The 55426-nt window shown below is 58.1% G+C and carries 57 protein-coding genes and 1 tRNA gene (2 of these 58 only partly in view); 23 read left to right on the top strand and 35 right to left on the bottom strand.

What is annotated here, in order from left to right:
- The 3 genes in view from ispF to K3J57_RS06285 are tightly spaced (at most 3 nt apart) and all read left to right on the top strand, a layout consistent with a single transcriptional unit that may run on beyond the window.
- Positions 1–462: the 3' portion of a 2-C-methyl-D-erythritol 2,4-cyclodiphosphate synthase gene (gene ispF / locus K3J57_RS06295; protein WP_259797567.1), read on the top strand. Its footprint begins 18 nt before the window's first position; 462 of the gene's 480 nt are visible here — the last part of the coding sequence; its start codon lies off the left edge, out of view; its stop codon occupies positions 460–462.
- 3 nt (positions 463–465) lie between these two features.
- Complete coding sequence (locus K3J57_RS06290; RefSeq protein WP_259774646.1) at positions 466–987, top strand: phosphatidylglycerophosphatase A family protein; 522 nt, start codon at positions 466–468, stop codon at positions 985–987.
- A complete protein-coding gene (locus K3J57_RS06285) occupies positions 987–1502 on the top strand; it encodes a CinA family protein (RefSeq protein WP_259797566.1) in 516 nt (171 codons plus the stop codon). Before K3J57_RS06290 ends, K3J57_RS06285 begins: the two co-directional genes overlap by 1 nt.
- A gap of 10 nt (positions 1503–1512) precedes the next feature.
- Here K3J57_RS06285 and aroB read toward each other — a convergent pair whose 3' ends face one another.
- Positions 1513–2625 carry a 3-dehydroquinate synthase gene (gene aroB, locus K3J57_RS06280; protein ID WP_259794479.1) on the bottom strand — a complete coding sequence of 371 codons (1113 nt, stop codon included), beginning with the start codon at positions 2623–2625 and terminating at the stop codon, positions 1513–1515.
- 1 nt (position 2626) lies between these two features.
- On the bottom strand, positions 2627–3196 hold the full coding sequence (locus K3J57_RS06275) for a shikimate kinase (RefSeq protein WP_173487466.1): 570 nt from the start codon (positions 3194–3196) through the stop codon (positions 2627–2629).
- A 102-nt stretch (positions 3197–3298) separates the two neighbouring features.
- Here K3J57_RS06275 and K3J57_RS06270 point away from each other — a divergent pair, with 102 nt between their 5' ends.
- The 3 genes from K3J57_RS06270 to K3J57_RS06260 all read left to right on the top strand — a co-directional run bounded on the left by K3J57_RS06270 (position 3299) and on the right by K3J57_RS06260 (position 6055).
- The gene (locus K3J57_RS06270) at positions 3299–3436 is read left to right on the top strand and encodes a hypothetical protein (protein WP_173487465.1); all 138 of its coding nucleotides are present in this window, start codon (positions 3299–3301) and stop codon (positions 3434–3436) included.
- Between the two features lie 139 nt (positions 3437–3575).
- A complete protein-coding gene (locus tag K3J57_RS06265; protein ID WP_259797564.1) occupies positions 3576–5117 on the top strand; it encodes a hypothetical protein in 1542 nt (513 codons plus the stop codon).
- A complete protein-coding gene (locus tag K3J57_RS06260) occupies positions 5114–6055 on the top strand; it encodes a site-specific tyrosine recombinase XerD (RefSeq protein ID WP_259797562.1) in 942 nt (313 codons plus the stop codon). Before K3J57_RS06265 ends, K3J57_RS06260 begins: the two co-directional genes overlap by 4 nt.
- An 83-nt stretch (positions 6056–6138) precedes the next feature.
- On the opposite strand, the gene K3J57_RS06255 is transcribed toward K3J57_RS06260, so the two are convergent.
- Positions 6139–6597, bottom strand: coding sequence for a type II toxin-antitoxin system RatA family toxin (locus K3J57_RS06255; RefSeq protein ID WP_055192292.1), 459 nt, complete (start codon positions 6595–6597; stop codon positions 6139–6141).
- Between the two features lie 103 nt (positions 6598–6700).
- Between K3J57_RS06255 and hpt the strand changes: the two genes are divergently transcribed.
- Positions 6701–7246, top strand: coding sequence for a hypoxanthine phosphoribosyltransferase (gene hpt, locus K3J57_RS06250; RefSeq protein WP_259779020.1), 546 nt, complete (start codon positions 6701–6703; stop codon positions 7244–7246).
- A 290-nt stretch (positions 7247–7536) separates the two neighbouring features.
- Here the strand turns inward: hpt and lipA are convergent, their stop codons facing one another.
- A complete protein-coding gene (gene lipA / locus K3J57_RS06240) occupies positions 7537–8490 on the bottom strand; it encodes a lipoyl synthase (RefSeq protein ID WP_259794473.1) in 954 nt (317 codons plus the stop codon).
- Between the two features lie 293 nt (positions 8491–8783).
- On the opposite strand from lipA, the gene K3J57_RS06235 reads away from it, so the two are divergent.
- A complete protein-coding gene (locus tag K3J57_RS06235) occupies positions 8784–9329 on the top strand; it encodes a peroxiredoxin (protein WP_173487459.1) in 546 nt (181 codons plus the stop codon).
- Between the two features lie 148 nt (positions 9330–9477).
- Here K3J57_RS06235 and K3J57_RS06230 read toward each other — a convergent pair whose 3' ends face one another.
- The 3 genes from K3J57_RS06230 to K3J57_RS06220 are packed head-to-tail and all read right to left on the bottom strand — an operon-like array spanning position 9478 to position 11548.
- Positions 9478–9999 carry a gamma carbonic anhydrase family protein gene (locus tag K3J57_RS06230; RefSeq protein ID WP_259794470.1) on the bottom strand — a complete coding sequence of 174 codons (522 nt, stop codon included), beginning with the start codon at positions 9997–9999 and terminating at the stop codon, positions 9478–9480.
- Positions 9996–10649: a guanylate kinase gene (gmk, locus tag K3J57_RS06225; protein WP_055192350.1), complete on the bottom strand. Its 654-nt coding sequence runs from the start codon at positions 10647–10649 to the stop codon at positions 9996–9998. The genes K3J57_RS06230 and gmk overlap by 4 nt, the downstream gene beginning before the upstream one ends.
- Positions 10650–10654: 5 nt before the next feature.
- A complete protein-coding gene (locus K3J57_RS06220; RefSeq protein ID WP_259797560.1) occupies positions 10655–11548 on the bottom strand; it encodes a YicC/YloC family endoribonuclease in 894 nt (297 codons plus the stop codon).
- Positions 11549–11742: 194 nt separating this feature from the next.
- On the opposite strand from K3J57_RS06220, the gene K3J57_RS06215 reads away from it, so the two are divergent.
- Positions 11743–12504 (top strand): PAS domain-containing protein, encoded by a 762-nt coding sequence (locus K3J57_RS06215; RefSeq protein ID WP_259797558.1) that lies wholly within the window; start codon positions 11743–11745, stop codon positions 12502–12504.
- 146 nt (positions 12505–12650) lie between these two features.
- Here the strand turns inward: K3J57_RS06215 and K3J57_RS06210 are convergent, their stop codons facing one another.
- Positions 12651–14021, bottom strand: a complete 1371-nt coding sequence (locus tag K3J57_RS06210; protein WP_173487455.1) for a class II 3-deoxy-7-phosphoheptulonate synthase — start codon at positions 14019–14021, stop codon at positions 12651–12653.
- A 201-nt stretch (positions 14022–14222) separates the two neighbouring features.
- Here K3J57_RS06210 and K3J57_RS06205 point away from each other — a divergent pair, with 201 nt between their 5' ends.
- From K3J57_RS06205 to K3J57_RS06170, 8 genes are all read left to right on the top strand, one after another.
- Entirely contained in the window at positions 14223–15221 is a 999-nt protein-coding gene (locus K3J57_RS06205) for a GlxA family transcriptional regulator (RefSeq protein WP_259786754.1), read from the top strand.
- 39 nt (positions 15222–15260) lie between these two features.
- Positions 15261–16295 (top strand): hypothetical protein, encoded by a 1035-nt coding sequence (locus K3J57_RS06200; protein ID WP_259794462.1) that lies wholly within the window; start codon positions 15261–15263, stop codon positions 16293–16295.
- Between the two features lie 127 nt (positions 16296–16422).
- Positions 16423–17610 (top strand): ABC transporter substrate-binding protein, encoded by a 1188-nt coding sequence (locus tag K3J57_RS06195; protein ID WP_259786752.1) that lies wholly within the window; start codon positions 16423–16425, stop codon positions 17608–17610.
- 93 nt (positions 17611–17703) lie between these two features.
- Positions 17704–18483: an ABC transporter ATP-binding protein gene (locus tag K3J57_RS06190; RefSeq protein ID WP_259794461.1), complete on the top strand. Its 780-nt coding sequence runs from the start codon at positions 17704–17706 to the stop codon at positions 18481–18483.
- A complete protein-coding gene (locus K3J57_RS06185; RefSeq protein WP_259786750.1) occupies positions 18483–19199 on the top strand; it encodes an ABC transporter ATP-binding protein in 717 nt (238 codons plus the stop codon). Before K3J57_RS06190 ends, K3J57_RS06185 begins: the two co-directional genes overlap by 1 nt.
- A 3-nt stretch (positions 19200–19202) precedes the next feature.
- Positions 19203–20213, top strand: coding sequence for a branched-chain amino acid ABC transporter permease (locus K3J57_RS06180; RefSeq protein WP_259794460.1), 1011 nt, complete (start codon positions 19203–19205; stop codon positions 20211–20213).
- Positions 20210–21565, top strand: a complete 1356-nt coding sequence (locus tag K3J57_RS06175; protein WP_173487449.1) for a branched-chain amino acid ABC transporter permease — start codon at positions 20210–20212, stop codon at positions 21563–21565. Before K3J57_RS06180 ends, K3J57_RS06175 begins: the two co-directional genes overlap by 4 nt.
- Before the next feature lie 11 nt (positions 21566–21576).
- Positions 21577–22218 carry a nucleotidyltransferase family protein gene (locus K3J57_RS06170; RefSeq protein WP_311196500.1) on the top strand — a complete coding sequence of 214 codons (642 nt, stop codon included), beginning with the start codon at positions 21577–21579 and terminating at the stop codon, positions 22216–22218.
- Here the strand turns inward: K3J57_RS06170 and K3J57_RS06165 are convergent.
- From K3J57_RS06165 to ypfJ, 9 genes are all read right to left on the bottom strand, one after another.
- Positions 22194–22886 carry a Hint domain-containing protein gene (locus K3J57_RS06165; protein ID WP_259797555.1) on the bottom strand — a complete coding sequence of 231 codons (693 nt, stop codon included), beginning with the start codon at positions 22884–22886 and terminating at the stop codon, positions 22194–22196. The two genes, K3J57_RS06170 and K3J57_RS06165, sit on opposite strands and share 25 nt — an antisense overlap.
- A gap of 261 nt (positions 22887–23147) precedes the next feature.
- Positions 23148–28337 carry a Hint domain-containing protein gene (locus K3J57_RS06160; RefSeq protein ID WP_259797552.1) on the bottom strand — a complete coding sequence of 1730 codons (5190 nt, stop codon included), beginning with the start codon at positions 28335–28337 and terminating at the stop codon, positions 23148–23150.
- Position 28338: 1 nt separating this feature from the next.
- Positions 28339–28521: a hypothetical protein gene (locus K3J57_RS06155; protein ID WP_259794454.1), complete on the bottom strand. Its 183-nt coding sequence runs from the start codon at positions 28519–28521 to the stop codon at positions 28339–28341.
- A 1215-nt stretch (positions 28522–29736) separates the two neighbouring features.
- A complete protein-coding gene (locus K3J57_RS06150) occupies positions 29737–30840 on the bottom strand; it encodes a cystathionine gamma-lyase (RefSeq protein ID WP_259797547.1) in 1104 nt (367 codons plus the stop codon).
- Between the two features lie 62 nt (positions 30841–30902).
- Positions 30903–30988: transfer RNA gene (locus K3J57_RS06145), tRNA-Leu, on the bottom strand.
- 131 nt (positions 30989–31119) lie between these two features.
- Positions 31120–32472: a TRAP transporter large permease gene (locus K3J57_RS06140; protein WP_259797544.1), complete on the bottom strand. Its 1353-nt coding sequence runs from the start codon at positions 32470–32472 to the stop codon at positions 31120–31122.
- Complete coding sequence (locus K3J57_RS06135; RefSeq protein WP_259797539.1) at positions 32469–33053, bottom strand: TRAP transporter small permease; 585 nt, start codon at positions 33051–33053, stop codon at positions 32469–32471. The genes K3J57_RS06140 and K3J57_RS06135 overlap by 4 nt, the downstream gene beginning before the upstream one ends.
- Positions 33054–33156: 103 nt before the next feature.
- Positions 33157–34194 (bottom strand): TRAP transporter substrate-binding protein, encoded by a 1038-nt coding sequence (locus K3J57_RS06130; protein WP_259786737.1) that lies wholly within the window; start codon positions 34192–34194, stop codon positions 33157–33159.
- Between the two features lie 255 nt (positions 34195–34449).
- Entirely contained in the window at positions 34450–35301 is an 852-nt protein-coding gene (ypfJ, locus tag K3J57_RS06125; RefSeq protein ID WP_173487440.1) for a KPN_02809 family neutral zinc metallopeptidase, read from the bottom strand.
- A gap of 153 nt (positions 35302–35454) precedes the next feature.
- Here ypfJ and K3J57_RS06120 point away from each other — a divergent pair, with 153 nt between their 5' ends.
- Complete coding sequence (locus K3J57_RS06120) at positions 35455–36033, top strand: YqaA family protein (RefSeq protein WP_259777189.1); 579 nt, start codon at positions 35455–35457, stop codon at positions 36031–36033.
- Positions 36030–36509 (top strand): disulfide bond formation protein B, encoded by a 480-nt coding sequence (locus tag K3J57_RS06115; RefSeq protein WP_259777188.1) that lies wholly within the window; start codon positions 36030–36032, stop codon positions 36507–36509. Before K3J57_RS06120 ends, K3J57_RS06115 begins: the two co-directional genes overlap by 4 nt.
- An 80-nt stretch (positions 36510–36589) precedes the next feature.
- Here K3J57_RS06115 and K3J57_RS06110 read toward each other — a convergent pair whose 3' ends face one another.
- Complete coding sequence (locus tag K3J57_RS06110; RefSeq protein ID WP_259797537.1) at positions 36590–37333, bottom strand: RNA methyltransferase; 744 nt, start codon at positions 37331–37333, stop codon at positions 36590–36592.
- 67 nt (positions 37334–37400) lie between these two features.
- Here K3J57_RS06110 and K3J57_RS06105 point away from each other — a divergent pair, with 67 nt between their 5' ends.
- On the top strand, positions 37401–37730 hold the full coding sequence (locus K3J57_RS06105; protein WP_259797536.1) for a TfoX/Sxy family protein: 330 nt from the start codon (positions 37401–37403) through the stop codon (positions 37728–37730).
- A 102-nt stretch (positions 37731–37832) separates the two neighbouring features.
- Complete coding sequence (locus K3J57_RS06100; RefSeq protein ID WP_259797535.1) at positions 37833–38477, top strand: thiamine phosphate synthase; 645 nt, start codon at positions 37833–37835, stop codon at positions 38475–38477.
- A 92-nt stretch (positions 38478–38569) separates the two neighbouring features.
- Here K3J57_RS06100 and K3J57_RS06095 read toward each other — a convergent pair whose 3' ends face one another.
- The 4 genes from K3J57_RS06095 to K3J57_RS06080 form a co-directional block, all read right to left on the bottom strand.
- Entirely contained in the window at positions 38570–38695 is a 126-nt protein-coding gene (locus K3J57_RS06095; RefSeq protein WP_139231384.1) for an entericidin, read from the bottom strand.
- 212 nt (positions 38696–38907) lie between these two features.
- Positions 38908–39786: a lyso-ornithine lipid O-acyltransferase gene (gene olsA / locus K3J57_RS06090; RefSeq protein ID WP_259794447.1), complete on the bottom strand. Its 879-nt coding sequence runs from the start codon at positions 39784–39786 to the stop codon at positions 38908–38910.
- On the bottom strand, positions 39783–40589 hold the full coding sequence (gene olsB, locus K3J57_RS06085) for an L-ornithine N(alpha)-acyltransferase (protein ID WP_259794446.1): 807 nt from the start codon (positions 40587–40589) through the stop codon (positions 39783–39785). The genes olsA and olsB overlap by 4 nt, the downstream gene beginning before the upstream one ends.
- A gap of 113 nt (positions 40590–40702) precedes the next feature.
- Positions 40703–40891, bottom strand: a complete 189-nt coding sequence (locus K3J57_RS06080; RefSeq protein WP_055191879.1) for a DUF3553 domain-containing protein — start codon at positions 40889–40891, stop codon at positions 40703–40705.
- Positions 40892–40920: 29 nt separating this feature from the next.
- Between K3J57_RS06080 and K3J57_RS06075 the strand changes: the two genes are divergently transcribed.
- A complete protein-coding gene (locus K3J57_RS06075) occupies positions 40921–41520 on the top strand; it encodes a histidine phosphotransferase family protein (RefSeq protein ID WP_259797534.1) in 600 nt (199 codons plus the stop codon).
- A gap of 101 nt (positions 41521–41621) precedes the next feature.
- Here K3J57_RS06075 and K3J57_RS06070 read toward each other — a convergent pair whose 3' ends face one another.
- The 8 genes from K3J57_RS06070 to K3J57_RS06035 form a co-directional block, all read right to left on the bottom strand.
- Entirely contained in the window at positions 41622–42869 is a 1248-nt protein-coding gene (locus K3J57_RS06070) for a glutamate-5-semialdehyde dehydrogenase (protein WP_259797533.1), read from the bottom strand.
- Between the two features lie 39 nt (positions 42870–42908).
- Positions 42909–44027 carry a glutamate 5-kinase gene (gene proB, locus K3J57_RS06065; protein ID WP_259786725.1) on the bottom strand — a complete coding sequence of 373 codons (1119 nt, stop codon included), beginning with the start codon at positions 44025–44027 and terminating at the stop codon, positions 42909–42911.
- Positions 44015–45046, bottom strand: a complete 1032-nt coding sequence (gene obgE, locus K3J57_RS06060; protein WP_173487429.1) for a GTPase ObgE — start codon at positions 45044–45046, stop codon at positions 44015–44017. Before obgE ends, proB begins: the two co-directional genes overlap by 13 nt.
- A 113-nt stretch (positions 45047–45159) precedes the next feature.
- Complete coding sequence (locus K3J57_RS06055; RefSeq protein ID WP_259794441.1) at positions 45160–45666, bottom strand: GNAT family N-acetyltransferase; 507 nt, start codon at positions 45664–45666, stop codon at positions 45160–45162.
- Complete coding sequence (locus K3J57_RS06050) at positions 45663–46169, bottom strand: GNAT family N-acetyltransferase (protein WP_259797532.1); 507 nt, start codon at positions 46167–46169, stop codon at positions 45663–45665. The genes K3J57_RS06055 and K3J57_RS06050 overlap by 4 nt, the downstream gene beginning before the upstream one ends.
- Positions 46170–46191: 22 nt before the next feature.
- On the bottom strand, positions 46192–46731 hold the full coding sequence (locus K3J57_RS06045) for a GNAT family N-acetyltransferase (protein WP_173487426.1): 540 nt from the start codon (positions 46729–46731) through the stop codon (positions 46192–46194).
- 219 nt (positions 46732–46950) lie between these two features.
- On the bottom strand, positions 46951–47220 hold the full coding sequence (gene rpmA / locus K3J57_RS06040) for a 50S ribosomal protein L27 (RefSeq protein ID WP_055191863.1): 270 nt from the start codon (positions 47218–47220) through the stop codon (positions 46951–46953).
- A gap of 21 nt (positions 47221–47241) precedes the next feature.
- On the bottom strand, positions 47242–47817 hold the full coding sequence (locus K3J57_RS06035) for a 50S ribosomal protein L21 (RefSeq protein WP_055191861.1): 576 nt from the start codon (positions 47815–47817) through the stop codon (positions 47242–47244).
- 335 nt (positions 47818–48152) lie between these two features.
- Here K3J57_RS06035 and K3J57_RS06030 point away from each other — a divergent pair, with 335 nt between their 5' ends.
- Complete coding sequence (locus tag K3J57_RS06030) at positions 48153–50264, top strand: tetratricopeptide repeat-containing sulfotransferase family protein (protein ID WP_259794439.1); 2112 nt, start codon at positions 48153–48155, stop codon at positions 50262–50264.
- A 271-nt stretch (positions 50265–50535) separates the two neighbouring features.
- On the opposite strand, the gene K3J57_RS06025 is transcribed toward K3J57_RS06030, so the two are convergent.
- The 5 genes from K3J57_RS06025 to purC form a co-directional block, all read right to left on the bottom strand.
- Complete coding sequence (locus K3J57_RS06025) at positions 50536–51870, bottom strand: sigma-54-dependent transcriptional regulator (RefSeq protein WP_259786720.1); 1335 nt, start codon at positions 51868–51870, stop codon at positions 50536–50538.
- Positions 51871–51915: 45 nt separating this feature from the next.
- On the bottom strand, positions 51916–53706 hold the full coding sequence (locus K3J57_RS06020) for a sensor histidine kinase (protein WP_375542824.1): 1791 nt from the start codon (positions 53704–53706) through the stop codon (positions 51916–51918).
- A gap of 45 nt (positions 53707–53751) precedes the next feature.
- A complete protein-coding gene (gene purQ / locus K3J57_RS06015; RefSeq protein ID WP_259797530.1) occupies positions 53752–54420 on the bottom strand; it encodes a phosphoribosylformylglycinamidine synthase subunit PurQ in 669 nt (222 codons plus the stop codon).
- Positions 54420–54650, bottom strand: a complete 231-nt coding sequence (purS, locus tag K3J57_RS06010) for a phosphoribosylformylglycinamidine synthase subunit PurS (RefSeq protein ID WP_055191851.1) — start codon at positions 54648–54650, stop codon at positions 54420–54422. Before purS ends, purQ begins: the two co-directional genes overlap by 1 nt.
- A gap of 104 nt (positions 54651–54754) precedes the next feature.
- Positions 54755–55426, bottom strand: partial view of a phosphoribosylaminoimidazolesuccinocarboxamide synthase gene (gene purC, locus K3J57_RS06005; protein WP_173487422.1) — the 3' portion only. Its footprint extends 93 nt past the window's final position; the window shows 672 of its 765 coding nt (coding positions 94–765); the start codon falls outside the window, past its right edge — the gene reads right to left on this strand; its stop codon occupies positions 54755–54757.

Here is a 55426-nt window from a genome sequence, read left to right as displayed (position 1 = left end):
CAGGGATATGACGTGCACGCCTTTGAAGAGGGCGATCACGTGATCCTGTGCGGTGTCAAAATTCCGCATGAGCGGAAGCTGAAAGGGCATAGCGATGCGGATGTGGGGATGCATGCACTGACAGATGCGATTTACGGCGCCTTGGCAGATGGCGATATCGGCCAGCATTTCCCGCCCAGCGATCCGCAGTGGAAAGGTGCTGAAAGCGATATTTTCCTGCGCCATGCCGTCGGTCGGGTCCGTGATCGGGGGTATCGCATTTCAAATGTGGATGTGACCCTGATCTGCGAACGGCCGAAGATTGGCCCTCATGCGATCGCCATGCGAGCGGCCCTTGCCACCATCATGGGGCTGGAACCGGATCAGGTTTCGGTCAAGGCCACCACGTCAGAACGGCTCGGGTTTACTGGCCGGGAAGAGGGGATCGCTTCAATGGCCGTTGCCACGTTGATCAAGGATTGAGCCATGAACAGATCCACCGCAAAGCTGATTGCGACCTTCGGCTATTCTGGTCTTTTGAAACCCGCATCCGGCACCTGGGGCACCCTGGCGGCGCTGCCGGTGGGATGGCTTTTGCACGTGATCGGGGGACCGATTGCCCTGACTGGCGCCACCATTCTGGCCTATCTCATCGGCCTCAAAGCGACAGAGATTTACACCATGGGGAGCGACAATCACGACCCGTCTGAAGTGGTGATCGACGAAGTGGTGGGAATGTGGATTGCACTTTTCCCGGTGTCTTTTGGGGCGCGGATCATGGGGGCTGATATCTTACAGCTTTACCCGGGATGGATCGTGGCCTTCTTGGCGTTCCGCTTCTTTGACATCACCAAGTTCGGGCCGATTGGAAAAGCAGATCGGCGCGGGGATGCAAAAGGTGTCATGCTGGATGATGTCTATGCGGGTATTGCCGCTGCGATCACCGTGATTCTCGCGGCCTATATCGCCCATATGGTGATCATTGGCCCAACCCCGATGAGGTTCTGATGCCCGCTCCGACCACGCTCCTCTCCGGTGATCCCTTTGTCGCGGGCCTTCTGGACATGTGCCGCCGCAAAGGCGTGAAACTGGCAACGGCCGAAAGCTGCACAGGGGGCATGGTAGGCTGTTGGATCACGGAAATTCCCGGCAGTTCCGACGTTTTTGATCGTGGGTTCATCACCTATTCAAACGACGCGAAACAGGAAATGCTGGGGGTTCAGGCAAAGACGCTTGCCGCCCACGGGGCGGTCAGCGAAGAGGTTGCCGCGGAAATGGCTTTGGGCGCTCTGGCGCATTCGGCTGCGGATATGGCCGTCTCGATCACAGGTATTGCCGGCCCCGGTGGATCCGATCACAAACCCGAAGGTCGGGTCTGTTTCGGGCTTGCAGAAACCACTGAGGGGACGACTGCGGCGACAACGGAAACCGTGGAGTTTGGCGCCCGTGGGCGCGCGCAAGTGCGCCTCGCCGCGGCACGCCACGCACTGGAACTGATTGACGCCGCCTTGAGTGCACGCTGAGAGAGCGGGATCAGCTCCGACCGGCCAGCGCGTCGTTCAGAACAGCACGCACAATTTCCATATCAACCTGATCGGTGACAAATGCCTCGCCTATCGCGCGGGCCATGATAAAGCGCAGCTTTCCGGCCTGAACCTTTTTGTCCTGTGCCATCAGCGCAATCAGCCCTTCTGCATCCGGCAGCTCGCCGGGAATATCCGACAGGTCTTTCTTCATGCCCATGGCAGCAAGATGTTCGCGCCAGCGCGAGGGGCTTTCCTGGCTGATCAGCCCCATCCGGGCCGAGGTTTCAAAGGCGAGCGCACATCCGATCGCAACCCCTTCGCCATGCAGCAGGCGGTCGGAATAGCCGGTGGCGGCTTCCAACGCGTGACCAAATGTGTGACCGAGGTTCAAAAGCGCACGGTCTCCCTGCTCGGTTTCATCACGCACCACGATATCGGCTTTCATCTGCACAGAATGGCGCACGGCCTCTTTGCGCAATGCCATATCTCCCGCGGCGAGCGCCGGGCCATTTTCCTCAAGCCAGGCGAAGAAATCCGCATCTCCCAGACCGCCATATTTGACGACCTCTCCGTAGCCTGCCAGAAAATCGCGCTTTTTCAACGTGCCCAGCACCGCAATATCTGCCAGAACCAAAGACGGCTGATGAAACGCCCCCACAAGGTTTTTACCATGGGTCGTGTTGATGCCGGTTTTTCCCCCGACCGAGCTGTCAACCTGCGCAAGAAGGCTGGTCGGGATCTGCACGAACCCCACGCCCCGGCGCAGGATCGCGCAGGCAAAGCCCACCAGATCGCCGATCACCCCGCCGCCAAAAGCCAGAACCACATCCTTGCGTTCAACCTTTTGCGACAACAGCCATTCGACCACCTGCATGAGATAAGGCCAGCTTTTGGTGCCTTCTCCCGGTGGCAAGATCAGCGCCTCAGCCTCGATCCCTTCGGCAGCCAACCCGGATTTGAGCGTATCCAGATGCAGACCGGCAACCGTTTCTTCCGTTACAATCCATGTCTTCGGGCGCGGCAGAAAAGGAGCGATTTCCGCGCCCGCACGGTTGATCAGCCCGGGGGCAATGCGCACGTCATAGGCGCGCCCTTCGAGGGGAACGTGAACTGTGGTCATCTCATACCTCCTGCAAAACATCCGGACGGGTCAGAAGGGCGGCAATCACCGCATCCGCCATATCCCCGATTGCATATTCCGACCGGGCCTCAACAACCAGATCCGCATGGGCATAGACCGGCACACGGGCGTTGTAGATCTCGGTCAATGTGGCCTTGGGATCAGCGGTGCGAAGAAGGGGACGGGTGTCTTTGTGTTTCACCCGGTTCCACAACAGGTCCAGATCCGCCTTGAGCCAGACGGACACACCCATCTCGGTGATGACGTCCCGATTTCTCTCAGCCAGAAATGCGCCGCCGCCGGTGGACAGAACCGCCCGTTCCGTCTCCAGAAGGCGTGCGATAACTTCGCTTTCCCGATCGCGAAAAAACGGCTCGCCGTCGCGTTCGAATATCTCGGCAATTGACATGTTGGCGGCTTTGACGATCTCTTCATCACTGTCCAGAAAGGCAACGCCCAAACGGTTGGCCAGCGCCTGTCCGACGGCGGTTTTCCCGGCCCCCATCATGCCCACCATGACCACGGATTTCTTCAGTTCATATGTCACAGTCTTGCTCAAAGGGGCGCCCATCTGCCGAATTACGAAGTTTTTACTTCAATGGCGTGATCTTGCCGCAAAAGCCATATATAAAATGAACCGAGGCAACCGCGAGGCGAGAAAAAAGGGAAAACCATGGCACTTCGCATTATCAAACTCGTTCTTTTTCTGTCGATCGTGTCTGGCATCGGCGTATTGGGATACGCCTACCTTGGGGACATGTCACCTGATGCCACACCGCAGAGCATGTCGGTGATCTTGAATGATGGCTAAGAGGGGGTGTCCTTCTGAACCTGGGCGAACAGGCAACCCGGCAAAGCTGGGCCGTGTTTTGGCACGGTCGCTTTCCCGGACACTGATCTGCGCGCTGGCGACGGGCACCCTGTCTGGTTTGGCTGCGCCCGGATTGGTGATGGCGCAACAATCTTCGAACGCGCCCGTGTCCCAGCAGGGGTCTGCAGACAAGCCACTTTCAGCCATTGACTGGCTGTCCAACAGCATCACCCTCCCCGCCCCGACACCGCCTTCTGCCCAAAGCGGTCGCAGCGAAAGCGATGTGGCGCAAACCGCCGCGGTGGCCGCGGTGACGGTGTCCCCTCTTGCACGCACAAAAACCGACGCTGTTGGCCTTTTGCCCAGCCATGTGACCGGATTTCAGTCCGATCTCTGGGGGGCCTCGCGCGCGGATGATCTTGCGCGCCGGATCAGCGGCCTACCGGTTGACCTGCTGCCAGCCCTGCAGGACCTTCTGAACCGCCTTCTTCTGGCTGAACTTGATCCCCCAAAGGGCACGTCGCTGGCTGATGACCGGCTGTTCCTGGCCCGAGTGGATCGGCTCTTGAATATTGGTGCTCTTGATCAGGCCGATGCGCTTTTGGCACGTGCCGGTCTGACAACCCCCGCCAGTTTTCGCCGTGGGTTTGATACGGCGCTGCTCTTGGGGGAGGAAGACCTGACCTGTCGCCACCTTGCCAATGCCCCCGCCCTTAGCCCAACTTTTCCCGCGCGGATCTTTTGCCTTGCCCGTCAGGGGGATTGGGATGCGGCGGTTCTGTCTTTGGGCACGGCGCGGGCGCTGGGGTATATCTCGCAAGAGCAGGACCTTCTTTTGTCCTGGTTTTTGGACCCTGACCTGTTCGAAGGTGAACCCTTTTTACCCAAACCCGGCAATCCGACCCCGCTGACCTTCCGTCTTTACGAGGCAATCGGCCAGCATATTGCCACCCACACCCTGCCTCTCGCCTTTGCGCAGGCAGATCTTCGCGCCAATATCGGCTGGAAAGCACGTGCGGAAGCAGGTGAACGTCTGGCCCGTGTGGGCGCCGTCAGCGACAACCAGATCTTTGGCCTTTACACCGAACGCAAACCGGCGGCCTCAGGGGGCGTCTGGGATCGGATGGCCGCCGTGCAGGCCCTTGATACAGCACTGAAAACACGCGACATTGACACGCTGAACGTCCTGCTGCCTGCGCTTTGGACCCGGTTGGAAGAGGTGGATCTGGAGCTGCCCTTCTCACGCATTTTCGGACCTGAACTCAACCGGTTTCCTCTTGCAAAAGAGGCGGCATGGGTGGCCCTTCGCATGGGGTTGATGTCCAACGCCTCCGAACAGATCGCGCGCCAGCTTCCGGCAGATCCGGGGCCTGCTCCACGTGCCGCCATCCTGCGCGCGATCGCTCTTGGGGACACAACATCGGTTGTTCCGGTAGATGCCGAAACCGAAGCGGTGCTGGAAGGGTTTGCAGCCCGCACCATGCCCACACGTCTCAGCGGCCTTGTGGATCAAGATCGAGTGGGAGAGGCCATTCTGCGCGCAATCGCCCTGTTCAGTAACGGCTCGTTGGGCGATCTGGACGAGGTGAGTGATGCAATCGCATTTTTCCGCCAGATTGGTCTTGAGGACACAGCCCGCGCCGCTGCTTTGCAATTCTTGATACTGGATCGCCGCGGATGACCGGGTCAGATCACAACGCACGCTGGATATCAGCCTTTCTCGAAGCGCAGGCGGCCGAATTGGACGGTGCGCAGAACACGCTGCTTGCGTATGGGCGGGATCTGAAGACCTTTTCCGATCATCTTGAAACCAAGGGATTTTCTGACGTCACCCGTGAGGATATTGAAAACTTCATGGTGGAATGTGATGCGCTTGGGCTGGCCCAGTCAACGCGCGCGCGCCGTCTGTCCTCGATCAAAGGGCTTTTTCGCTTTGCCTATGAAGAGGGATGGCGCAGCGACAATCCCGCCTTGCAGATCAAAGGGCCCAAACGCGTAAAATCCCTGCCGAAAACACTGGACGAACAACAGGTTGATGCCTTGTTGGCGGCAGCAAGGCAATTTGGGCGTTCGCCCTCTGATCGATGCCGAAACACCTGCCTGATGGAACTGCTCTACGCCACCGGAATGCGGGTCAGCGAGTTGGTCGGACTGCCGGTCAGCAGTGCGCGTGGTGATCCGCGCATGTTGTTGGTCAAAGGGAAAGGGGGCAAAGAACGGATGGTGCCGCTGTCTCCGCCCGCGCGCGATGCGCTTGCAGACTGGCTTTTGCTCCGCGATGAACAGGAAGAGACGCAGCGGATTGAGAAAAAGATCCCCCCGTCCCCGTTCCTGTTTCCCTCGCGGGGAAAATCCGGCCATCTGACCCGGCATCGTTTTTTTGGTCTGATCAAGGAAATTTCGGTGGCGGCGGGTATATCTCCGGATCTGGTGACCCCACACCGGCTGCGCCATGCCTTTGCCACCCATCTTCTCGCGCATGGGGCGGACCTGCGCACCATTCAGACGCTGTTAGGCCACGCCGATGTCGCCACGACCGAGATTTATACCCATGTTCTGGAGGAACGGTTGAAGTCGCTGGTGCTCGAACACCACCCGCTTGCGCAACGCGACACGTAATTCGAACGCTGGGCCGCGCGGGACACGCGATGAAGGGCTTGATGAAAAGCGCTCCGTCTAGATCCCCCTGCCACCACCAAGGCTCACCCTACCACGGGGCCATAAAGTTCCTGTGCCCGCAGTTCAAACGCCCGCACGATCCGTTGCATTGCCTCGTTGAACACCAAGCCAATGACTTTCTGCAAGACTGCACTCTTGAATTCAAAATCGACAAAAAACTCGATTTCACACCCCGTTTCATGCGGATGAAACTGCCAATGGGACCGCAGATATTTGAACGGCCCGTCCAGATACTCCATATCCAGGCGCGGCGTGTTCGGGTCCAGAAGGGCCCGCGATCCGAACCGCTCCCGAAACACTTTGAAACTGATCACCAGATCGGCCTCAATCACTTCCGTCCCATCCGGTTGCGGCGTCCGCTTGCGCACCCGCGCAGCCGAGTTCCACGGCAGGAATTGCGGATATTTCGCAACATCAGCCACCAGCTCATACATCTGGTTGGGCGTATAAGGCAGGATCCGTTTTTCCCCATGGGTTGGCATATGTGCTTTTTCCCTTCTATCGTGGCGGAACATGTCCTAATTATGCGCTCGGAAATCAAGGGGGATGCCCCGAAAAATACCAGCAAACCTGCAAGGACCCGCCATGACACAACCTGCCTATGTGATTGACACCCTGATCTCAGCAAAACGGATTGCGGCGCGGGTGGAGCAGCTGGCCCATGACATTCATGACGAATTTGAGGGCACTGACAAATTGGTTGTGGTCGGGCTGCTGCGTGGCTCTTTTGTCTTTATCGCGGATGTGGTGCGAGAGCTCGACCTGCCGGTCGAGGTCGATTTCCTTGAGGCCTCATCCTACGGAAACGCCATGGAAAGCTCGCGCGAGGTGCGCATTCTCAAGGATCTGCGTGGCGAAATTGCCGGGCGCGACGTGCTGGTGGTCGAAGATATCGTCGATACCGGCCATACGTTGACCCAGGTGATCAAACTTCTCGAAGCCAAGGGCCCGCGCAAGCTGCGCACGATTGCCCTGCTCGACAAACCATCCCGTCGTGAAGTGGACATCAAGGCCGATTGGACCGGCTTCGAAATCCCCGATGAATTTGTCGTTGGCTACGGGATCGACTATGCGCAGCGCAACCGGAACCTGCCCTTTATCGGCAAGGTGCGTTTTGTCGAAGAGACCTGACCGATGAACCCGCGCTGGCTTTGGCGGATGTCCCGATGGGCGCGAAACCCGCCCTCTGAAAAACGCGTGAAACTGTTTTTGGCCGTGCTGGTGTTGTGTCTGGCCCTTTTTGCCGTGGAATATTTCTTCGGCGCGCCGGGCTGGATGCAGGACTTCCGCTCACAAAGCAAAATCCGCCCCTAATCACACAACGAAAAAAGCGCCCGGAAAACCGCGCGCCCTTTTTCTTGCCTGAAATACCTCGGGGTGAGACCCGGAGGGTCGAGGGGCAGCGCCCCTGATCTGTCCTGTCAGGTTTTTGCCGCCAGCTGAGCTTCGCGATTGGCCCGCAGCCGTTCAAAATCATTCCCGGCAAAATAGGACGAGCGTGTCAGCGGGGTTGCCGAAACCATGGTGAACCCCTTGCCATAGGCCGCTTTCTCGTAATCCTTGAACTCATCAGGATGCACAAACCGCTCCACCGCGTGGTGTTTCGGTGTGGGCTGCAGATATTGACCGATGGTCAGGAAATCCACATCCGCCGCGCGCATATCATCCATCACCTGCCGCACACCTTGCGCATCTTCGCCCAGCCCGACCATGATGCCGGATTTGGTGAACATCGACGGGTCCAGCTCTTTCACCCGCTGCAACAGGCGCAACGAGTGGAAATAGCGCGCACCGGGGCGCACGGTCGGATAAAGGCCCGGCACGGTTTCAAGGTTGTGATTGAACACATCCGGTTTGGCCGCCACCACGGTTTCCAGCACCGACGGGTCGCATTTCAGGAAATCCGGCGTGAGGATTTCAATTGTGGTTTTCGGGGATTTATGACGGATGGCGCGAATGGTCTGGGCGAAATGTTCGGCTCCGCCATCTTCCAGATCATCCCGATCGACCGAGGTGATCACCACATGGTTGAGGTTCAGCTTCTTTACCGCATCAGCGACGCGGCCCGGTTCAAACACATCCAGATCATCCGGTCGCCCGGTGGCCACGTTGCAGAACGTGCAGCCGCGGGTGCAGATCTCCCCCATGATCATCATGGTGGCGTGACCCTGCGACCAGCATTCCCCGGCATTCGGACAGGCGGCCTCTTCGCAAACCGTGGCAAGCTTGTTTTCACGCATGATCTTGTGGGTCTCGGCATAGCCCTTACCGCCGGGTGCACGCACACGGATCCAGCTGGGTTTCTTGGGCTGAGCGTTGTCCTTGCGATGCGCTTTTTCCGGGTGGCGCTCTTCAGGAAGTTTAAGATCACGCATGAATGGTCCTCCGATTTCCCCGATTATATACGCCGCATGGAGAAGCCTGTCACCCTTCTGCACCGGCAGGGATGCGGGAATGTGAAAAATGCATGGCTTGGCGAAATTGGCGCGCATGAAACCGACATCAACCGCCCCGCTCGGCGCAATTCTGTTACGTTTGCGATTTTTCCCAACTGCGACAAAGAAAGTCATTGAGTGGATTTTGGAATGTTTCTAAACAGTCGCGAACCGCAGGGGAATGTTGATTCTTCCCCTGCCAAAAGTTGAACTTTTATGAAGGATCAAGACAGATGAAAGAAGGCGTTCGCGTTCCCAACATCACCTTTAAAACCCGTGTGCGTGATGAAAGCATCGGCGGTGACAACCCGTTCCGCTGGCAGGACATGACCTCGGATGATTATTTCGCCGGCAAACGCGTGATCCTGTTCTCGCTGCCGGGGGCCTTTACCCCCACCTGTTCGACCTTCCAGCTTCCGGGCTTTGAAAAGGGCGCAGAAGAATTCGCAAAACTCGGCATCGACGAGATTTACTGCATGTCGGTGAATGACAGCTTTGTCATGAACGCCTGGGCGCGCAATCAGGAACTCAAAAACGTCAAAGTGATCCCTGACGGTTCGGGTGAGTTCACCCGCCTGATGGGGATGCTGGTGGCCAAGGACAACCTGGGCTTCGGCGACCGTTCGTGGCGTTATGCCGCCATCATCAAGGATGGTGTTGTTGAAAAATGGTTCGAAGAGCCGGGCCGCGAAGACAATCACGGCGAAGATCCCTATGGCGAAAGCTCGCCGGAGAACGTGATGAGCTGGCTGAAAGACAATGCCAGCGCCGTGGCATAAGCCACCCCGCGTTTGAAAAAGTTGAAAGGGCCGCCTGATCAGGTGGCCCTTTTTCATAGGATTTACGGTGGATTTACGGTTCTTCCGACATGTCTCCGCCGGTAAGACACCTCAAGATAGACCAGAGAAACAGGTTTTTCCGAGCCGCTTAGCCAACCGGTTTCAGGCTCTTGGCGAAATAGGCTGCGTTGACCTGGTAATGATGGGCTGAGGCCAGAAGCGTCTGCTTTGTCGCCTCGTCAATCTCTCGTACGACCTTGCCGGGGCTGCCCAGCACCATGGACCCGTCCGGGATCTCTTTGCCTTCGGTCACCAGCGCGCCGGCGCCAATAAGGCATCCTTTGCCGATTTTTGCGCCATTCATCACTGTCGCATTCATGCCGATCAGGCTGCCATCGCCAATTGTGCAGCCATGCAAAAGCACCTTATGGCCAACGGTGACATTGGCGCCGATGGTCAGCGGAAACCCAAGATCGGTGTGAAACACGCAGTTTTCCTGCACATTGGTGCCTTCGCCCACGTCGATCAGTTCATTGTCGCCACGCAGGGTGCAGCCAAACCAGACCGACGCCTTGGCGCCGATTCGAACCCGACCGATAAGATTGGCATCCGGGGCCACCCAGGCAGCCGGGTCAATCTCGGGCGTCACACCATCCAATGCATAAATCATGTTTCATTCTCCTCAAATTCCGATTGCAGCCCGCGCACGAAGTTCAGAAGTCCGGGCTGCTGCGCCCGGCGCAGGCGTTCCGCGGACACGATGGTTTTCAACCGGTCAAACGTCGCCTCCAGATCATCATTGACCAAAACATAATCATACCCGTCCCAGTGGCTGATCTCGTCCCAGCTTTTCTGCATCCTTTTCTGGATCACCTCGTCACTGTCCTGTCCCCGGCTGACCAGACGACGCCGCAGTTCCGTGATCGAGGGCGGCAGCACAAAAATCGACAACACATGGTCACGCAGGGCCGAGTTGGAAATCTGCTGGGCGCCCTGCCAGTCCACGTCAAACAGGACATCACGACCGCTTTCGATCGCGTCGCGCACCGGACCTGCTGGGGACCCGTAAAAATTGCCGAACACATGGGCGTGTTCCAGCATTTCACCCTCTGTCACCATACCCTTGAAGGTGGGCTCGTCCACGAAATGGTAATGCACGCCGTTTTCCTCGCCCTCACGCGGGGCGCGGGTTGTGGCCGACACTGAAAAGCGCAAACTGTCATCCCATTGCATCAACTGCCTGGCTAGGGTGGATTTCCCGGCCCCTGAGGGCGAGGACAGGATGATCAGCAAACCGCGACGGTTTTCGAAATTGGCCATGGGACTTACTCCAGATTCTGCACTTGCTCACGCATTTGATCGATCACATGTTTGAGGTCCAGCCCAACCGTGGTCAACGCGTTGAATTGCGCCTTTGAACAAAGCGTGTTGGCTTCGCGGTTGAACTCCTGCATGAGGAAATCGAGCTTTCGCCCCACCGGCACCGAACTTGCAAGGTGCTCGCGCGCGGCGGAGACATGGGCGCGCAGGCGGTCTACCTCTTCCCGCACATCGGATTTGACGGCAATTAACGCAAGCTCCTGGATGATCCGGTCCGGCTCAAGCCCGTCTGTGTTGTCCAGGACCCGCGCCATGGCATCGCCAAGCTGGGCTTTCTGTGCCTCCTGCCGTTCAGACAAAAGCAGTTCTGCCTGATCCACAAGCTGGGCCACCTCATCCACCTGGGCAGACAGGATCGCAACCAGTTCTGCCCCTTCCCCTTCACGCGCGTCTACGAACTGGCGGACGAGGTCGGGAATTTGCGCGCTCAGAGCGTTCATGAGCTCACCAGCCTCCTCCTCTCCGCCCGACTTCACCTCAAGCACACCACGCATGGTGGCAATATCTGACGGGCTGACAGGGGCCACGGGCAGCCCCCGGTTCTCGGCCTCTGCGCGGATGGTGCCCAGCAGGCCAAGCGCCTGCGCAAGCCCGGCTGGACTGATCGCGGCCTGCCCGCCTTCTTCCCCTCGCGAAACACGCAGCCCAAGTGAGATATTCCCCCGTGTCACATGCCCTTTAAGAGCTTTGCGAATGGCTTCATCCAGTCCGGGGATCCAATCTGGAAGCCTCAGCCGGAGGTCCAGACCGCGGGCATTGACCGAGCGGATGTCCCAGTTCCAGCTATAGGTTCCGTTATCTCCGGTGGCGCTTGCGAAACCTGTCATTGATTGGGCCATGGGGCATCCTGTTCAGTTAACCATTTGATAAGATTTATCACCACATTTTAACAGAATATGCCATATTAAGAATGTGGTAAGCATTACCTCGATTTCAGTTAGCAGACGGTCAGCACTGGAACAAGCAGCCAGAAGGCTCTCAGCGTCACGCCTTTCAGGCGTCACCCATCCAGACCGGCCTGAGGGACAGAGACATGAAGATCGACTATGTAAAAGACGGGAATGTGATTTCAATCACCGCTGCGCGCACCGGCATGAAATTTCCGGCAGTGGCACAGGCCGAGGGATACTGGGAAGGGCTGCGCGGCAAGCGCCTGGTGCCGGCCCGGTCCGAACTTGACCCGCGCGGCCTTTCCGGCATTCTCGAACACGCCTTCATTTTGGAAAAAATCGCACCGGGCATGGCCAAGATCCGCCTGTCCGGTCAGGGTCTGAATGATATTTTGGGCATGGAAATGCGCGGAATGCCGATCTCATCTCTGTTCATGCCCGAGGCGCGGGCCGAGATTCAGGAGGCGTTGGGGCGTCTGTTTGATGGGCCTGCCACCCTTCATGCCAGCCTGACAAGCAAAGGCAGCTTTACCCGTAAAGCATTGGATGCGCAGCTTTTCATGGCTCCGATGCTGGATGATCAGGGCCGGGTAACCCGTGCCCTTGGTGCGCTTCAGATCAAGGGGGGCGTTGATCGGGCCCCGCGCCGCTTTACCTTTCAGGACCTGTCGGTCAGGGATATTATCGTGGATGAGCCGAGCAGTGTCGCGGGCAGTTTGCGCCCGATTTTTCGCCACACAGAGGATGCATACAGCTTCCCGGCCGCCGACGATGATCTCGGTCTTGCCTCCCGGCAAAATACTGCAAAAGACAAGGCAGACAGGGACACGGGCAACACCGAAGGCCAGGCCGACACCGGCAAAACCATCCGCCGCGGCCATCTTTGGCTGGTTGGTGAAGAGTGAGCCAGCATTGGCCGCAGACAGCCCCTTGGTAACGGCAGGACCTTTTGCATAAGAATACTTGAAGGTATTTCAGTATAACATTGATAAAAAAGAAAAACCCCGGCGAAGCCAGGGTTTTTCCTTTTAAAGCGTTTCGGCGTTCGGCCTCATCCGGCCTTGCGCGTTTCGTTCGGTTGACGAAGCGCCGACAGTTCCTCTGCCACCAGGAATGCCAGTTCCAGCGACTGAGAGGCGTTCAGACGGGGATCACACGCGGTGTGATAGCGATCCGAAAGATCCTCATCCGTTACGGCGCGCACGCCGCCGGTGCATTCGGTCACATCGGTGCCGGTCATTTCGAAATGCACGCCCCCCGGAATGGTGCCCTGATCCTGATGCACGGCAAAGAAGTCCTGCACCTCTTTCAGCACGCTGTCGAACGGGCGTGTTTTATAGCCAGAGGCCGATTTGATCGTGTTGCCATGCATCGGGTCGCAGGACCAGACCACATTGGCCCCTTCGGATTTCACCGTTTCGATCAGACGCGGCAGATGTTCGCCCACCTTGCCAGCACCAAAACGCGCAATCAGGGTCAGGCGCCCGGCTTCGTTTTCCGGGTTCAGCTTTTCCATCAGCACTTTGAGGTCGTCTGCGGTGGTGGTCGGGCCACATTTCAACCCGATCGGGTTGATCACGCCGCGCAGAAACTCAACATGTGCCCCGTCCGGTTGACGGGTCCGGTCGCCGATCCACAGCATGTGGCCGGAGCCTGCAACGGTTTTGCCGGTGGTTTTGTCCTGACGGGTCAGGGCCTCTTCATATTCCAGCAGAAGCCCTTCATGCGAGGTGTAGAAATCCACCGTCTGCAACGTGTGCATCCGGTCCGAGGTCACGCCTGCCGATTTCATGAAATCGAGGCTGTCCTGGATCCGCTCGGCCATGGCGCGATATTTTTCGGCCTCGCCCCCCTCGGTGAATTCCAACGTCCATTGATGCACCTGATGCACATCGGCCAGACCACCGGTGGAATAGGCGCGCAACAGGTTCAGCGTTGCCGCCGACTGCGTATAGGCCTGCAACATTTTCTTCGGGTCGGGGATGCGGGCATCCGAGGTGAAATCCAACTCGTTGATGATATCCCCGCGATAGCTGGGAAGTTCCACCCCATCCACGGTTTCGGTCGGTGCCGAACGCGGTTTGGCAAACTGCCCGGCCATACGGCCCACCTTGACCACCGGCACCTTGGCGCCGAAGGTCAGAACCATGGCCATCTGCAACATCACCTTAAACGTGTCACGAATGCCGTCAGCCGAGAAGTCAGCAAAGCTTTCGGCGCAATCACCGCCCTGAAGCAGAAACGCTTCGCCGCGGGATGCCTTGCCCAATTCCTGTTTCAACCGGATCGCTTCGCCTGCAAAGACCAGCGGAGGATATTTGCCAAGCTGCGCTTCGACCTCGGCCAACGCAGCCGGGTCGGTATAGTCGGGCATCTGAACTCTTGGCTTTTCACGCCAGGCCGACTTATTCCAATCCGTCATCATCTTTGCTCCATGTTCAATCAAGCCCCCTCCTCCGGGGCAATAAGGCCCTCTTGATAGCGCCTCTATGTCCGAGGTGCAAACAGTGATATGTTTCAAGAATGTGTCTGCCTGGCCGCAAAACGTCTTGAAGCTGCCGGTCAAAACTGGTGTGGTGTCCTTCATGTCAAAATTCAGCCTCATCAAGCAAGTGAGTCGCCAATGAACCAGAGCCTTCCTAAGGAAAAGCCACAGACAAATCCGAGCATTCGGTTCGTTTTTGTGCTGGTGAACGAATTCACCCTGCTCAGCTTTGCCGGTGCTCTGGATGCGTTGCGTATTGCCAACCGGGCGGCGGGGCGTAATCTTTACGAATGGCGACTGCTTGGTGAAGGCGGTGAAACGGTCAGATGCTCTGCCGGGGCCAGCTTTAATCTGGACGGGGATCTGGAAGAGCTGAAGCGCGACGACGTGGTCGTGATCTGCTCTGGTGTAAATGTCCAAAACAACTGCAGCCCAAAGCTTTTGAACTGGATCCGCCGCGAAGCACGTCGTGGGGTTCAGGTCGCGGGACTGTGCACCGCATCTTATATCATGGCCCGGGCGGGGCTTCTGTCTGACAAACGCGCCACCATCCATTGGGAAAATCACGACAGTTTTGCGGAAGAATTTGATGATGTCGACCTGACCAAGCGGGTCTTTGTCATCGACGGGCCGCGCATGACTGCTGCGGGCGGCACCGCGTCAATTGACCTGATGCTGAAGCTGATTGCGCAACAGCAGGACGAAGATATCGCGAATGTCGTGGCTGACCAGCAGATCTACACGTCTATTCGAACTGATCGGGACAGCCAGCGCCTGTCGGTGCCCACGCGGATCGGGGTGCGCCATCCCAAACTGTCCGAAGTGATCCAGCGCATGGAAGGCAATATCGAGGAACCGATCTCACCGTCGATCCTGGCCTCAGAAGTCGGCATGTCCACCCGGCAGCTTGAACGCCTGTTCCGGCGCTATCTCAACCGTTCTCCCAAACGCTATTACATGGAATTGCGCCTGCAAAAAGCGCGCAACCTGTTGATGCAGACGGATATGAGCGTGATCAATGTGGCGCTGGCCTGCGGGTTTTCCAGCCCCTCGCATTTCTCGAAATGCTACCGGTCGCATTATGAAACAACCCCCTATCGGGAACGGGGCAGCCAATCAGGATCTGCCAAAACCTGACCTTCTGCCCAGTTTGACCAGTATCGCCATTTTATCAGTATGAAGAAGATTTTCATCCGAGTGGTCGCCGCGCTGGTTTTGGCGGCATGTGCCTATGTGACCTGGATCGTGCTGGTTCTGGGGCACGGGCTTTTCTCCTTTTACAACATGATCTGGGGCGAAGACACCAGCCACCTGCCCCGGGTGGATCTGGTCACGCTGGTCGATCTGGAAACGGCTGAGCGTATTGTGTTTCGAAACGGGCGCAAAGGGTGGTATCTGATCAACACACCCTCTGACGCTTCTGCCCAGACCATCGGATTTTATGGCGATCGCCTGTTTGAAAGCCTGTTCTCCACCCCTCATCAACCGATGTATTGCGGCTCAGATCGCGGCAAAATTCTGTGGGCGGTGAAAGACGATAATCTCTTCCGCGAATATGCGTTCTGCAATGCCAACAGAATGGATCTGACGCCACTCGTCGCCGTCGCCCAGAAGGTCGACATGGTCGATAAGGTCCTTCCCTATCATCAGGCCGCCGCGCAGATCGAAATGGTGGATCAAAACCCGGACAATCTTTGGGTCACACGCCCCGCCCTGGCCGGTCAGTTCACCCATTCCCTGTCTGTCGATCTGCCCTACATCTGGGAGAGCCGGACTGAGCAAGGTGCAAACCCGCACGATATCGAAGCCGACATCCGCGCACGTATCTCAAATGACCTTGCCATACCGGATACGGAGTATCACCTGACCCTGTCGCTTGACCGAACCCCGTTCGACCCTGATCAGAACGTGCTGCTGGCCAGACAGGATGGGCAGGTTCTGAGTACGAACGCGCTTGCAGGCATTTACCGGCCTGTTCTCAGTTTTCTCTGTAATCAGGACCGATGTGACCAGCTTCGCCGCACCCGTTTTGCCGATATCACAACCACGTTCCGGCCTGACATCCTTGACGCGGCGTTAGGTGCAGCGCAGGAGGTCACCGACGGTCCAACCGATGAGATCCCGACCCTCACCGCCTTGCAAAACTCCGAGCAAACCGTTGGATTGCCGCAAGAAACCACATTCAGATTACGTTATATTTCCTTGCCCTGAACCGGGCGGAATTACATCTGAAACCTGACGGATTTCCACTGCATTTCTTCGCATGCGGGTCTTTTCATTTCCCCTATTCGGTCCTAATGTGACGGTTGGGAGAATTTTCCAATTGGGAGAAAGATATATGAAAAAGATGCTGATGGCGACTGCCGCCACCGCTCTGATGACCGGCACCGCAATGGCACATGACCATGTGGTCAAGCTGGGCACGATCCTGGGCTATACCGGGCCGATCGAAAGCCTGACACCGCATATGGCCGGTGGTGCTGAGCTGGCCATGGCTGAAGTGTCGGCCTCGGGCCTGCTGCTGGGTGGCAAGACCGTGGAATCGGTCCGTGCAGACTCGACCTGCGTCGACAGCGCCGCTGCCACCGCTGCTGCTGAAAAACTGATCACCTCGGATGGTGTCAAAGGTCTGGTTGGTCCGGATTGTTCCGGCGTCACCGGTGCGGTTCTGGCCAACGTGGCCGTGCCGAACGGTATCGTGATGATCTCGCCTTCGGCCACCTCGCCGGGCCTGACCGACGCCGAAGATAACGGTCTGTTCTTCCGCACCGCCCCGTCGGATGCGCGTCAGTCCGCTGTCATGGCCGACATTCTGAAAGAAAACGGCGTGGGCTCGGTTGCTGTGACCTACACCAACAATGACTACGGCAAAGGCATGGCCGACGCGTTCAAAGCCGCGTTTGAAGCAGCTGGCGGCGAAGTGACCATCGTGGCCGCCCATGAAGATGGCAAAGCCGACTATACCGCAGAAGTTGGCGCCCTGGCATCGGCTGGCGGTGACCTGCTCGTGGTTGCCGGCTACGTCGACCAGGGGGGCGCAGGCATCGTGCGCGGTGCCCTCGACACCGGCGCCTTTGACAGCTTCCACTTCCCCGATGGCATGATCGGTGAAAACCTTGAAAAGAACTTCGGCGCCGAAGTTGAAGGTTCGACCGGTCAGCTGGCTGGCACCGACAGCCCGGGTGCGGCCACTTTTGCCGAGCTTGCCGGCGACAAATTCACCGTGGGCAGCCCCTATACCGGCGAAAGCTATGACGCTGCGGCCCTGATCCTTCTGGCCATGCAGGCTGCGGGTTCCGCCGAATCCGCCGACTACATGTCGAAGGTGGAAATGGTTGCCAACGCGCCGGGCGAAAAGATCTATCCGGGTGAGCTGGCCAAAGGTCTGCAGATCCTGGCAGATGGCGGCGACATCGACTATGTGGGCGCAACCGCGGTTGAGCTGATCAACGGTGGCGAAGCCTCGGGCGGATACCGCCAGATCGAGATCAAAGACGGTAAGATCGAAACGGTTAAGTACCGCTGATCCTGCTGGCATAACCAAAATGAAACAGCCCGGATTTTTCCGGGCTGTTTCAGTAAGATACACGACCATCTTAAGGTTGTGAGAGGGGAAGACATGATCGTCATAGAAGACGTTCACAAGCACTTTGGCGGCTTTCGGGCCGTAGATGGTGCAACGATGCGGATCGAAGATCGCTCGATCACCGGGCTGATCGGTCCTAACGGCGCGGGCAAGACGACTCTGTTTAATGTGATCGCCGGGGTGTTGAAACCGACCTCGGGCCGGATCACCATGGCGGGCGAAGACATCACCGGCCTGCCGCCGCATGAACTGTTTCACAAGGGGCTGCTCAGAACCTTCCAGATCGCCCATGAATTTGGGTCGATGACCTGCCGCGAGAACCTGATGATGGTGCCGGGCGGACAGTCAGGCGAGACGCTCTGGAACACCTGGTTTGGCCGCAAACGCATCGCCGACGAGGAACGCGCCCTGCGGGCCAAAGCCGACGAAGTTCTTGAATTTCTAACCATTTCCCATATCGCTGACCTCCGGGCGGGCGAGATCTCGGGGGGGCAGAAAAAGCTTCTGGAACTGGGCCGCACCATGATGGTCGACGCCAAGATCGTGTTCCTCGACGAGGTGGGTGCAGGCGTGAACCGCACGCTGCTTTACACCATCGCCGATGCGATCAAACGCCTGAATGAAGAGCGTGGATACACTTTTGTCGTGATCGAACATGACATGGATTTCATCGAGAAACTCTGCGACCCGGTCATCTGCATGGCCGAGGGCAAGGTTCTCGCTCAGGGCACCTTGGCTGAGATCAAGGCCAATGAGCAGGTGATCGAGGCCTATCTCGGCACCGGGCTCAAGAACAAGAAAGAGGACGCGTGATGACGGCCCCCTTCCTTATTGGTGAAGGGATGACCGGTGGCTATGGCAAACATGGCCCGGACATCCTGCATGATTGCACCATCTCCGTTGATAAAGGAGAGATTGCGGTGATTGTCGGCCCCAATGGCGCGGGCAAATCGACCGGCATGAAAGCCGTGTTTGGGATGCTCAACCTGCGCCAGGGATCGGTGACGCTGGATGGCGAAGACATCACCCGCCTGTCGCCACAGGCGCGTGTGCGCAAAGGCATGGGTTTTGTGCCGCAGACCCACAATATCTTTGGCTCCATGTCGGTGGAAGAAAACCTCGAAATGGGTGGATTTATCCGCACCGATGATATTTCAGAAACCATTGAACAGGTCTATGAGCTGTTCCCGATCCTGCGCGAAAAACGCCACCAGGCGGCAGGTGAGCTTTCGGGCGGTCAGCGTCAGCAGGTGGCCGTGGGCCGCGCGCTGATGACCAAACCCACCGTTCTGATGCTGGATGAACCCACCGCGGGCGTCTCGCCGATTGTGATGGATGAGCTGTTTGACCGGATCATTGAAGTGGCACGGACCGGGATATCGATCCTGATGGTTGAGCAAAATGCCCGCCAAGCCCTTGAGATCGCAGACAAAGGCTATGTTCTGGTTCAGGGGCGCAATGCGCATACCGGCACCGGCAAATCCCTTCTGGCTGACCCCGAGGTCCGCCAATCTTTCCTGGGGGGCTGATCAATGGATTTCCTCAATGCAATTGTGGCGCTCAGTAACTTTGTTCTGATCCCCGCCATTTCCTACGGCTCGCAGCTTGCCATTGGCGCGCTGGGGGTCACGATGATCTATGGCATCCTGCGCTTTTCCAACTTCGCCCATGGTGACAGCATGGCATTTGGCGCGATGGTCACGATTTTCGTAACCTGGTGGTTCCAGTCGATGGGCGTCTCGATTGACCCGCTGCCCACCGCCCTGCTTGCCCTGCCCTTCGGCATTCTCGGCACGGCGCTCATGGTGCTGGCCACCGACCGAGTTGTGTATCGTTTTTACCGACGGGTAAAAGCCAAACCGATCGTGTTCGTCATGGCCTCGATGGGGGTGATGTTTATCATGAACGGGGTGGTGCGTTTCCTGATCGGACCCGGCGAACAACGGTTTGCCGATGGTGCTCGCTTCATCATTAAAGCCCGTGAATTCAAAGAGATGACGGGCCTGCGCGAGGGGCTGGCCTTCAAGACCAGTCAGGGGATTACAATTATCACTGCCGTGCTGGTTGTGGCGTTTCTGTTCTGGTTCCTAAACAAGACCCGGACCGGCAAATCCATGCGCGCCTTCTCTGATAACGAAGATCTGGCGCTTCTGTCCGGCATCAACCCGGAACGTGTTGTGATGGTAACCTGGGTCATCGTGGCAGCACTGATCACCATCGCCGGTGTTCTTTATGGCCTCGACAAAAGCTTCAAACCCTTCACCTATTTCCAGCTTCTTCTGCCGATTTTCGCCTCTGCCATTGTTGGCGGTCTGGGCAATCCGCTGGGGGCCATTGCAGGCGGGTTTGTGATCGCCTTTTCCGAGGTCACAATCACCTATGCGTGGAAAAAAGTGGCAACCTACATGTTGCCAGAAGCACTGGAACCTTCCGGTCTCGCACAGCTTCTTTCCACCGACTATAAATTCGCGGTCAGCTTTGTGATCCTGATCGTGGTTCTGCTGATCAAGCCCACCGGGCTTTTCAAGGGGCAATCGGTATGACGAAAGACATGCGCACGCCACTCCTGTTTGCCATTATGGCCGTTCTGTTCGTGCTGGAAGGAAGCACGACATTCTGGGTCTTTTCGGGCAGCTGGAACACCTCGCTTGCCATTCTCAACATGGCGCTGATTTCGGCGATCATGGCTTTGGGGGTGAACCTGCAATGGGGCTATGCCGGGCTGTTCAACGTGGGGATCATGGGGTTTGTCGCCCTTGGCGGTCTGGCCACCGTGCTGATCTCGATGCCTGCAACCCCGGGCGCCTGGTCTGCGGGTGGGTTCCGGATCGTGTTTGGCCTCATTCTGGGGGCCGCCACGGTGGTCGCGGGGATCATGACCTTTAAACGCATGGCCCCTGGACGGGTGCGGGGGCTTGTTCTCTTTGCTGTTCTGGCTGCGGGGTTCTTCCTGTTCCGTTATGTGTTTGATGCCGGTGTCGCCGGTGTCGAAGCAATCAATCCGGCCTCGACCGGCAATATCGGGGGCCTGAACCCCGGCGGACCCGACGGCTACAAGGATCACGGCTATATGGCGATCCTCGCCTGGCCTGTGGGCGGCCTGCTGGCGGCAGGGGCGGCCTGGTTGGTGGGTAAAACCGCGCTGGGGCTGCGGTCTGACTACCTTGCCATTGCCACGCTGGGTATCGCCGAGATTGTGCTGGCAGTGATCAAGAACGAAGACTGGCTTGCGCGCGGCGTGAAAAATGTCATCGGCCTGCCGCGCCCCGTGCCCTATGAGATTGACCTGCAAAACAGTGCAGAGTTCATCGCAAAGTCCGAAGGTCTTGGCGTGGATGTCACCACCGCATCGACCATTGCGGTGAAACTGTCCTACGGCCTGATTTTCACCGTCATTCTCGTAGGACTTCTGGTTCTGGCGCAATTGTCGCTGAAGTCGCCCTGGGGGCGGATGATGCGCGCCATCCGCGACAATGAGGTCGCGGCACAGGCGATGGGCAAAAACGTCACCAAACGCCATCTTCAGATCTTTGTGCTGGGATCCGCGATCTGTGGCCTTGCCGGCGCCATGATGACCACGCTGGATGGTCAGCTCACACCGGGCACCTATCAGCCGCTTCGCTTTACCTTCCTGATCTGGGTCATGGTGATTGTTGGCGGGTCAGGAAACAATTTTGGCGCTGTTCTGGGCGGTCTGCTGATCTGGTTCTTCTGGATCAAGGTGGAACCGATCGGCAATTGGCTGATGCAGGTGGTGACCATGGGAATGGCGGATGGCTCCGCCCTCAAGGCCCATTTGCTGGACAGCGCCGCACATATGCGCCTGTTCTCGATGGGGATTGTCCTGCTTCTGGTACTGCGTTTCAGCCCGCGTGGCCTGATCCCTGAAAAGTAGACCCTGCTAAAATGACGGCGTCCCCCCATCCTTGTGTTGTTCTTCTGGCAGCAGGCCAGTCGCAGCGGATGGGGGGGCAGCCCCCAATCGACAAGCTTTTGTTGCCCCTCCCACGGGCAGGCTTGCAAAAGACCCTTCTTGAAGATCGGATCGACGCGGTGCGCGGCAGCGGGTTGGATCTTGTTCTGATCCTGCCACCGGAACAGAGTTTTCCCGGTCGCTGGGACATTGCCCGCACATGCGGGATCACCCCGGTCCCCAGCCCTCACGCTCATCTTGGTATCGGAGAGAGCCTTTCTACGGCCATGGCGCATATTGATGGCCGGTATGACAGTGTTCTGATTGTTCTTGCGGACATGCCCGAAATTACCTCAGGCCACATGCAAACCGTCGCCCATACGGGGCAGTCAGACGAAATTTGGCGTGGCGCTTCGTGCCAAAACAGCTCGCGCCAAAGCAAACCGGGCCATCCTGTCCGTCTTCCCCGGCGTCTGTTTGGCCGGATTGCACAGCTATCCGGTGACCATGGGGCACAGAAGATACTGGCCGGGGAAAAGATCCATCTGATCCCCCTGCCCGGCGACGCCGCCATTCTGGATCTCGATACCGAGGAAGATTGGGTTAGGTATCAGCAGCGGTCCTGTTCAAGCTGAACCAGAACACCGGCCTCGCGCTCATCAAGCACAATCCGGTCCTGCAGATAATTGGCAATCGACTGATCATGCGCAAGCCGCGGCAGAGCGGCAATGATCTCACTTGCGAAATTCGGGGCGACTGTTTTGATCCGCGCCATATCAGGCACAAGGCTTTCAACCCAGAAATCTCCTGCATGGATCAGTTCGAACCCGTCGAACAGCAGGTGGCACATGGTTGGCGTTGCCGAGATTTCCAGTTCCAACCGGTTCGAAACTGCCAGGCCCCGCGCCGGGCACAGCACTTCTGACTTGCCGAACAGAAGCTCCGCATGGGTAGAGTGAAACAACACGAGATGATCCGCCGTCATCAACATCTGACTGCGGCTGTGGTCATCATTCAACACCCGAACCAAAGCGGCGTCACTTGCGGTATGACGGGAGCGGCCGATCCAACGGAGCGGCTGAAATCCGTGATCCTTTGTTTTCACCAGATCTCCTGCACGAAGGTCGCGCGCCAGCACTGTTCCGCGAGCGGTTTTTACCGGCGTATTGCAAGACAGGCCGGATGTGCTGAATTTCTCAGACGCGCGGCTCACCGAGGAGATTGGCTCCCCATGGGTTTGCAAAACGTCCAGACAACTCAGTTCATTTTCAACAAACCGGCCTGTATTGCGGAGAAGTAACATTGACTCACCTCGGAAAAACACTTCGTCCCTCGAACTTACTGATCAAACATGCCCAAAATGTGAACAGACAACATAAATTACAGATAAATTCGACTAAATTTCAGTGTTTTACCCATCAAGCCACCAGATTTCTGCCGCGGAATTGTCCAATTTTCACTCAGGGGGTGAAAACATGGAAAGGGCCCACGCCTAATGCGTGAGCCCTTTGGTTTCAGCCCCCGCGGAAACCTGAAGAAAGCGATTTCTAAATCGACTGATTCCTCATTTCAGCAATTCCGCCTCATGCTTTTTCAACGTGCGGCGTGCCGCTGAGAAATCTTCCAGCCCTTCCCGTGTTTCCAATTCCGGGAAGAGTTCGAAAAGCTCGTTGCGCTGCGCATTTCCGATCCCCTTGAGCGAGTGATCACCCGGCTGGAAGCTTTCGGTCCATGCCCCGTCCGACAGAACCACTTCGTGATTGTCGAACATGAAGTGGAGATAGGTTGTGCCGCGCGGCTCGACCTGGAAGATCCCCTTGTTGTTGACCAGATGCTTGGCCGCTGCCAGCACTTCGCGTTCGTCAAAATAAAGCGCGGTGCGGTCGTTTGCGACCAGAACACGGTGGTTCGGGCTGACCATCATGTCGCGTTCCGGCAACCCATTGCCCAGAGAGCCCGCCGTGATCAGGATCGGCTTGAGGTGGTTGGCCCCCTGCATTTCCTGCCAGCTGATCGGTTTGGCGCCGGTCCAGCGGATTTCCTGAATGCCATTGTCGCGGGTAATCACGCGATCCCCAACCTGAAGTTCTTCGACCCGGCGTTCACCTTTCGGCGTTGCGATCAGCGTGCCCGGTGTGAAGCAGGGGATGACGTTCTCAATATTGAAGAACTCCATCGTGCCGGTGCTGATGCCGTTTTCATCGAAGAACTCAACCACACCGTTTTCGGCATTGTTCGGGTCATAGGTGACATGGAGTGAGCCATTGTCGGGCGCAGAGCCGCTCAGATCAAGCGTGTCGTAATCGTCTCCGCCTTCGTTGCCATCCACGTAATCGCCGGCATTCACATTGACAAAGGTATCCCGGTCATCGCCACCGAACATGCGGTCATTGCCGGCACCGCCGTCAATCAGGTCATCGCCCTGGCTGCCCAGCAGGCTGTCATCACCTTCGCCGCCATAGATGCTGTCTTCGTCGATACCACCGTCGATCGTGTCATTGCCGGCATCCCCATACAGGATATCGTCATCGTCCTGACCGTAAATGACATCATGGCCTTCGCCACCATGGATCGTATCCAGCCCATTGTCCGGGCGCGGATCATTGGCGTCGATGATGTTCAGATCATCCGTACCGGAGCCAAGCCCACCCCAGATCGTGTCATTGCCGGTGCCGCCGTCGATATCATCCGCACCGTGGCCACCAATGATCGAGTCATTGTCCGCGCCACCATCGATGATGTCATCATCCAGACCGCCGTCAATGCTGTCTTCCCCGGTGCCACCGGTAATGGTATCGCGGTCATCTCCGGTCGAGATGGTGTCATTCCCAGCCCCGCCATCAACGCTGTCGCGGTCATTTTCCATATCGGTGTCTTGCGGGACATAGGGTTCGAACCCGTAATCCGAAGCAGGTTCCGATCCGGAGGTGTCGATGAGGTCATTGCCGTCCCCGCCCAGAACCGTATCGGAGCCGTCACCGCCGGTGATGACGTCATCATCCGCACCACCATCGATCAGGTCGTCGCCTCCCTCACCATGGATCGTATCGTCGCCATCGCCACCATTCAGCGTGTCATTGCCATTGGCGCCAGTATCAATCACCTCACCCGGCACGGGAGAGCTGTATTCATAATGGGCATTGTCAAAGGTCACACCCGAATTGGTGAGGTCAATGGTCACGACAACATCGTCGAAATCCGCATCACCCAACCCATTCAGATCTTCAAAACCAATGGAAATCGAGCCATCGGGGTTTTCGCTGACGCCGGTTGTGTGCACAAGCCCATCCGGGTTCAGATCCACATTGTCGCCATAGCCGGACGAGTAGAACGTGCCTTCAGGGCTGACAATCCCGACACCGATCGTGGCACCTGGGATGGTGGTATATTCAAAACTATCACCGATATTGTCATGGGCGTTCGGCGTCAGTGTCACCACATTGGTGATCTCTCCGGTGTCCGGATCAATCGTGTAGGCAAAGACTTCATTCTCGAACGCTGCATTCGAAATATTGATGGAGACAGTGACCGGTTCGGCCCCGGCAGTGGGATCAAAATCACTGTCGCCATAGATCAGGTCGTCGCCAACGCCACCTTCAACCGAGTCATCCCCGCTGCCAGCATAGACATCGTCATTGCCCAGACCGGACAGGATCGTGTCGTCCCCTTCGAACCCGAGCACGATATCATCGTCAGGATCTTCCCCCGGCAAGATTGCATCGCCATTGTCGATCATGTCGCCATGGGGATCGCCGGTATAGTTCACGTCGATCAGGTCATTGCCATCGGTGCCCTGAACAATCCCGTCCAGGGGCTGCTCTTCAACCGTTACGGTCACATTGGCGCTATCCGTGCCGCCATTGCCATCGGACACGGTATACGAGATGGTCGCATCTCCTTCGAAACCCGGGTTCGGGTCAAAGGTCAGCGTTCCATCCGGGTTGATTGTCACATCCCCATCCGGCGAGCTGGCGCTGATCACGGTCAGAAGGTCACCATCCACATCCGTATCATTGTCCAGAACCGGGATCACCACGGAGCTGTTATAGGCCGTGGTCGCGCTGTCATCGACCGCAACAGGCGCGTCATTCACCGGGGTCACGGTCACATCAACACTGGCGGTATCCGTGCCACCGTTTCCATCCGAAACGGAATAGGTGATGCTGTCCGGCCCGTTGTAATTGGGGTCCGGGGTATAGGTCAGGGTTCCGTCTGGATTGATTGTGACAGTGCCATGGTCGGCCGAGGCCGAGGTAACCGTCAGCGGGTCCCCTTCCGGATCGGTGTCATTATCCAGAACGGCAATCACGACCGAGCTGTCTTCATCCACGGTTGCCAGATCATCATTGGCATCCGGTCCCTGGTTCGGAGGCAGGATCACATTCTCGATATTGATGAAATCCATGGTGCCGGTCGGGGTGCCATACTGGTCAAAGAAGGTGACCGTCCCGTTTTCAGGATTGCTGGCGTCATAATCCACGCGCAGCGGACCGGAGCCGGACAGATCCAGCGTATCGAAATCATCCCCGCCTTCGCCACCATCGACGAAGTCACCGGCATTGGCGCCGATGAAGAGGTCACGGTCATCATCCCCGTGCAGCGTATCCTGACCGGTGCCGCCAATGATCGTGTCATTATCCGCACCACCATAGATCAGGTCGTCCCCTTCGCCACCGTCCATCGTGTCATTGCCAAGCCCCGCATCGGTGGTCTCCGCATTTGTCAGCGTCAGGGACACCTCGTCCAGAGTGACAGCCGGATAGGTGCCGGAATTGTCGCTTGTGCCATTCGGGCGCAGCTGAATGCCGGTTACGCCTGCAGGCGCGGTAAAGGTGATCTGATAATCCTCGTAATCCGTCCCCTGCACAGTGGTAGTGCCCAGAACATTGCCGTTCTGGTCGAGGATTTCGAACGTCACCGGGATGTCAGACGGGGTAAACCACTGCCCGTTGATATAATCGGTCGAGTAGGCTTTGAAGCTGAACGTGTATTCCGCCCCTGCCTGAAGCTCTTCACTCAGCGTTTGTGAAATCTGCTCCTGTGGCCCGGTGGTGTAGCTCCACATCGTCACGTAACCGGTGCCATCGGACGCATCCAGCGCCGGGTTCCAGGATTCCGCGCCGGTGCCGTCATCGGCACTGTCCGGCGACCCCGTGACGGTATTCCATCCGGTCAGGCCATCAACCGAGTTGGCCGAATGGGTGCCGTCTTCGAATGAGCCGTTCAAAAGAAGCTCCGGGCCAGGGCCGGTGCTGGGCGCCTGCCCGATCACATCATTGCCCGTGCCACCGGTAATGCTGTCATCCCCGGCCTCACCCAGGATGGTGTCATCACCTTCGCCGCCATGCAGCACGTCATTTCCAGCCCCAAGACCAGATCCACCGCTGCCCTCGGCATCAAAATACACATCGGTGATATTGATGCCCGAATTGTTGTCGCCATCTTGCGAATGAACAATCACGATCATGTCGACCGGTCCTGCGATGGAGATCGTCGCAGAATACTCGTCGCTGGTGTCTTCAAGATAGCCACCCGAGCTGTCGATCGTCTCGTTGCCCGCATGTCCGTCGGTATCCTTGAGCAGCAGCTTGGAGCCGCCATCAATATCAACCTCGACCCGCTCCCCATTCACATAGGCATAAACCTTTACAACACCATCGCCATCAATATCATTGATATTAAAGGAAATATTCTCAACATCCGACGAGAACTCAAGCTTGTAGGTCGCGGTGTTTCCGGCCCCATTCAACACGTTGTCGAGCGAGCTGTTGGCGTTGATCACCTCACCATCGCCATGGATATCGCTGATGTTCTGCTGGTCGGTGGAGAATTCGGTCACCGAGCCATAGCTCTGGTTCACGAGAGTGAAACTCACATCCACATTGCCCGTATTCTGGGTGAAGCTGGTCAGCAAGTCGTCATTATCAATGCTTGTGTTGTCATCGGGATCCGGGGCTTTGTCCCACTCAAAACTTTCCCGAACCGTCTGGGTGCCCGACGCATTGTCGCTGTCACCATAAATCAGATCATTCCCGGCGCCGCCATAAACGGTGTCATCCCCGGCGCCCGCGAAAACATCGTCATCGCCTTCGCCGGATTTCACCAGGTCATCGCCCCCTTTCGCGATGACAATATCATCCTGCGGCGCCTCGCCTGGCAGGATCGCATCGCCATTGTCGATCATATCGCCATCGGGATCACCGGTGTAATTGACATCAATCACATCCGCGCCTTCAGTCCCCTCGACAATCCCGTCCTGCTGGGGGTCGGGTGCAACCAGCGTGGTATTGTCCACGCTCTGATTGGTATACCAGCCGGAATAGTTTGCGCCATTGACCTGAACAATCTCGACATTCGAGATCTCAAGATTATCCAACGTGCCTCCGTTCAGCAGATCAGAGATGAACAGGTCACCGTTCTGCATCTGCATGGCCACCACATCAACATAGCTCTGAGAGCCATCGGCCAGGGTCAGCAGGACCTTCAACTCCATCGTGCCATCGGTATATTGGCTGGTGGAACCCGATCCCAGATTGTAGCTGATGTAATCGCAATTGGGGTTGCACTCATCGTCTTCCATGACACCGTCATGATCGATATCGACCGCGGTGACCTGCACCAATTGCATTTCAGAGTAATCCTTGGATACCCCCACAAGATTACCCGCGTATTCAGAGGTATAATCCCCCTCATAGCTGTCGGTCGTGGCAAAATTTCCAAGATAGATCAATGTCGGATAAGTATAGGCAGTCATTTCAATTGGTCCCTTTGCTCACATCCGCTGCGGTCCCAGGCTTGGCAGCAAAAATCACATAAATAGAAGAGAGAACGCCGGATATTCCGTCGAAAAGCCGCGCTGACAACACGGCAAGCTCACGCTTGGTATGACCAAACGGCGTTTGATGAAAATTGTCCGGAACTGGCAGCGCATATGCCAAGGACGGACGCAGCGCCCCCCGATTGCACATGCAGAAAAAACCACTATTCACCTAACGTTCCTCTCAACCCCAAAAGCACTTGGCATTCCCAATAACCAATGTGCCAAAACCCCACATTACCGCGTAAGAGATGCGCAGGACGTTCCAACCTCTGTTTCCAACCGATGAGGCGTACCTGCCAGGTTGACCCTGTTCCGGCACGGTCTCGACATGTCGGACCACATCGCGTCTATTTCGTCCCAAGCTCGCCTGACTTTGCTGGCCGGTTAGCAGAAACCGACCCAGTCATACGAACACACTCCTTACACACCCTATTGAGGAGAAGTCGGGCCAGACAAAGCCGCAGCATGAACCACCGGTAGAATGCCTCTACCTGCTTTCATGCGTCACCCTGTCAAATGGCTGTGCAGCACAAATTACGGACACACTCGATACACGGACTTCTCCATGTTTTACGTGCGGCCGCCCCCGTGGCCTTATGACATTACCCCCCAGTCGGGCAGTTACAATTTATCGAAATCTACTCTCATTCCAAAGGGGAAAAATGCAACCGACCTGCCCGTAACGTCTCGAAATGGTTAATTTTCATGGAGCCGAAGAGGGAATGACAACTTAACCATGAAAGGAATTGTTTCCATCCAAACCCAGAATTACAACCCAGAGATGTTGCATTCTGCAAGAAAAAGCCATTACCAGCAATTTCATACCGCCTTTAGGATGTAATTTGGCCCAGACCACCTCTCCTTAAGCGCGGGTTTGTTTCGATCTAGGCGATAGTCTAGAGGGTGACTTAAGGTAAACATTAACGATAAAATTTTTTTAAACTCGACAGCGATCTGACCCGGAAAAACCCGTTTTCCGGGCGTCAATTTCCGGTTTCCCCGAACATTGAAATCAATTCAGAAACAACATTTCCCGGCAGATCCGATTCGAGAGCCGGGCAAATTTCGCGGCCTGCGAACCTCGCTTAAAGCGTTTCGGGATTAACTTGAGACACATGTTTATTCCGAAACGCCCACGACATTGATATCTCCTGCCGCGTTTCGGTTTTGCCCTGTGTCAGGCTAAAACCGAAACGCTTTAAGAGAGAGGAAAACGCTCCCCTCCCCGCAAGACGCTCGCGTTTTTTTACCTATGAGGGTTGTGCGACGGCGGTCGTTTTCAGACATGTCGGGCGCCGCATAAGCCGCTGGTCCCGCAGGTGCGCCAAACAGGTTACAGCTTGTCCAGAGAGGTTTTCAGCGCCTCCAGAAGCGCCTCTGTTGGCTCACAACCGACCGAGAGCCGCACAAACCCTGACGGCACTGCATCCCCCCAACGCGCGCGCCGTTCAGCCGAACTGTGCACGCCTCCGAACGAGGTGGCCGGGCGCAGCAGATCACACCCATTGATGAACCGCTCCGCGCTGTCCTCATCCGCAAGGGTCAATGTCACCAGGAAGCCGAAACGCGTCATCTGCCGCTGTGCCAACGCGTGGGACGGGTGGTCCTCCAACCCCGGATAGCACAGATCCGACAGTGCAGGATGCGACCTCAAGGCCGCAGCGATCTTTCCGGCGGAGTGGCACATCCGGTCAAACCGCACCTCCAGCGTCTCCAGACCTCGATGCAGCAACCAAGCCGCCTGTGGCGCTGGGATCGCGCCCGACATCTTGCGCCAGTCCCTGACCCGGTTCAGCAACGCTTCGTTGCGCGTGGCCACGTGGCCCATCAACAGGTCTGAATGCCCCCCCGGAGCTTTGGTATCCGACGCCACGACGATATCCGCCCCCAGATCCAGCGGTCGCTGCCCCAGAGCGGTCATTGTGGTGTTGTCCACGATCGAAATCCCACCGGACGCCCGTACACGTTGTGCCACCGCTGCAAGATCACATAGATCCAGTCCCGGATTGGACGGGGTTTCGATAAAGACAACCTGATAACCGGCCATATCTTCCCGGTCATAGTCCCTTGTTGGTTTCTCAACCACGTCAACCCCGAGCCCCGCAAGGAATTCGCGCGCCAGAACCCGGGTTACGTAATACCCATCAGATGGGATCAGCACCCGGTCCCCGGCCTGGACCGTGGCAAACAGCGCGGCCGAGATTGCCCCCATGCCCGAGGGAAACGCCACACAGGGTGCCTCTTCCAGGTGGGACAGCATATGTTCCACAGCATCCCATGTCGGATTATCCACCCGGCCATAGGCCGCAAACCCGTCCGGAGCACCTGGCAGGTGGAACATTGAACTGCTCACCAGAGGTGGGGCGATCGGATCGCCTTTCGAAAGCCCCTGCCCGCGCAGATGCAGAAGATCAGCCAGTTTCTTTTGATCGGACATAATTACCCCTCCACAACAGCCGGACCTTGCATCGGTCCGCGGTTCGGGGTTGGCGAGGAGTGTGGTACCCAAGGCCGGACTCGAACCGGCACGCCCGCAAAGGCGGGGGATTTTGAATCCCCTGCGTCTACCATTCCGCCACTTGGGCACTTCACATCGGATACAATCGCCACGCGGGGAGGTCAACGGGGGAAATTGCGGTTTTTGGATAAAGTATGACCCCGCTTCGGTTTTTCACGAAACGGGGTCACGCTGGCGCCAAAGGGCGACACCTTCGGATTAGAACAACACACCGACCAGCCAGAGGGTGATGCCCGGAAAGGCCACCAGAACCACGACGCGGATCAGGTCGGACAGGACAAACGGGGCCACGCCACGATAGGTCTGCGCCATGGGAATATCGCGCGCCATCGAGTTGATGATAAAAAGGTTCATCCCCACCGGCGGCGTGATCAGCCCCACCTCCACCACGATCAGCGCAAGGATACCAAACCAGATCCCGGCTTCTTCCGGGGTCAGCCCGAAATCGAGCACTTCAATGATCGGGTAAAAGATCGGGATGGTCAGCAGGATCATCGACAGGCTGTCCATCACGCAGCCAAAGATCAGGTAGGCCACCAGCATCATCGCCAGCACCAGAAGCGGCGCATATCCCTGCCCGGCCACCCATTCGGCCAGCTGCTGCGGCGCTTGGGTAAAGGCGAGGAAGGAATTGAAGATCTGCGCACCCAGCACGATGAAAAAGATCATTGCCGTGGATTGCGCCGTGGCGAGGACAGATTGCAGGAACCCTTTCCAGCTCAGCCCGCCGGTCATCACCCCGTAAAGCCCGGTGGCAACGGCCCCCACGGCCGCGCCTTCAGTGGGGGTAAACAGCGCCTGCACGCCGGCCTTGCTCCAGTTCCAGTCACCGGCAATCCCGCCCATGACCAGTCCGAAAATCAGCACAACGGGCCAGATCGACAGGAGTGTTTTGAACCGATGGGCATAAGGCACACGTTCTGCCGTGGTGGCGCTGTCCGGGTTGATGCGCACCATGACTGCCACGGTCAGCATATACCCAAGAGCGGCCAGAATGCCCGGAACAAGCGCTGCGATGAACATCTTGACGATGTTCTGCTCGGTCAAGATCGCGTAGATCACCAAGATCACCGAGGGCGGAATGAGGATGCCCAGCGTGCCGCCCGCGGCCAGAACACCGGTTGACAGCGCGTCCGAATAGCCGCGCTTGCGCATTTCCGGCAGGGCCACCTGCCCCATGGTTGAGGCCGTAGCCAGCGACGATCCGCAAACCGCGCCAAAGCCTGCGCAGGCGCCAACGGCCGCCATCGCCACACCGCCTTTGCGATGCCCCAGCCAGTCGGATGCCGCATTGAACAGCGCCCCGGACATGCCGGATTTGGTGGCAAATTGCCCCATCAGCAAAAACAGCGGCACAATCGACAGGGAATAAGAGCTGAACGTGTCATAAGACAGCGTTTTCAACTGGCTCAGCGTCACCTTCGGGTGCCCCATCATATACCAGATCCCAAAAAACCCGGTCAGCCCCATTGCCAGACCAATCGGCAGGCGAAGGAAGATCGCCAGAAGCATGAGCGCAAAGGCGAGGATGGCAAGTTCGATACCGGTCATACGTGGCTCTCCTTGCCATCCAGAACCCAATTGAGCGATCGCCACATGGTATAGGTGGCGACAACAAAGAAGAACGCGGCCCCGATGGTGCACAGACCAAACGGGATCCACAGCGGCACTTCCAGTTCATAAGAGCTTTCCGCAAAGAAGGGCTTGGACCCGAGGCCAAACAGGGTGCGGAACGTGTCAGAGCCATAGGGGAATTTCTCACCAAACCCGAGCCAGAGACGCCACAGGATGATAAAAGCGGCACCGGTCAGGAAAACATCGCCGACAAACCCCAACAGGGCCTGCTTGCGGTCGGACAGGCGCGAGATGAAAATATCAACCGTCACGTGGCCACGCTTGTACTGACACCAGGGCATGAAGGCAAAAACCGCCACGGCACAGCCCATTTCAACGATTTCAAAATCCCCTTTGACCGGGGTCAGCCCAAAGCCTGACAAGGCCCGCCCGACGATGGATATGACGGTGGTCATGGCGATGGCGACCAGCACGGCGCCCCCTGAATAGGCCATCCAGCGACTTAGAAATTCCATCAGGCGACCAACGCGCTGCTCTGCGGATCTGGCGATAGCCATGATGCCCCCTCCCTCTTTCTCGACCCGCTATGTTTCGGGTGGTTCTCAAGAAAACTCCGGGCAGGCATCTCGGCCTGCCCGGAGGGATGTGTTTACCAGCGGATCACTGATCGGAATATTTTGCGACCAGGGCCTTGGCGTCGGCCACCATGCCCGCACCGTCCAGACCTTTTGAGGTCATGTCGGCGGCCCAGGCTTCGATCTGGGCATCCCCGATCGCCTTGATCTCGGCCACCTGTTCGGCGCTCAGCTCATGGATCTTGTTATCGGTTCCGGCAACAATCTCACGCCCGATCACATCCCCTTTGTCAAAAGAGGCCCCTGCCCAGGCCGAGGTTTCCAGGCCTGAGTTGGCATCGATCACGGCTTTCAGATCATCCGGCAGGCCGGCATAGGTGTCCTTGTTCATCGCCCAGATGAAGAAGGTGTTGTAAAGCGACCGGTCGCCCGGGATCTCGGTGTGACTGTCGGCAAGCTCATGCACTTTCAACGGCGGCACGATTTCCCACGGGATCACGCCCCCTTCGACCACGCCTTTCGACAGGCTTTCCGGGAAGGTCGGCAGCGGCATACCAACCGGGGTCGCCCCGAGCGTTTCAAACAGCGCATTGGCCTGACGCGACGGTCCACGCAGTTTCAGCCCCTCAAAATCGGACAATTGCATGACCGGTTCGCCTTTTTTGTGGATCACACCCGGACCGTGCACGTGCGTGGCCAGAAGTTTGACGTCACCCATCCGCTCCATCAGGTATTTCTCTGAAAACTCCCAGGCGGCTTTCGACGACGCCGCGGCGTTGCGTCCGGTCATGAAGGGCAGTTCAAAGGCTTCGGCTTCGGGGAAACGGCCCGGCGTATAAGCAGGCAGAGCCCAGCCACAATCAATCACGCCATCACGGATCTGATCATAAAGCGCCTGCGGCTTACCCCCCAGCTGCATCGCCGGGTAAAGCTCGACCTTGATGCGGCCACCGCTGTCTTTCTCTACCTTCTCGGCCCAGGGTGCCATGAAATAGAGCGGGGTCGAGCCCTTTGGCGGCAGGAAGTGCTGGCAGCGCAGGGTCACTTCCTGGGCAAAACTGGCACTGGCCGAGGCCCCAAGAGCCACGACACCGACAAGAGCGGATTTCAAGGTTAGTTTCATTTCGTTCCTCCCAAAACGCATGTGTTTCACAGCCCGGTCCCGGTGCTCCTCTTGCTGCCGTAACCGATCCGTCTTTGTGATAAGAGCAGGCTTGGCGCTCTTAGGCAAGCACTTTCGACCGAGCGGTCGGCTTTACTTGTCCCCTTATCCGCATTCAAAGCAGGAATTCGTTGCATAAGCAACATTTTTCTTAACGCGTTATATTTCGAAAGATTCCGAACGGATTTTACAAAACTCTCCCGTGATAATCCCTGTCTACAGCCTGTTGGCCGAAAAGGTATCACAGGCCTGAATGTCACCCGTGCCGTATCCGCGCTCGAACCAGGCGGCGCGCTGGGCGGAGCTGCCATGGGTGAAAGTATGCGGCATCGGGGTGCGCCCCGCATTGCGCTGAAGCGTGTCATCGCCAATCTGACGGGCCGCATTCACTGCCTCTTGCAAATCACCCCGTTCCAGCGTTCCGAATTTCTGTTCGGCCTCCCGCGCCCAAAGTCCCGAGAAACAATCTGCCTGCAACTCGATCCGCACCGAAATCGCATTGCTTTCCTCCTGGCTGACCTGTTGGCGCACGCGATTGGCTTTTCCAAGGATCCCCAGCTCGTTTTGCACGTGATGGGCCACCTCATGCGCCACGACATACGCCGCAGCAAAATCCCCCTTGGCCCCCAATTGCCGGGACAAGGTGGTGAAAAAAGCCGTGTCGAGATAGACTTTGCGGTCCCCCGGACAATAGAACGGTCCAGTTGCACCCGAGGCCCCGCCACAGGGGCTTTGCGTCACCCCTTTGTACAAAACCAGCGTCACCGGGTTATAAGCGGCCCCGAGCTGGTCGCGAAAAATCCCTGACCAGACCTCCTCCGTATCCGCAAGCGTGACGGACACAAACTCCCCGGCTTGCCGGTCCGCCTCCGAAATCTCGACCTGTTGTGGGGCTTGCGGTGACAGGCTGTCCTGCAGCAACGGGGTGACATCGACCCCGGTGAAATAGCCGATCGCGAGCACCGCGAGAATGCCGAAGCCCCCAAGTTGAAGACCCCCGCGCGCACGTCCCCCGGCCCGCCGCCGATCTTCGATATTGCGGCTGCCGCGCCGTCCCTTCCACTTCATGATACTCTCCCACAGTGAACTCACGATCAGTTTACCCGACCTTTTCCCGGTCACAAGCCCGCATGACGCAACAAGGCTTGACCTCATCCCTTGCGCATGTTTCGTGGTGCCCAACACCGAACGGGACTTCGGGCAGATAAGCTGAGAGCGGGTATGATCAGGCGTCTTTACAACTGGACAATGGGGCTTGCGGAACATCCGCGCGCGCTTTGGGCGCTGGCCATTGTGGCCTTTCTGGAAAGCTCGGTCTTTCCCATTCCGCCCGATATTCTGATGATCCCGATGATCATCGCCGCCCCGCGCAAAGCCTTTGTGATCGCAGCTGTGGCCCTGGTCGCCTCGGTTCTGGGCGGGATGTTCGGCTATCTGATCGGATGGGGCGTGTTTGAAAGCGTGGGACGTCCGGTGCTGGAGTTCTATGGCAAGACCGACAGTTTCGACAGCTTTGCCCGCACTTATAATGACTGGGGGGCCTGGGCGGTGCTGATCGCGGGGGTCACCCCGTTCCCCTACAAGGTGATCACCATCCTGTCGGGTTCCACCGGGCTTAACTTTACCGTCTTCATGGTGGCCTCGGTGATTGCACGCGGCCTGCGCTTTTTCATTGTCGCGGGGCTGTTGTGGAAGTTTGGCGCGCCCATACGGGACTTTATCGAACGCCGTCTTGGTCTTGTCTTTACCGTCTTTATCGTGCTCCTTTTCGGGGGCTTCTATCTGGTGAAATACCTATGAACATGATCCGCAACCTGACCTTCACCCAACTTGTGGCACTTGCGACGCTGGGGTCGATCCTTGTGCTTGGCGGGGCTTTCGCCTTTCAGGCGCTTGGCTACACGCCCTGTAAACTGTGCCTGTGGCAGCGCTGGCCTCATGCAGCGGCCATTGCGCTGGGCGGCGCGGCGATTGCCACGCAAAAACGTATCATTGCCTGGCTTGGGGCCCTGTCGGCGCTGACCACCTCCGGCATCGGATTTTATCATTCCGGCGTTGAACGCAAACTCTGGGAGGGGCCAAGCTCCTGCTCGGGCGGGTCGTCCATTGGCGAGCTGTCGCAGGAGGAGTTGCTGAACTCAATCCTCACCGCCCCGCTGGTGCGGTGTGATGAAATCCCGTGGGAGCTGTTTGGCGTGACCATGGCCAACCTGAACGCGCTAGGCTCTCTGGTGCTGGCCGGGATCTGGGTCATGGCCGCACGAAAAGCAATCTGATCGCGCGCATTGCCCCAAAGGCGCCCAGCCGAAGACACCATTGGACCGGCTGGGCCGTTCGTTTCAGACAGGCAATAAGGTTATTTGCCGTCGATTTTGCGTAAAAGCTGACGCAGGATCCCGTGAAACATCTGCACATCCTGCCGGGTCAGCGGCATGCGGCTCCACATATTGCGCAGGGCAACCTTCATCACCTCGGCCTTGGTATCTGGGAAAAAGAACCCGTGTTCATCCAGCCGGGTTTCATAATGCTCAGCCAGCTTGTCCACCTCGATCACCGTGGCGGTCTCTGTTGTGGGCATCGACAGAACCTCATGCTGCACATCAACCGACTGACGGCGAAATTCATAAGCGGTCAGAAGCACGCATTGCGCCAGGTTCAGAGAGGCGAATTGCGGGTTCACCGGCACGGTGATGATCGCATTGGACACCGCCACATCCTCGTTCTCCAGCCCGGTGCGTTCAGGCCCGAACAGGACCGCCACCTTGCGACCCTCGCGCTGCATCTGGCGGGTGTATTCCATCGCCGCTTCCGGGCTGAAAATCGGCTTGCTCAATTCCCGTGACCGGGCGGTGGTGGCAAAGACAAAGTCACAATCCCCCACCGCATCAGCCACGCTGTCATGCACCGTTGCGCCATCCAGAACCCGCCCGGCCCCCGAGGCCATGGCCACCGCATCCGGGTTCGGCCAGCCGTCCCGCGGGGCGACAACCCGCATCCGCTCCAACCCGAAATTCAGCATTGCCCGCGCAGCCGAACCGATATTCTGGCCCATTTGTGGGCGCACCAGCACAATTGCGGGATCAGGACCCATTTCGCTCATGACCAAGACCTTTCCAAAACGTCGCGCCGTGATACGCTGGCCCTGACCGGAATTGCAAGGAGGCGCCATGGCCTATGATACGGAAACTTACGAAATCCTTGCTCGGGATCTGATCGGGCTGCCCGACATTTCGGAAAAGAAGATGTTTGGCGGTGTGGCCTTCCTGCTGGCAGGAAACATGCTGTGCGGCGTGCACAAAAACGGGGCGATGTATCGCGTTGGCAAGGACAATGAAGGGCTTGCCCTGGCGCTGGACGGGGTGGTGCCGATGGCGTTCACCGGGCGCCGGATGGGGGGATTTGTCGATGTCTCTCCCGACGCGCTGGAAAACGACCAGACCCGTGCGCAGCTTTTGCAACTGGCACAGGGGTTTGTCGCCACTTTGCCCGCCAAATAGACCTCTTGGGAGAGGTCACGCCACCCGCCTCTTGCAAAATATGCGATTTGGCTCAATAAGCGCAAAAAGAATTGGGACGGACCACCCGGAAAGGATCATGATATGGCTGAAGCACAAGAGTTGGAACGCCCGCAGATCTACCTGCTGACCCCGCCTGAATTCGAATTGTCGACCTTCCCCACCGATCTGGCCCGCGTGCTTGACAGTGCCGAAATCGCCTGCCTGCGCCTGATGCTGGCCACCTCGGATGAGGACCGGATCATGCGCGCCGCAGATGTCTGCCGCGAAGTGGCCCATGCGCGCGACGTGCCGATCGTGATTTCGGAACATGCCCTGATGGTGGAACGCCTTGGGCTGGACGGGGTCCATCTGGGTGATGGCGCGCGCCGCGTGCGCAAGACCCGCACCGATCTGGGGCAGGATGCCATTGTTGGTGCTTATTGCACCAACTCCCGCCACGAAGGCATGAATGCGGGCGAAAACGGCGCGGATTATGTCAGCTTTGGCCCCGCGGGCCTGTCCACCCTTGGCGATGGCACCCGCGCAGAGGCCGAGCTGTTTGGCTGGTGGAGCGAGATGATCGAAGTGCCGGTTGTGGCCGAGGGGGCGCTCGATGCAGATATCATCCGCGCCCTGACCCCGATCACCGATTTTTTTGCCATCGGAGAAGAGATCTGGCGCATGGAAGATCCCGTGGCCGCGCTGAAAACCCTGATCAACGCCATGGACGAGGGACTGGCTGGTTGATCAGACCACAGACAAGAGCGCGAAAATTCCCCCGTTCTGCTGACAGGCAGGCGGGGGTTTTCATTTTCAGCAGATGAAATGCGAAAAACCGCTCAGAACCAGCCCTGCACGGTCTCGGCCCCGGAATGCACATCCCGTGACGCGCCCTTGACCGTTTCACACCCCGCCAGAGCCACCATCGCCAACAGGCAGGACATCATCGCAAATCGTTTTGTCATCTTTTCACCCTAAAACGTTTCGTGATTAACCTGAGACATGGTTATCACGAAACGCCCGCATTATTGATCTCTCTTGCCGCGTTTCGGTTTCACCCTTTGTCAGGTTAAAGCCGAAACGCTTTATTGATGTGACAGATATACCCGACAGCTGTTCTTGGTATATCCTTTCCCCGGCAATCTAGCGACAAATCTCCGATTGGAAAACCGGCAATTCAGGGTTGGTGCACGCTGCCCAGATCCGCCAGCACCTCGGGATCCGTGGTTTCAACATCCAACTCTCCCAGCCCATTGCGCACCTCATGTTCACAATGGGCCGCAAGAGCCTTGCGGTTCGCAAAATCGGTCACCTTGACCGGTTTGTGATAGACCACCTCAACCCGGCCCTGACGCCGTGCCGCAAGGGTTTGCAGCAGATGCGGGGCAAAGGCCATATCCCCCCACCAACCATAAAAGCGCGGATCTTCTCCTTCGGGCGCAAAATACCGCACCGTGACCGGCTGAACCCACATGAAACTGCGCAGCTCCGGCGCAAAGAACGCCGCGAAAAGCGTTGATTTAAAAGGAAGAACACGGCGCGCGTCCGACGATGTGCCCTCAGGGAAGAACAAAAGCTTATGACCTGCGGACAGACGATCCCGAAATATCCCGATCTGGCTGGTCGCTTCTTTGCGGTCGCGTTTGATGAACACGGTGCCGGTGGCGCGGGCCAGCCAGCCGATCCCGGGCCAGGAAGCGACCTCAGCCTTTGACACGAAATAGACGCGTTTCTTGGCGTTGAGGGCAAAGATATCAAGCCACCCCCCGTGATTGGCCACCACCGCGCCCTTTTCGCGCATTTGCCCACCACGCGCGGAGAACGGGATGCCCAGCACGAAAAACGCCGATCGACAGACAAACTGCGTGATAAAAGGGGTGATCGGACGATTCAGTCCAAACAAGGGGCGCTCAATCAGGCGCACAAGCAGCAGCACCAGCAGGCCTCCAAAGACGAGAATGGCCAGAGGCACGCCGCGCAGGACAGCCCGAATGCCGCCAGCCCATCCGGGACGAAACGCCCCCGGTTCCTCTTCCCCACGCCAAAGAGCGGTCATGTTTTCTGCTCCGTATTTCTGGGGCCGGTCTTACCCTCAGTGTAATAGGCTTTGTGCTTGGCGCTCATCCGCTTTGTATCCATGATCAGGCAGACATCGGTGGTGTTGAAACCGTGATCGACAAAGGCCCCGTCTCCCACAAATCCACCGACGCGCAGATAGGCCTTGATCAGCGCAGGCACCGCGCGCATGGCAGCAGGCCGGTCGATCTGATCTTCGGGCAACAGGTTCATGGATTGATAGACGTCACGCTGCGCCGTGGTCCGCAGCTCTGGCGGGGCCAGATGGCGATGATGCAGCAGGGACAAAGGCCCCTTCAAGGCGTCGATATCCGTGCCATGAAACGAGGCGACCCCGAACAGGATTTCAATTTCATGTTCAGCGACATAGCTGGCCAGGCCGTTCCACAGATGCAGCATCGCCGTGCCGCCACGATAATCGGGATGCACGCAGGATCGCCCAAGTTCCAGAAGTTTCCGACCCGAGGTTTTAAGCACGGTCAGATCATACTCATCCTCGGAATAGAACCGGCCCGGACCGCCCTGCTCTGCTGTCATCCGCTCGCCCCGCATCAGGCGATACACCCCAACCGCAGGAGACCCTTCGCGCGCGTGGTCAAACAGAATCAGGTGATCGAAATAGGGATCGAACACATCTTTTTCCAGCATCTGGTCGTGGTCCACCAGTGGTCCGCCACTGCCCAGTTCCCGCACAAACACATCATAGCGCAAACGCTGGGCTGCGCGCAGATCTGCCGCATCACGCGCCAATCTCAGCTCAAACACAGGCTCTGCCCCTTGCATGTCGCTTTGTCCTCATACACCGGCACCGGTTTCCAACGCGGTTTTACGTCGAGCCCTTACGCGATGCAACGCCGCCACGCACACGCATTGGTTGCTGCTTCTTAACCAATTGTCTAGGATTGAGTGTCATCACTATCGAAAACCGGCATGAGCTCTACCACGTTCGTATCAATTACCTGTTTGCCGACATGTTCAAAATTGGCGGTCACCTTGCCACCAATATTGCTTTGCACCTGCCCAAGCCCCCAATCGGGCTGCATGGGATGGCGCACGAGCATCCCCGGTTCCAAGAGTGAATTCATATTTAGCCCTTTCCTGACAGGAGCACCCCATGACCACCGCGACCAGAGACCTGACCGCCCTGATCGGATCACGGATCTGCCATGACCTTATCAGCCCTTTGGGCGCAATCAGCAATGGGGTTGAGCTTTTGGAGTTGTCTGGCCTTGGGGACAGCCCGGAGATGGCTCTGATCTCGGAAAGTGTGCAGAATGCCAATGCAAGGATCCGATTTTTCCGCGTGGCTTTCGGATCTGCCAATGACGGGCAAAATGTGGCTGAACGTGAAATCCGTGCGGTGCTTTCCGCGGGAGGTGAAGGGCGCAGGGTTGAAATTCTCTGGACCCCGGTTGGCGATCAGCCCCGCGGTCAGGTCAAGCTCGCGTTTCTTGTCCTGCAATGCATGGAAACGGCCATGCCCTGGGGCGGCAAGATCGTGGTGACGGAACAGGACGGGTATTGGAGCCTCTGGGCCGAGGCCGACCGGTTCAACACCGATCCTGCACTTTGGGCGCTGATTACCAAGCCGGACCAAACCACCAATGTTTTGCCCGCGCAGGTTCATTATGCCCTGATTGCACCGGAACTGGCGCGGCAGGGACGCCAGGCCGAGGTCACCCTGACTGACAATTCGATCAACGTGATGTTCTGAAGTAGTTTTGCGCTGCACGCAATGCCTCCGGCGGAGGTATTTGGCGCAAGAAAAAGGGCGCTGGATTTTTTGCGCCCTTTTTGCTGATTTTCAAGACGGGATCAGGCGCGGGTGGTGCCGTCACCTTCCACAAGATATTTGAAACTGGTCAGCTGCATTGCCCCGACCGGTCCACGCGCATGCATCTTGCCGGTGGCGATGCCAATCTCGGCCCCCATGCCAAACTCGCCCCCATCGGCAAACTGGGTGGAGGCATTGCGCATCAGGATGGCGCTGTCGAGCCGGGTGAAGAACCGCGCGGCGGTGGCGTCATTTTCCGTCATGATCGCATCGGTGTGAGACGAGGAATACCGGTTGATATGGGCAATGGCCCCATCCACATCCTCGACCAGTCTGGCGGCAATGATGCGGTCAAGATATTCCTTGCCCCAGTCCTCTTCGGTTGCGGCAACGCTGCCGGACAGCCCGGCACCCACACGCACTTCAACCCCGGCGGCCATCAGATCATTGATCACTTTCTGGCCCAGCTCCTGTGCATCCTTATGGATCAGCAAACATTCCGCAGCTCCGCAAATGCCGGTGCGCCGGGTCTTGGCATTCATCACCACACGCGCGGTCTTCTCGGCGTCTGCATCCTTGTCGATATAGATATGCACAATGCCTTCGAGATGGGCAAAAACCGGCACGCGGGCTTCGCGTTGCACCAGCCCGACAAGCCCTTTGCCCCCGCGCGGCACAATCACATCCACATGATCGGTCATGGTCAGCATTTCACTGACAGCGGCGCGGTCACGGGTCGGAATGCGTTGAATGGCATCCACGGGCAACCCGGCGGCACGCAGCCCATCCTGCAGGCAGGCATGGATCACGCCGGCGGAATGGAAGCTTTCTGATCCCCCACGCAGGATGACGGCATTGCCAGCCTTGAGGCAGAGCGCGCCCGCGTCGGCGGTCACATTCGGGCGGCTTTCATAAATCACGCCAATCACACCAAGAGGGGTGCGCACCCGCTTGATATGCAACCCCGAGGGGCGATCCCATTCTTCGGTCACCTGACCGACCGGATCATCCTGCCGGGCAACCGTGCGCAAGCCCTCACACATCGCCTGGATCCGGTCTTCGTCGAGCATCAGGCGATCCATCATCGCATCCGACAACCCTTTTTCACGGCCATAGGCCATGTCCTGCGCGTTGGCGGCGATGATTTCATCCCGTCGCGCCCAACAGGCCTCTGCGGCCGCAATCAGCGCGGTTTCCTTTGCCTCGGATGGAGCGAAGGCCAGTTCCCTGGACGCAGCTTTTGCGCGTTCACCGATCTGGGTCATCATCGTCTTGATGTCGTCGCTCATCTCACTCTCCGTGTGAAGTTTTTCGTTTAGCTTTTTGATTTACAGGGACATATCGTCCCGATGAATAAGTGCGGCCCGGCCGGAATAGCCCAAAACCGCCTCGATCTGGTCAGAGCGTTTTCCGGCAATGGCGCGGGCCTCGTCTGCGGTATAGCGGCTGAGACCCGACCCGATATGCACCCCATCCGGGCCATGAATGGTCACGCTGTCCCCACGACCGAAACTGCCATAGACGGCACTGACACCGGCGGGCAGCAGGGACTTTCCCTGACCCAGCGCACGGGCAGCGCCCGCATCCACAACGATATCGCCTTGCGGCTTCATCGACGCAATCCATTTCTTGCGAGATGTCTTGGGGTCCGTGCCTGCAACAAACAAAGTGCTCGGCGCCCCTTCTTCCAGCGTTTTCAAGGGATTGAAGCGCGACCCTTCGGTGATGGTCATGGCGCAGCCTGCCCCGGTTGCGGTTTTGGCGGCCATCACCTTGGTTTTCATGCCGCCCTTTGACAGACCGGTTCCCGCATCCCCCGCCATCGCTTCGATTTCCGGGGTGATCTCATCAATAACGTCAAACCGTGTGGCAGAGGCATCAACCCGCGGATTTCCGGTATAAAGCCCGTCCACATCCGACAGGAGCACCAGATGGTCGGCACCGATGGTGACGGCAACCTGCGCCGCGAGGCGATCATTGTCGCCAAAACGGATCTCATCCGTTGCCACCGTATCGTTTTCATTCACAATCGGCACCGCGCCCAGGGACAGCAGCGTCTCAAGCGTGGCACGGGAATTCAGGTAGCGGCGGCGATCTGCGCTGTCTTCCAGCGTGACCAGCACCTGTGCGGTGGTGGCACCGTGATGGGCCAGCGCCTGTTCATATGCACGGGCCAAACGGATCTGCCCCACGGCGGCAGCCGCCTGCGCCTGTTCCAGCGACAGGGTTCCCGGTGTCAGCCCGAGCACCCCTCGTCCCAGCGCAATGGAGCCGGAAGACACCAAAACCACGTCAGCGCCCCGCCCCTTGAGCCAGGCGACATCTTCTGCCAGCGATGCCAGCCAATCCGATTTCAGGGCCCCTGTTTGCGCATCAACCAGCAATGCAGACCCGATCTTGACGACAATGCGCCGGGCGTTGGCCAGTGTCCCGCTCAGGGTTGCCATTTCTCGGGCTCCTCTGCGGGTTTCTGGCGAATGCGATCTTCCGAGATTTCCCGGCGCAGCGCCCGCAACACGTCGATCGTGCCTTTCTGCGCCGCCCCGGACATGAGCAGGACCGGGCCAGCCACGGCCTCAAGCTCAGCCTGTTTTTCTGCCAGTTCCTCATCCGACAGCGCATCCACCTTGTTCAGAACCGTCACGCGGGTCTTGCCCCCGAGGATATCCCCATAGGCTTCAACCTCGGTGATGATGGTCTGCCAGTCGCCCGCCACATCATCAGACGTGCCATCGACGAGGTGAAGCAACACCGCGCAGCGTTCCACATGACCAAGAAACAGGTCCCCCAGTCCACGCCCTTCGCTGGCCCCTTCGATCAGGCCGGGAATGTCTGCAACCACAAACTCGGCCCCATCAACGCCAACCACACCCAGGTTGGGGTGAAGCGTGGTAAACGGATAGTCGGCAATTTTGGGGCGCGCATTTGAGGTCGCCGCGAGGAAGGTTGATTTGCCCGCATTGGGCAGCCCCAGCAGCCCCACGTCTGCAATCAGTTTCAGGCGCAGCCAGATGGTGCGATCCACCCCCGGCTGCCCCGGATTGGCGCGACGCGGCGCCTGGTTGGTCGAGGATTTGAAATGCAGGTTGCCAAAACCGCCATTGCCGCCCTTGGCCAGCACCACGCGCTGCCCCACTTCGGTCAGGTCGGCAAGCACGGTTTCCTGATCTTCGTCGAGGATCTCGGTCCCGACCGGCACGCGCAGCACGATATCCTTGCCATCCGCGCCGGTGCGCTGATTGCCCATGCCGGGGCGGCCATTATCGGCAAAGAAATGCTGCTGATAGCGGAAATCAATAAGGGTGTTCAGCCCCTCGACCACTTCGGCAATCACGGACCCGCCCTTGCCGCCATCACCACCATCCGGTCCACCATATTCAATGAACTTTTCGCGCCGGAAAGACACGCAGCCCCCCCCACCGCCACCAGAGCGGATATAGACCTTGGCGAGATCGAGAAACTTCATGACATGTGCCTTTCTGGTGGGCTGTGTTAGTGAATACTGGCGATAGAGGGAAATGGGCGCGTGCTCAAGTCTTTGCAGGGCTTTGTGCGCAATAAGCCGCGAAAACCGTGGGCTTACGGGCGGGACAGACGATAGGTGAGTGTCGGAAGCTCCGCATCCCGCGCCCGACAATAGCCACGACAGGGGCCGGTTGCAACAAAGCCAAGCTTTTCCAGCACCCGGCCCGAGGCGGGGTTGTCCCCGAACACACAGGCCGAAATCTCGGTCCAGTCATAGCGCTGCCAGCAATGCGCAATCAGCGCCTGCCCCATCTCCGTGGCAAATCCCCGGCCCCAATGGGCAGGCGCGAACATATAACCCATTTCGGGCAGTTGGCCGTCCCGCGACGCGATCCCCATACTGCCCACCAGCTCACCTTTGTGAAATACCTGTCCCACCATGCCCAATTGCGGATCTGAGGGCACGCAGCGGGCGCGGGTATGATCGCGCTCCGCAGGCCAGGGCCAGGTTGCCGTCATCTTGACCACATCATGATGCGATACAAGCGCGTGCAGGGCCTCCAGATCAGCGGGCTCCGTCCGGCGCATCATAAGTCGCCGGGTTACCAGGCGCGTCATCATGTCCGCCCCTCCCAATCCGCACGCGTCAGGCAGAGCTTGACCAGATCCTGGGTCTTGTTCTGCGACACACAAAAGGCTGGTTCCACCTGCCCGGTGGAAAGAAATCCAAGTTTGGTCAGAACATTCCGTGAGGATTTGTTGCCATGGAAATGACCGGACAAAAGAGTGTCGGCATCCGTATTGCAGAAATACCAATCGACCAGTGCCCTCGCCGCCTCGGTCATGACGCCCTGCCCCTGATGAGAGCGGGCCAGCCAATATCCCAGACTGTCGCCAATCCCGATCACGCCCAGAACACCCTCTCCCTTGCAGATGGCCAGCGCCTCATGGGCGGGTTTGCCTTCAAGAAACGCCAAGAACCCGTCAAAATCTGCCGGACCATAGGGGAAGGGAACGACGGTCAGCCATTTTGTGACCTCGTAATCATTCAGCCCCTTCACCACTTGGTCACGATCCCGCACCGAAAGAGGGCGCAGCGTGAACCGCTCAGTCTCGATCAACATGCCCCACCCTTTCGTCCAGTCCTCAGGCAAGCTTGCGCGAATAGGTCCAGGTTGGCACCGCGGCATTACGCGAGACGGAAAAGCTTTCTGCATCCCCGATATATTCGAACCCTGCATTGGTCAGCACACGGGCCGAGGCGGGGCTGTCTTGAAAGACCGAGGCAAAGATCGTGCTGTTGTCCAGCGGGTTGGCCTCGATCAGCGCCCGAACCGCCTCGGACGCGAGGCCGCCATTCCAGAAAGCAGGCGCCACCCAGTAAGACAGTTCTGACTGGTTGCGATCAAGACGGGACAGTGTGATCACCCCCAGAACTTCCCGCTGGCCATCCCGGGCACCATCCATCACCCAAACCTCTTGTTTGCGTGTGCTTTCAAGCGCGCGGGCAATGAACCCTTCGGTCGCACCGGGCGGCAAAGGATGGGGGATCGAGCGGGTGCCGTTGGCGACGCGCTGATCGCTGGCATAAAGCGCCATAGGACCCGCATCGGATTTGCGCACCGGGCGCAGCACGAACCGATCTGCTTCGATCACGGGCTGATTGGTAATCATATCATGCATCATGGCTTTCCCTCCTCGAAAAGCTCTGACTTCCAGTCGGGGTCTGGCTGGACCATGCCCCTCAATTGCCTGTTGATTGCCTGCCCCACCATGGTTCGCGCGAGGAGCATGACGTCAAAATGGTTAAATTTTCCTAAACCCCATATGGGAGGCGTCGGACCAAAGAAAAAGGGCCGGCGATCACGCCGGCCCCTGGATTTTTCAAACCTTGCAGGTTTCGGCTTACTCAGCGGCCTCCGCCACCGGGAGAACCGAAATAAAGGTGCGGCCTTTCAGGCCTTTGTGGAACTGCACCTTGCCTTCGCTGGTTGCGAAGATGGTGTGGTCTTTGCCCATGCCCACATTGGCGCCCGGCCACATCTTGGTGCCGCGCTGACGCACGATGATGTTGCCCGGGATGACGGCTTCGCCACCGTATTTCTTTACACCAAGGCGACGACCGGCTGAGTCGCGGCCGTTACGGGATGAACCGCCAGCTTTTTTATGTGCCATGCTATCTCTCCTTAGTTAAGATTAGGCCAGAGTTTTGGCCTGCTCAACCCACTCGGCTTTCACTTTGACGGCATCGAAGGTTTCGACGTCGACAGCGGCCAGCTGGGCGAAGGTGGTGATGCCGGCATCTGCCAGCTTTTTGGCGGCGGCGGGGCCGACACCCGTGATTTGGGTCAGATCGTCAGCACCAGCAGCGGCTTCGGCTTTCGGAGCAGCCTTTTTGGCCGCCGGGGCCGCAGCACCCGAAACCGAACCTGCGCCAATCGCAGCTTTCACACCCGATTTGTCAGCACCGTTTTCCAGCACTTCGGTGATCTTCACCAGCGTCAGTTGCTGACGGTGACCTTTGGTGCGCTTGGAGCTGTGCTTACGGCGACGCTTCACAAAGTGAATGACTTTCTCGCCTTTGATCTGGTCGATCACTTCTGCCTGCACACCGGCGCCAGCGACGACCGGGGTGCCAACAGTGGCGCCAACCATGAGAATCTCGTTGAACTGGACGGTTTCGCCAGCTTCAGCAGCCAGTTTTTCAACGCGCAGGATGTCACCAGCCTGAACCTTGTATTGCTTGCCGCCGGTTTTCAGAACCGCAAACATTTGGTCTTCCTTCATTTTCCGCGTCCTACGGCCCCGGATATCCCGGTGTTTCGGCAGTGGGTTGGTCCCACCAATGCCTCGAACGGCGCGCCCGTTTGGGCAGAGATTAATCGTTCCGGCAAAGGGATCCCTCAGCCGGATTGGCGGCTTATCGGTGGAAAATCGGGATAAGTCAAGAATAATAACGGCAAATGCGCGCCGCGGTTGCGCTATTGCCTGCGCCCCTCTTGCGCCTCCATGGCTGTCACGATAGCCAGTAGGAAGAATTTGGCCCGGCCCGGATGGCCTGCTCGCGGAGACCCAACACCATGTCGCAAAACAATTCAAGACCCCCGATGTTTCCGCTGGCCAGCCAGGCATCCGGGCGTCCTGCCCCTGCCCCGTCGGCCAACCCGGCAATTGCCCAGGCGCAAAAAGCGTTGCGGTCCGGGCAGACGGCGATGACACAGGGGCGTTTCAAGGATGCGGTCAGCGCCTTTCACGAGGCGACACGGCTTGTTCCACGTGATCCGAAAATCTGGTCACTTTATGCCAATGCACTGTCCATGCTCGGCGACAAGGCCGCGGTCAAGCGCGCCCAGAAACTGATGAAAAAGGTGGGCATTTCGGCGTCGGGGCAGAAGAAACTTCTGGCGCAGATGACCCGCAGCAATTCCGACACGGTACGCAAATCCGTGGGCATCCCCTCTGCCAAGATCAATGAGCTGCTGGCCCGGTTCAACTCTGGCGACGTGGCAGCGGTCAATGAAGAAGCCCAGGCCCTGGCCGCCGCCCATCCGGAAAACGAGATCATTCAACTGATCCTCGGCGGCACCCTGACCGCCATGCGCAAACCAGACGAAGCAGAAGCCGCCTATCGCAGGGCGCTTGAGATCGACCCGGATTATGCGGAGGCAATGATCAATTACGGTGAGCTTCTGTCCACACAGTCGCGGTTTCACGAAGCGCATGAGTTGCTGGAACAGGCGCATAAACAGGTTCCCTCCAATCCAAAGCTTCTGGGCAATATGGGATTTGTCCTGAAAGAACTGAGCCGCCCGCATGACGCAGTGCCCTATTTCGATCGCCTTCTGGAAATCGATCCGGGCAATCAGCTGGGCCGCCTTTTGCGGATTGACACGCTGATCATGCTGGAACGCCCGCATGAAGCGCTGGCGGATTATGATGCCCTGCCAGAAGCGATCCGCAACACGCCTGAGCAAACGGCGCTGCGCGCGGTGGCTCTGGATCAGTCCGGAAAGCCCGAAGAGGCGCTGGCGCTGGCGCGCGATGCCTTTGAACGCGCGCCGACCCATACGCGTGTGGTCACGATCACTGGCAACCTGATGCAGCAGAGAGGCAAGTTTGAAGAGGCCGAAACCCTGTTGAAAACCGCGTTGGAGGCCGGGTTGAAATCCGGCGCGGTGTATCGCCAGATCGGCGGCGGGCGCAAGCTGCCGCTGGAGGATCCGATCGCCCAGGAAATGCTGTCGCTGTGGGAAAATGACCCCGACCTGCCCGCACGGGTGGATCTGGCCTATGCGCTGGTCAAACTGATGGAAGACAACAAGCAGTTCGACAAGGTCTGGCCCTATCTGGAGGCCGCCAATGCCATGGCGCTGGAGGCGTTCCCCCATGACAAACAAAAAGAGCAGACCGATTTCACCAAGATGATGCGCTTTGTCGACGGGATGGACATGTCACGTATCGGCCAGGTGGGCTATCAGGAGGACAGCCCGATCTTCATCACCGGGATGCCACGATCCGGGACCACATTGGTAGAGCAGATTCTGGCCAGCCATTCCCGTGTCACCGGCGGGGATGAGATGTCCCTGTTTCACACGATCGGGTTTGCGCATGCCAATAAAGTGGTCGCAAATGGCGGTTCCATCAACGATCTGCCCGGCGCAACGCTGGAAAAGATCGGGCGCGAGTATCGCGAAGCGGTACTGAAGAGGTTCCCGAACACGGATATCGTCACGGACAAGTCGATCTCGACGTATAAAGTGGCGCCGCTGGTCTGGCTCGCCCTTCCCAAAGCCAAGATTGTCGCCCTGCGCCGTGATCCACGCGACAACCTGTTTTCGATGCTGAAAAACCGCTTCGTGCGCGGGGCCCATACCTACACCAATGACCAGGAAGATCTGGTTGAGGTCTATCGCCTGTTTACTGAGTATCTGGCTGCATGGCGCAAGCTGGCCGCGGACCGGATTTATGAGATCCAATATGAAAAGCTGGTCTCGGACCCGGAAACAGAGGTGCGCAAGCTGCTGGAATTCTGTGAGCTGGACTGGGAAGACGCCTGCCTGTCCTTCTATGAAAACAAGCGGAAGGTGAAGACCCTGTCGATCCACCAGGCCCGCCAGCCGCTTTACAATTCCTCGATCGGCCGCTGGCGCCAGTATGAAGACAAGCTGGCGGTCATGCTGGAGGGGTTGAAGGGGCTGGACGGCGTACCAGAGGATTGATCGCTGACGGCGCGTCAGGAGCTGTAATCGGCCATCATCAGGGGATATCAGGGGCTCTGCCCCTCGGCTTTCAGCCTCACCCCGAGGTATTTCATGCAAGAAAAAAGGGGCGCCGAATATTGGTGCCCCTTTTGGGTTTTGATCTGGTCCGGCTGCGCCTAAAGCGTTTCAGGATAAACTTGACACACAAGTTTGATCCGAAACGCCCACATCATTGACATTTCTGACTGCGTTTCGACTTTTCCCTGTCTCAGGTTAAAGTCGAAACGTTTTATTGCAGATAATCGGCGCGCTGCAGGCCGTATTTCGCCATTTTCTCGTTCAGGGTGCGGCGCGGCAGGCAAAGCTCTTCCATCACGCCGACAATTGATCCTTTGTGACGGCGCATCGTGTTGTCGATCAGCATCCGTTCGAACGCCTCGACATATTCCTTGAGCGGCTTGCCCTCGGTGGTCATCACCGGTTGCGCCTCTTCATGATCATTCATCAACAGGGACGAAATGGTGCCCGATCCGCGGCGCGACTGCAGCACGGCACGTTCCGAAATATTGATCAGCTGGCGAATATTGCCCGGCCAGGGCGCCTGCATCAGCTGGGCTGCTTCCTGCACGCTGACGGTGGGGGCGGCGCATCCATATTCCTCGGCGAACTGGTCGGCAAAGCCGGTAAACAGCATCAGAATGTCCTCGCCGCGCTGGCGCAGCGGAGGCAGGGTGATTTTCATGGCGGCAAGACGGTAGAACAGATCGGGACGCAGGCAATCCTCGCAGGTTTTGCCCTGTTCCTGCAGGTTGCAGATTGCGACAATGCGGGTCTCGGCGGGACTACCCTGATCGTTGATCCAGGTCAGGAGCCGGGCCTGCAGCGCCATTGGCAATGCTTCGATATCTTCAAGCACCAGGGTTCCCCCCCGCGCCTCTTCGACATAAGGCTGCTGTCCGCCCTCTTCCATCGGTCCAAACAGACGCCGGCCCAGATCCTCTTCTTCCTGCCCGAGACAGGGCACCACGACAAATTTCTTTCCCGCTTTTGCCCCGACCGCATGCAGCGCGTGCGCCACCAGGGTTTTCCCGGTTCCGGTTTCCCCCTCGATCAGCACATGTCCGTCGGACTGACCGATATCGAGGATATCTTCGCGCAGGCGCGACATGACCGGGGAGGCCCCGATCAGCTTCTTCATGATGGTCGAGCCATCGCCCAGCTCTTTTCGCAACGCGCGCGCGTCCAGCGCCATGCGGCGTTTGTGGGATGCTTTCTTGACCAGCCTTGTCATATTGTCGGGGTTGAACGGTTTTTCGAGAAAATCGAACGCCCCGACCCGCATCGCCTCAACCGCCATCGGCACATCGCCGTGACCGGTGATCATGATCACCGGCAGCGAACTGTCCAGCGACATGAGTTTTTTCAGAAAATCCATCCCGTCCATGCCGGGCATCCGAATGTCCGACACCACGACACCCGGATAATCCGCGCCGATGGTTTTCAGCGCATCCGCCGCCGACGGGTAGGTTTCGGTCTGAAATCCCGACAGGGACAGCCACTGAGAAATTGACTGCCGCATATCCTGTTCGTCATCGACGATTGCAATTTTCATTACCTGGGCCATGACCACTCCTCTTTCCCTCGCGGGCACTGCATTCATATGGCCACCTTATTCGGCGGCTTCAATATCACTGTCGTCTTCTTTCAGCAGCGGCAGCTCGACTTCAAACACCGCACCGCCATCCTGGCCATTACGAGCGGTTAACCGCCCACCGAAATCATTGACAATGCCGGAAGAGATCGCAAGGCCAAGCCCAACCCCGTCTCCGGGGGCCTTGGTGGTGTAGAAAGGCTCAAACAGATTGTCGAGATCCGTCACCCCATCACCATTGTCGCGCACTGAAATCAACGCGTAATCCCCACGGCTGACGATAATATCAACCTGCGGCGCTTCAACCGTCTTGGTCGCGTCAATCGCATTGCGCATCAGATTGATCAACACTTGTTCAAGCCGCAACCGATCCCCCATCACCATAACCGGATCTCGTGGAATATTGCGGGTGATGCGCACCTCGCGGCTTTTCAGTTGCGGCTCCATCATCGACAGCGCGGAAGACACACATTCGCGCACATCCATCGGTTCGAACGCGTCGCCCCCTTTGCGCGCATAGGATTTCAGCTGCTTGGTGATGGCGCCCATACGCTCAATCAGATCATCAATGCGCTGGAAACTGGACAGGGCTTCGTCAGGCCGTTTGCGTTGCAGCAGCAGCTTGGCCCCTGCAAGATAGGTTTTCATCGCCGCCAGAGGCTGGTTCAGCTCGTGGCTGACGGCTGCGGACATTTCGCCAAGGGCGGCAAGTTTCGAGCTTTGCGCCAGGGTCTGCTCAGCCACCTGCAGGTTTTTCTCAGCCCTCTGACGTTCGGCAATTTCGCGCTGCAACTGGTTGTTCAGCAACCGCAAATCCGCTGACTCCTGCGCAAACCGAACCGATCTGAACTGGGCCCGGCGGCTGATCAGGTAAAAGGTCAGCGACAGCAGCATGGCAAAGGCCATGATTTCCAGGGACAGAACCGCGTTCACCTTTTCGCGCACCGAGGCGTATGAGGTGAAAGACGCAATGCGCCAGCCCTGAAACGGGACCCGCGCTTCCTGCCGCATCACCGCTTCCCCGAGGAACAGCATTTCCGAGGGCAGCGCGGTCCATTCGGCAGAATTGCGGAAATTGCGCCGGATTGCGGCCATTGCCGGGACCGCCTCCAGGGCTTCATTCTCTGGCTTGCCACGCCAGCGGGCTTCGGTGGCCAGGATCACATTCCCTTCGGAATTGGTCACCAGAACAGCGTCCGAGATCCCGGCCCAGCTTTTTTCAAACTTGCGCAGGTCGACCTCGACCACGATCACGCCAATCACCTTGTTGCCGGCTTCGATCTTGCGCGAATAGGTGAATTCATAGGCCCCTGCCTCGGTCGGCACTGCCGAGAACACGGTTTCAGAGCTGCGCAGCGCATCCACGAAATGCGGCTCCGAACGATGGCTTTCCCCAAGCGTTTCCCGGGTGGTCGCCGCAACAATCCGCCCATCCCCATCCAGAAGCACAAGCGACTTTGCCTCAATCTCATCCAGATAGGAAATCAGCCGGGCAGAACTATGGGCAAAATCCCCGGAATTCAGGGCGTTGATCAGCGCCGGGTCGCGCGACAACAGAAGAGGCACAACCGAATTTCGCTGCAATTCGCTGATCAGGTTGCCGGAATAAAGCGCCACCCGCAGTTCAGCCCGGTTGCGGGTGGTTTCGGTATAGCGTTCGGTCAGCCAGCGATTGGAGAAGAAAATAACCGCGGCGGCCAGACTGACCAGAACCAGCAGCGCCAACCGTCCCCTGAGAGAGACCCCGGGGCGCGGAGCGGGAGCATCAGTCATCAATTTCTGGGTGCGTTTCTGGGTGTTGTCCGCCATGGCGCAAGTTTACGCGCCATGGCCGAGGGTCACAAGACGATCTGCTTAAACAGCCACGACAGCGTCCACCAACGAGCGGAACATTGCCACCCCATCGGTGCCGCCATGCAGCTTGTCCACGCAGCGCTCCGGGTGCGGCATCATACCAAGGACGCGACGGTTTTTGGAAATCACCCCGGCGATGTCGCCGGTCGAACCATTGGGATTGTCGGTATAGGTAAAGGCAATCCGCCCCTCGCCACGCAGCTGCGCGAGCTTTTCATCCGTCACGGTGTAATTGCCGTCATGATGCGCAACCGGCACGGTGATTTCCTGCCCCTGCTCATAGCCGGCGGTGAAATCACAATCCGTGGTTTCCACTTTCAAACCAATCGGTTTGCAGATGAACTTAAGGTTTGAATTGCGCATCAGGGCACCGGGCAGGATGCCGGTTTCAGTCAGCACCTGGAACCCGTTGCAGATCCCGATTGCATAACCACCACGCTCGGTGTGTTTGATCAGCGATTTGGTGATCGGCGACTGCGCCGCAATGGCGCCGCAACGCAGGTAATCCCCAAAGGAGAAGCCCCCCGGCACGCCCACAATATCCAGCCCCTCGGGCAGGTCCGTGTCCTTGTGCCAGATCATCGTCACATCGGCGCCGGCCCGCTCAAACGCCACCGCAAGATCGCGGTCGCAGTTCGAACCCGGAAATACAATGACCCCCGCTTTCATCACAGCACCTGAATGGCGTAGTTTTCGATCACGGTATTGGCGAGCAGCTTTTCGCACATATCCTTGATCTGATCTTCCGACGTGCCCTCGGCCACATCCAGCTCGATCACCTTGCCCTGACGCACCTTTTCCACACCGTCAAACCCCAGATTGCCAAGCGCATGGCGCACGGCCTCGCCTTGCGGGTCAAGAACGCCGGTTTTCAGCATCACGTCTACACGGACTTTCATCTGCACTTCCTTCTCTTAGCGCTGGACCAAAACTCTGCACGAATTTTGCCCGGGATTTAGGTGTTGCGGCTCCCCACGCGTTTTGCCGGGGCGCCGGAAAGGGATCAGTTGATCAGGGTCGGTTTGGTGTTGGCATGGGTCACGTTCGAGGGCAGCACCCCCAAGCGACGGGCCACTTCCGTATAGGCATCCGTCAGGCTGCCCAGATCACGGCGGAACACATCCTTGTCGAGCTTCTGCCCGGTCTCGATATCCCACAGGCGGCAGCTGTCAGGGCTGATTTCATCCGCCAGGATCAGGCGCGGGAAATCACCATCATAGACCCGACCGAACTCGATTTTGAAATCAATCAGCTTGATGCCGACACCAAACATGACACCAGAGAGATAGTCGTTCACGCGCAGCGCCATGTCGACGATTTCCCCCAGTTCCTGCTGAGAGGCCCAGCCGAACGCCATGATATATTCTTCCGGCACCAGCGGGTCGCCAAGCGCATCATCCTTATAGGAAAACTCGACAATCGGGCGCGGCAGTTTGGTGCCTTCCTCAAGCCCGAGGCGCTTGGCCATGGAACCTGCGGCGAAATTGCGGACAATCACTTCCAACGGCACGATTTCGGCCGCGCGGATCAGTTGCTCACGCATATTCAGGCGCTTGATGAAATGGTTCGGCACACCGATCTGGGTCAGGCCGTTCATGAAGAACTCGGACAGGCGGTTGTTCAGCACCCCCTTGCCTTCGATCACGTCTTTTTTCTCGGCATTGAACGCAGTGGC

The organism is Aliiroseovarius crassostreae (assembly GCF_025137635.1).
Taxonomy (GTDB): Bacteria; Pseudomonadota; Alphaproteobacteria; order Rhodobacterales; family Rhodobacteraceae; genus Aliiroseovarius; species Aliiroseovarius crassostreae.
The sequence above is the reverse complement of the archived record's forward strand: the minus strand, read 5'-3'. Positions and strand labels throughout refer to the sequence as shown.

Bases quoted from the DNA above. Each gene is read 5' to 3' on its own strand.
- K3J57_RS06080 (WP_055191879.1), bottom strand. From the start codon at position 40,891: ATGAATTCACTCTTGGAACCGGGGATGCTCGTGCGCCATCCCATGCAG.
- K3J57_RS06185 (WP_259786750.1), top strand. From the start codon at position 18,483: ATGACGGCCCCCTTCCTTATTGGTGAAGGGATGACCGGTGGCTATGGC.
- K3J57_RS06230 (WP_259794470.1), bottom strand. From the start codon at position 9,999: ATGATTTATGCATTGGATGGTGTGACGCCCGAGATTGACCCGGCTGCC.
- K3J57_RS06200 (WP_259794462.1), top strand. From the start codon at position 15,261: ATGAAGAAGATTTTCATCCGAGTGGTCGCCGCGCTGGTTTTGGCGGCA.
- K3J57_RS06175 (WP_173487449.1), top strand. From the start codon at position 20,210: ATGACGAAAGACATGCGCACGCCACTCCTGTTTGCCATTATGGCCGTT.
- K3J57_RS06095 (WP_139231384.1), bottom strand. From the start codon at position 38,695: ATGACAAAACGATTTGCGATGATGTCCTGCCTGTTGGCGATGGTGGCT.
- K3J57_RS06130 (WP_259786737.1), bottom strand. From the start codon at position 34,194: ATGAAACTAACCTTGAAATCCGCTCTTGTCGGTGTCGTGGCTCTTGGG.
- K3J57_RS06035 (WP_055191861.1), bottom strand. From the start codon at position 47,817: ATGTTTGCGGTTCTGAAAACCGGCGGCAAGCAATACAAGGTTCAGGCT.
- K3J57_RS06115 (WP_259777188.1), top strand. From the start codon at position 36,030: ATGAACATGATCCGCAACCTGACCTTCACCCAACTTGTGGCACTTGCG.
- K3J57_RS06215 (WP_259797558.1), top strand. From the start codon at position 11,743: ATGAAGATCGACTATGTAAAAGACGGGAATGTGATTTCAATCACCGCT.
- K3J57_RS06210 (WP_173487455.1), bottom strand. From the start codon at position 14,021: ATGACGGATTGGAATAAGTCGGCCTGGCGTGAAAAGCCAAGAGTTCAG.
- K3J57_RS06275 (WP_173487466.1), bottom strand. From the start codon at position 3,196: ATGGGCGCCCCTTTGAGCAAGACTGTGACATATGAACTGAAGAAATCC.
- K3J57_RS06110 (WP_259797537.1), bottom strand. From the start codon at position 37,333: ATGAGCGAAATGGGTCCTGATCCCGCAATTGTGCTGGTGCGCCCACAA.
- K3J57_RS06135 (WP_259797539.1), bottom strand. From the start codon at position 33,053: ATGGCTATCGCCAGATCCGCAGAGCAGCGCGTTGGTCGCCTGATGGAA.
- hpt (WP_259779020.1), top strand. From the start codon at position 6,701: ATGACACAACCTGCCTATGTGATTGACACCCTGATCTCAGCAAAACGG.
- rpmA (WP_055191863.1), bottom strand. From the start codon at position 47,220: ATGGCACATAAAAAAGCTGGCGGTTCATCCCGTAACGGCCGCGACTCA.
- K3J57_RS06025 (WP_259786720.1), bottom strand. From the start codon at position 51,870: ATGGCCCAGGTAATGAAAATTGCAATCGTCGATGACGAACAGGATATG.
- K3J57_RS06105 (WP_259797536.1), top strand. From the start codon at position 37,401: ATGGCCTATGATACGGAAACTTACGAAATCCTTGCTCGGGATCTGATC.
- K3J57_RS06195 (WP_259786752.1), top strand. From the start codon at position 16,423: ATGAAAAAGATGCTGATGGCGACTGCCGCCACCGCTCTGATGACCGGC.
- K3J57_RS06100 (WP_259797535.1), top strand. From the start codon at position 37,833: ATGGCTGAAGCACAAGAGTTGGAACGCCCGCAGATCTACCTGCTGACC.
- K3J57_RS06255 (WP_055192292.1), bottom strand. From the start codon at position 6,597: ATGCCAACCCATGGGGAAAAACGGATCCTGCCTTATACGCCCAACCAG.
- K3J57_RS06265 (WP_259797564.1), top strand. From the start codon at position 3,576: ATGGCGCAACAATCTTCGAACGCGCCCGTGTCCCAGCAGGGGTCTGCA.
- K3J57_RS06260 (WP_259797562.1), top strand. From the start codon at position 5,114: ATGACCGGGTCAGATCACAACGCACGCTGGATATCAGCCTTTCTCGAA.
- purS (WP_055191851.1), bottom strand. From the start codon at position 54,650: ATGAAAGTCCGTGTAGACGTGATGCTGAAAACCGGCGTTCTTGACCCG.
- obgE (WP_173487429.1), bottom strand. From the start codon at position 45,046: ATGAAGTTTCTCGATCTCGCCAAGGTCTATATCCGCTCTGGTGGCGGT.
- olsA (WP_259794447.1), bottom strand. From the start codon at position 39,786: ATGACCGCTCTTTGGCGTGGGGAAGAGGAACCGGGGGCGTTTCGTCCC.
- K3J57_RS06140 (WP_259797544.1), bottom strand. From the start codon at position 32,472: ATGACCGGTATCGAACTTGCCATCCTCGCCTTTGCGCTCATGCTTCTG.
- K3J57_RS06165 (WP_259797555.1), bottom strand. From the start codon at position 22,886: ATGTTACTTCTCCGCAATACAGGCCGGTTTGTTGAAAATGAACTGAGT.
- K3J57_RS06030 (WP_259794439.1), top strand. From the start codon at position 48,153: ATGTTTCCGCTGGCCAGCCAGGCATCCGGGCGTCCTGCCCCTGCCCCG.
- lipA (WP_259794473.1), bottom strand. From the start codon at position 8,490: ATGCGTGATCTTAAACTTCCTGAAGAGCGCCACCCGGAAAAAGCGCAT.
- gmk (WP_055192350.1), bottom strand. From the start codon at position 10,649: ATGGCCAATTTCGAAAACCGTCGCGGTTTGCTGATCATCCTGTCCTCG.
- ypfJ (WP_173487440.1), bottom strand. From the start codon at position 35,301: ATGAAGTGGAAGGGACGGCGCGGCAGCCGCAATATCGAAGATCGGCGG.
- K3J57_RS06020 (WP_375542824.1), bottom strand. From the start codon at position 53,706: ATGGCGGACAACACCCAGAAACGCACCCAGAAATTGATGACTGATGCT.
- K3J57_RS06180 (WP_259794460.1), top strand. From the start codon at position 19,203: ATGGATTTCCTCAATGCAATTGTGGCGCTCAGTAACTTTGTTCTGATC.
- K3J57_RS06050 (WP_259797532.1), bottom strand. From the start codon at position 46,169: ATGTTGATCGAGACTGAGCGGTTCACGCTGCGCCCTCTTTCGGTGCGG.
- proB (WP_259786725.1), bottom strand. From the start codon at position 44,027: ATGGCAACCCTGAGCGGGACACTGGCCAACGCCCGGCGCATTGTCGTC.
- K3J57_RS06045 (WP_173487426.1), bottom strand. From the start codon at position 46,731: ATGATGCATGATATGATTACCAATCAGCCCGTGATCGAAGCAGATCGG.
- olsB (WP_259794446.1), bottom strand. From the start codon at position 40,589: ATGCAAGGGGCAGAGCCTGTGTTTGAGCTGAGATTGGCGCGTGATGCG.
- K3J57_RS06075 (WP_259797534.1), top strand. From the start codon at position 40,921: ATGACCACCGCGACCAGAGACCTGACCGCCCTGATCGGATCACGGATC.
- K3J57_RS06285 (WP_259797566.1), top strand. From the start codon at position 987: ATGCCCGCTCCGACCACGCTCCTCTCCGGTGATCCCTTTGTCGCGGGC.
- K3J57_RS06270 (WP_173487465.1), top strand. From the start codon at position 3,299: ATGGCACTTCGCATTATCAAACTCGTTCTTTTTCTGTCGATCGTGTCT.
- K3J57_RS06205 (WP_259786754.1), top strand. From the start codon at position 14,223: ATGAACCAGAGCCTTCCTAAGGAAAAGCCACAGACAAATCCGAGCATT.
- K3J57_RS06190 (WP_259794461.1), top strand. From the start codon at position 17,704: ATGATCGTCATAGAAGACGTTCACAAGCACTTTGGCGGCTTTCGGGCC.
- K3J57_RS06170 (WP_311196500.1), top strand. From the start codon at position 21,577: ATGACGGCGTCCCCCCATCCTTGTGTTGTTCTTCTGGCAGCAGGCCAG.
- K3J57_RS06070 (WP_259797533.1), bottom strand. From the start codon at position 42,869: ATGAGCGACGACATCAAGACGATGATGACCCAGATCGGTGAACGCGCA.
- K3J57_RS06220 (WP_259797560.1), bottom strand. From the start codon at position 11,548: ATGGCCCAATCAATGACAGGTTTCGCAAGCGCCACCGGAGATAACGGA.
- K3J57_RS06120 (WP_259777189.1), top strand. From the start codon at position 35,455: ATGATCAGGCGTCTTTACAACTGGACAATGGGGCTTGCGGAACATCCG.
- aroB (WP_259794479.1), bottom strand. From the start codon at position 2,625: ATGACCACAGTTCACGTTCCCCTCGAAGGGCGCGCCTATGACGTGCGC.
- K3J57_RS06055 (WP_259794441.1), bottom strand. From the start codon at position 45,666: ATGATGACGCGCCTGGTAACCCGGCGACTTATGATGCGCCGGACGGAG.
- K3J57_RS06160 (WP_259797552.1), bottom strand. From the start codon at position 28,337: ATGACTGCCTATACTTATCCGACATTGATCTATCTTGGAAATTTTGCC.
- K3J57_RS06235 (WP_173487459.1), top strand. From the start codon at position 8,784: ATGAAAGAAGGCGTTCGCGTTCCCAACATCACCTTTAAAACCCGTGTG.
- purQ (WP_259797530.1), bottom strand. From the start codon at position 54,420: ATGAAAGCGGGGGTCATTGTATTTCCGGGTTCGAACTGCGACCGCGAT.
- K3J57_RS06290 (WP_259774646.1), top strand. From the start codon at position 466: ATGAACAGATCCACCGCAAAGCTGATTGCGACCTTCGGCTATTCTGGT.
- K3J57_RS06150 (WP_259797547.1), bottom strand. From the start codon at position 30,840: ATGTCCGATCAAAAGAAACTGGCTGATCTTCTGCATCTGCGCGGGCAG.